Source organism: Streptomyces sp. NPDC049541, from assembly GCF_044465725.1.
Lineage (GTDB): Bacteria > Actinomycetota > Actinomycetes > Streptomycetales > Streptomycetaceae > Streptomyces.
This window is the reverse complement of record NZ_JBITLY010000008.1, coordinates 88454-144892: the sequence shown is the minus strand read 5'-3', so window position 1 is coordinate 144892 and position 56439 is coordinate 88454. Positions and strand designations below refer to the sequence as shown.

Here is a 56439-nt window from a genome sequence, read left to right as displayed (position 1 = left end):
GCACCGGGACCGCCCGCACGGCGACCGCACCCGGCACCGCAGGAGTGGACTTCCCGCTCGCCTGCGGCCCGGTCAAAGCGGTCGTGCAGAAGAAGGCCACCGGGGATCTCGACGGCGACGGAAACCCCGAAACCGTGGCCGTCGTGCACTGCGACGCCCCCATGGGTACCCCGCCCGACGGCGTGTACGTCCTCACGCGTGCGGCGGACGGCGGGAAGTCGCGCGTGGTGGCGACCCTGCTCGACCCCAAGGCCGGCGACACCGTCAGCGACTTCGCCGTACACGACGGAGCCGTCGCGGCGACGCTGCTCGGCTACTCCTCCGACGACGTACCCCGCTGCTGCCCGGACGTGACGCAGAGTGCCAAGTGGCAGTGGAAGAACGGCGCGTTCACCCGCTCCACTTCCGCGGGAGCGCACAGCGTCTGAGCGGGACCATCGGCGAGTGTGAGAAAACAGACAGCTGTGACGGTCCGTGTCCGCCAGGTCACTGCGCGTCGGGACCGTAGACCTCTACCTTGTCCGAAACCCGACGCACATGGATGCAGTCGCCCGGGCACTCCTTGGCGGAGTCCACCACATCCGTCACAAGCGGCAGCGGCACGCGCGTCGTGGCGCCCTGAGCCTGCAGCAGTTCGTCGTCCGCGCCCTTCACATAGGCCAGGCCGTCGATGTCCAACTCGAACACCTCCGGCGCGTACTGGGCGCAGATGCCGTCGCCGGTACACAGGTCCTGGTCGATCCAGACCTCCAGCTCCTCGCCGCCGGTCGCGACCTCCTGCTGCACGCTCATCTCTCCTGCCGTTCGGCTGCAGAACCGCCGAAAACCGGATCGGCTCCGACGGGTGTTGACCGCTTCGACCCTACCTCCGGCGGCTTCCCCGCCATGTCCGGCGGGTGATCCGGGCTCCAAACGACCTCCAGGCAGGCAACGGCGAAAACACGCCGGACCACACGCTTCGAACATCTCTTCGCCTGGTGGGCGCCCGTCCGGAGGGCCACCGGTCGGCGCGGAAGCCCGTGCAGTGGCCGAAAACCGCCGTACGACTCTCTCCCGCTCTCAGCCCCGTCGACCCCATCACGTCGGCGGCACGCAACGAAGCCCCAGGCCCCGCCGAGCGCCCCGCAGCAGGCCACCGCGCTCCTGTTCGCAGGTGCGCGGCATCAACAACTAGGCTCGACACCGATGGGTGTTGAACACCTCATCGCCGACTACTGCCTGCTTTCGAAGGTTGATGAATGGGTATTCCCCTGGCGTGAGGAACGGCGCAAGGGGCAAGATCGGACACGCCCCTACCGTCTTTGTGATCTAGGGGTTTCAATCGACACCCACCCAGGTAGGGTCTGGAAGCGTCCAGCTCCCCTTGGAGGAGGTGAGGACCGTGGCAGCCCACGACGACGACATGAACCGCGGCATCCGCCCGGGACGAGGGTCCGACGACCCGGCCGGGCAGATTGCCTACCTTGAGCAGGAGATCGCCGTCCTGCGACGCAAGCTCGCCGACTCTCCGCGACACACGAGGATTCTCGAAGAGCGGATCGTCGAGCTGCAGACCAACCTGGCCGGCGTGTCCGCCCAGAACGAGCGACTCGCCAACACACTCCGCGAGGCCCGCGACCAGATCGTGGCCCTCAAGGAAGAAGTCGACCGGCTCGCACAGCCACCGGCCGGCTTCGGAGTCTTCCTCACGGCGAACGAGGACGGCACGGCCGACATCTTCACCGGAGGCCGCAAACTCCGCGTGAACGTCAGCCCCAGCGTCGACCTCGAAGAACTGAGGCGCGGCCAGGAAGTAATGCTCAACGAAGCGCTCAACGTGGTCGAGGCCATGGAGTTCGAGCGCGTCGGGGACATCGTCACCCTCAAGGAGATCCTCGAGGACGGCGAACGCGCCCTGGTGCTCGGGCACACCGATGAGGAGCGGGTGGTACGGCTCGCCGAGCCACTGCTGGACGTGAACATCCGCCCCGGTGACGCCCTGCTGCTCGAACCCCGATCCGGTTATGTCTACGAGATCGTTCCGAAGAGCGAGGTCGAGGAACTCGTCCTCGAAGAAGTCCCCGACATCGGCTACGAGCAGATCGGCGGTCTCGGCGGCCAGATCGAGGCCATCCGCGACGCGGTCGAGCTGCCGTACCTCTACCCCGACCTCTTCAAGGAGCACGAACTGCGGCCGCCCAAGGGCGTCCTGCTGTACGGGCCCCCCGGATGCGGAAAGACGCTCATCGCCAAGGCCGTCGCCAACTCGCTGGCCAAGAAGGTCGCCGAGGTGACCGGCCAGGCCGCCGGCAAGAGCTTCTTCCTCAACATCAAGGGCCCCGAGCTCCTGAACAAATACGTCGGTGAGACCGAGCGACAGATCCGCCTCGTCTTCCAGCGTGCACGGGAAAAGGCCAGCGAGGGCACACCCGTCATCGTCTTCTTCGACGAGATGGAATCCCTCTTCCGCACCCGCGGATCCGGCGTCAGCTCGGACGTGGAGAACACCATCGTCCCCCAGCTGCTCGCCGAGATCGACGGCGTGGAAGGCCTGCAGAACGTGGTCGTGATCGGTGCCTCCAACCGCGAGGACATGATCGACCCCGCCATCCTGCGCCCCGGCCGCCTCGATGTGAAAATCAAGATCGAACGCCCCGACGCCGAAGCCGCCAAGGACATCTTCGGCAAGTACCTCACCGAACGCCTCCCCCTGCACGCCGACGACCTCGGCGAACACGGCGGCAGCAAGACGACCACCGTCGAAAGCATGATCCAGACGGCCGTCGAGCACATGTACGCAGAATCCGAGGAGAACCGCTTCCTGGAGGTCACCTACGCCAACGGCGACAAGGAAGTCCTCTACTTCAAGGACTTCAACTCCGGCGCCATGATCGAAAACATCGTCGGCCGCGCCAAGAAGATGGCGATCAAGGACTTCCTCGACCACAACCAGAAGGGCCTCCGCGTCTCCCACCTCCTCCAGGCATGCGTGGACGAGTTCAAGGAGAACGAAGACCTTCCCAACACCACCAACCCGGACGACTGGGCCCGGATCTCCGGAAAGAAGGGCGAACGGATCGTCTACATCCGCACCCTCATCACCGGAAAGCAGGGCGCCGACACCGGACGCTCCATCGACACGGTGGCGAACACCGGTCAGTACCTGTAAAAAGCAGGGCGGCTGCGGGTGCCCTCACCGGGTACCCGCAGTCGACTGTTTTTCAGGCCAAGACCGCAACAAGAGGCGCGCAAGGCAATGACGCAAATGATCTCCCCACCAGCGCAAAGCCGTTCTAGGCTCTTCGGTACCGCCGAGTCGCGCAGTGCGGGGACGGGCACCGCACACGCACCGGAGCGCCAGCGGTACTTGAGCAGCGTCCCCGACCGAGGGCGCCGCCGGGCAAGGAGGGCCGCATGACCGTACGGCGAGTAATGGGCATCGAGACGGAGTACGGCATCTCCGTCCCCGGCCACCCCAACGCCAATGCCATGCTCACCTCGTCCCAGATCGTCAACGCCTACGCGGCGGCGATGCACCGGGCCCGCCGGGCCCGCTGGGACTTCGAGGAGGAGAACCCGCTGCGCGACGCGCGAGGCTTCGACCTCGCCCGCGAGGCCGCCGACGCCAGCCAGCTCACCGATGAGGACATCGGCCTCGCCAACGTGATCCTCACCAACGGCGCACGACTCTACGTCGACCACGCACACCCCGAATACAGCGCCCCCGAGGTCACCAACCCCCGCGACGCCGTCCTCTGGGACAAGGCCGGCGAACGCATCATGGCCGAAGCCGCCGAACGAGCCGCCGCACTCCCCGGCGCCCAGCCGATCCACCTCTACAAGAACAACACCGACAACAAGGGCGCCTCCTACGGCACGCACGAGAACTACCTGATGAAACGGGAGACCCCGTTCTCGGACATCGTGCGCCACCTCACCCCCTTCTTCGTCTCCCGCCAGGTCGTCACCGGCGCCGGCCGCGTCGGCATCGGCCAGGACGGCCACGAACACGGCTTCCAGCTCAGCCAGCGCGCCGACTACTTCGAAGTCGAGGTGGGCCTGGAAACCACCCTCAAGCGCCCGATCATCAACACGCGCGACGAACCGCACGCAGACGCGGAGAAGTACCGCCGCCTGCACGTGATCATCGGCGACGCGAACCTCTCCGAGATCTCGACCTACCTCAAGCTGGGCACCACAGCCCTCGTGCTGTCGATGATCGAAGACGGCTTCATCGCCGTCGACCTGGCCGTGGACCAGCCCGTCCGCACCCTCCACCAGGTCTCCCACGACCCCACCCTCAAGCGCCTGGTCACCCTCCGCAGCGGCCGCACACTCACCGCCGTCCAGCTCCAGATGGAGTACTTCGAGCTCTCCCGCAAGTACGTCGAGGAACGCTTCGGCTCGGACGCCGACGACCAGACCAAGGACGTCCTCGCCCGCTGGGAGGACACCCTCAACCGCCTGGAGAACGACCCCATGAGCCTCGCCGGCGAACTCGACTGGGTCGCCAAGCGGGAACTCATGGAGGGCTACCGACGCCGCGACGGCCTCGACTGGGACGCCGCCAAACTCCACCTCCTCGACCTCCAGTACGCCGACGTACGCCCCGAAAAGGGCCTCTACAACCGTCTCGCGGCCCGCGGCCGCATGAAGCGCCTCCTGGACGAGAACGAGGTCGACAGGGCCCGTACGAAGCCTCCGGAGGACACCCGCGCCTACTTCCGCGGGCGCTGCCTGGAGCAGTACGCCGATGACGTCGCCGCGGCCTCCTGGGACTCCGTGATCTTCGACCTCCCGGGCCGGGACTCACTCCAACGCGTCCCAACCCTGGAACCGCTTCGCGGAACGCGAAATCACGTCAAGGAGCTCCTGGACCGCTGCCGCACGGCGGAAGACCTGGTCAGGGTGTTGTCGGGCGGCTGAGCGGGCATCAGGGCGGCACCGGCCGGACAGGGTGGAAAGTCCATCGTCCGGGAATCATCGAGGTGGCCCCCGTACGTTGTAGCAACTGCGGGGCCGATGTCAGACCCTGCTTGTAGGGTCTGATCAAGAACGTCGAACCGAGCGGGGTGAGGGGTTATGGCGACCAAGGACACCGGCGGCGGCCAGCAGAAGGCGACGCGCTCCACGGAGGAGGTCGAGGAGGCGCCCGAGGCGCAGGCATCCGAAGACCTCAAGGAGCGCCAGGAAAAGCTGAGCGATGACGTGGACTCCGTCCTGGACGAAATCGATGATGTGCTCGAGGAGAACGCAGAGGATTTCGTGCGCTCATTCGTGCAAAAGGGTGGGCAGTAGGCCTCGTTTTCCTTCGAATCGAAGGCTTGCGGCTAGCGGGGGCGTCGAGTGCAAGAAGAGCAAGGTGTGAAGCGTTGTCCGAGGTGCGAGGAGGACATACCTCGGACAGCCTTCGCAAGGAACAAGGCGATGCGTGATGGGCTGCAGGTCTACTGCCGGGAGTGCGCGTCGGCGTACCACCAGGCGCGGCAGGTGGCCAAGGGGCGCAATGTGCGGCCGCGAGTGGATGTACCTGCGAGCCACAAGTACTGCCGCACGTGCGGCGAGATCAAACCGCACAGTGAGTGGACGCGGAATCGCAGCGCTTCGGACGGCTTCGCGACCCTCTGCAAGTCATGCAAAGCGATGAAGGGGCGAGCAGGCCATCTGAAGCGCCACTACGGCATCACCGAAGCTGAACGCGACGAGATGATCGCCTCTCAGATGGGGCTCTGTGTGATCTGCTTGAAAGCTCCGGCCGTGCATGTGGATCACTGCCACGAGACGGGTAGGGTCCGAGGCGTACTGTGCTTCAACTGCAATTCGGCCATCGGCAAGTTGGGAGATGACCCCGACGCTGTCCGTCGGGCCGCCGTTTACTTGGAAGGAATCGCGTGGAAGCCAACACTCGTAGCACCGGGCGTCTACCAGCTGCCTTCCTGACGCCTGGCTCGTCGTCCTTCATGGACTTTCTGTCCGAGCACCAGCCGGAGATGCTGCCGGGCAACCGGCAGCTGCCCCCGACGCAGGGCGTCATCGAGGCGCCGCACGGCACGACCATTGTGGCCGTGACCTTCCCGGGCGGTGTGGTGCTGGCCGGTGACCGTCGCGCCACCATGGGCAACGTCATCGCACAGCGTGACATCGAGAAGGTGTTCCCCGCCGACGAGTACTCCGCCGTCGGTATCGCCGGTACGGCGGGCCTCGCCGTCGAGATGGTCAAGCTGTTCCAGCTGGAGCTGGAGCACTTCGAGAAGGTCGAGGGGGCGCAGCTCTCGTTGGAGGGCAAGGCGAACCGGCTGTCGACCATGATTCGTTCCAACCTGGGCATGGCCATGCAGGGCCTGGCCGTGGTTCCCCTCTTCGCGGGGTACGACGTGGACCGCGGGAAGGGCCGCATTTTCTCTTACGACGTGACGGGCGGCCGTTCCGAGGAGCATGGCTTCGCAGCCACGGGCTCCGGTTCGATCTTCGCGCGCGGTGCCATGAAGAAGCTCTTCCATGACGGCCTGACTGAGGACGAGGCCACGACTCTGGTGGTCCAGGCCCTCTATGACGCGGCTGACGACGACTCGGCGACCGGTGGTCCCGATGTCGCCCGCCGGATCTATCCGATCGTCACCGTGATCACTGAGGACGGTTTCCGTCGGCTCACCGATGACGAGTCCTCCGAGATCGCCCGCTCGATTCTGGCGCGGCGGCTGGAGCAGCCCGACGGTCCGCGGGCCGCGCTGCTGTAGCCGGGTGACCGGCTCTTGTGAAGGTGATCGCGTGACTTCGACAGAAAGGGACGGATAACCGGTGTCGACGCCGTTCTATGTCTCACCCCAGCAGGCCATGGCCGACCGGGCGGAGTACGCCCGTAAGGGCATCGCCCGTGGTCGCAGCCTGGTCGTGTTGCAGTATGCCGACGGCATCGTCTTCGTCGGCGAGAACCCGTCCCGTGCGCTGCACAAGTTCAGCGAGATCTATGACCGGATCGGTTTTGCGGCCGCCGGCAAGTACAACGAGTACGAGAATCTGCGGATCGGCGGTGTGCGGTATGCCGATCTTCGTGGCTACACCTATGACCGTGATGACGTGACTGCCCGCGGTCTTGCCAACGTGTATGCCCAGACGTTGGGCACGATCTTCTCCAGTGCGGCCGAGAAGCCGTACGAGGTGGAGTTGGTCGTTGCGGAGGTCGGGGAGACGCCCGAGGGTGATCAGATTTATCGGTTGCCGCATGACGGGTCGATCGTGGACGAGCACGGTTCGGTCGCGGTCGGTGGTAATTCTGAGCAGATCAGCACCTACCTTGATCAGCAGCACCGTGAAGGTATGTCACTCGCGGAGGGGCTGAAGCTGGCTGTCCAGGCGCTGTCCCGCGATACGAACGGCACGCAGCGGGAGATTCCCGCCGAGCGTCTGGAGGTCGCGGTGCTGGACCGTACGCGTCCGCAGGCGCGGAAGTTCAAGCGCATCGTGGGCCGCCAGCTGGCCCGGCTTCTGGAGGCGGGCGGAGCGTCCACCGAGGCTGAGAGCAGCGCGGAGGAGGGCTCGGACGAGGAGTAGTCCGCCTCACCCTCACCCCGCTCCTTGTGTGCCCCGGCCGTCGATGCGGCCGGGGCACAGGGCGTTCAGGAGGGGCTGGGCGGGGCCGTAGAGCCCCGCACGACCAGTTCGACGGGGATGTCGCCCGCGTCGGGCACACGTCCCTCCAGGACTGCCAGCAGGGCTTCCATGCCGCGTTCGCCGAAGAGTTCGGCGTCCAGGCGGACGGTCGTGAGTTCGGGGTCGAGGGCGGTGGCGAGGGCGAGGTCGTCGAGGCCGGTGACGGAGATGTCGTCGGGGATGCGCAGGCCGAGTCGGCGGGCGGCTTTGTAGGCGCCGGCGGCGAGTTTGTCGTCGTCGCAGACCAGGGCGGTGGGCCGGGTTCCGGGGGCGGAGAGGGCGGCTTCGGCGGCGGTCAGGGCGCCCTCGATGGAGATCGGTGCCCGAGCCGTCCGTACCGAGGTGCCGGGGACGGTGCCGACGCGGGCGGCGAGTTCGCGCGCGCGTACCTCGAAGGTCCAGGAGGCCACGTCCGCCGCCAGGTGCAGGAAGTGGCGGTGGCCCAGGCCGAGCAGGTGTTCGGCGACCTGTCGGACGCCGTCCGTGATGTCGAGGTTCACGGTGGCCGCGCCCAGGCTGCCCTTGGGGTCGCTGTCGAGCATGACGAGGGGGAGCTGGTCGCCGCGGATGGCGGTGAGGGCGTCGGAGGCCATGGAGGAGGCGATGACGCCGTCGAGGGCGGCCTGGGCGGAGGCGAAGGGGTCGCGGGCGGGGCCGATGCCTTCGGGGGAGGGGTAGAGGACGACGCCGAAGCCGTGGTCGGCGGCGACGCGGGCCGCGCCGGTGTACACGCCGGCGAAGAACTCCGTCGTCAGTGCCGGGACGACGAGGAGGACGGTGCGGGTGCGGCCGAGGCGGAGGTTGCGGGCGGCGAGGTTGGGTCGGTAGCCGAGCTCGCGGGCGGCTTCGCGGACGCGTTCGGCGGTGGCCTGTGAGACGCGGCCGCGCCATTTGTCGCCGAGGACGAGGGAGACCGCGGCCTGGGAGACGCCGGCGGCCTGGGCGACGTCGCGGCTGGTGGGGCGGGTGCTGCCGGGTGCCACCGTGGGCCTGCTCCTTGTCTGCTGGTCGTTCGCCTCCGGGAGCTCCGGCTGCCCTTCGGCTCACTCCCGTCGTCTGGACGCGTGAACAGCGCACATGGTACGTATGAGAGCGGACGTTATACGTAAAACTTCGGGCGGCGGTCCGGGTGAGGGGAAGCGGACATGGCTGCGGGATACGTGGAGATCCTCAGGACCCGGCACGCCGCGCGTCTGCTCGCCGGCACGCTGGTGGGCCGGCTGCCGTGTGCCGTCGCCGCGATCGCGGTCGTGCTGTTCGTGCGGGCGGAGGGTGGAACCTACAGCCTGGCCGGCGGCCTCGCGGCGGTGTACGGGGTGGCCAATGCCGTGGGGCAGCCGCTGCTGGGACGGCTGGTGGATCTGTACGGGCAGCCGCGGGTCCAGCTGCCCGCCGCGCTGGGTTCCGCGCTGGCCATGTCCGGGTTTGCCTTCGTCGGCATCGATCCGCCGGCGCTCGCGTACGTGTGCGTGGCGCTCGCCGGCCTGTTCACGCCTCCCCTGGAGGGTGGTCTGCGGGCGCTGTGGTCGTCGGTGCTGCGCGGCGAGGGTCAGGTGCAGACGGCGTATGCGCTGGATGCCGTCGCCCAGGAAGTCATGTTCACCGTCGGCCCGTTGCTGGTGACGCTGTGCGTGTCGCTGTGGTCGGCGAAGATGGCGCTGGTGCTCGTCAATGTGGTCGGGGTGCTGGGTGCCTTGTCGGTGGTGGTGTCGCCGCCGTCGCGGGAGTGGCGTTCGGCGCCGCGTGAGGCGCACTGGCTGGGTGCGCTGCGCTCGCCGGGACTCCTTGTGCTGCTGGGTGCGTTTCTCGCGGTGGGGATGGCGCTGGGGTCCATTGCGGTCGCGGCCGTGGCGTATGCGGACGGCCACGGCGGGGACGCGGTGTACGGCTGGCTGATGGCGGCGATCGGCCTCGGGGCTCTCGTGGGTGGTACGGCGTACGGGGCGCGGCAGTGGAGCGGTGCGCCGGAGCGGCGACTGCGGGTGCTGGTGGCGCTTCTGGCGGTGTGTTATCTGCCGCTCACTCTGATGCCGGGTCCGGTGGCGATGACGGTGCTGGCGGCGGTTGCGGGGCTCTTCCTCGCGCCGTGTCTCGCGTGTGCGTTCGTCCTCGTCGACCGGCATGCGCCGCGTGGCACGGTCACCGAGGCGTTCTCGTGGATTGTGACGACGTTCACAGTGGGTTCCTCAGTGGGAACGGGCCTGGCGGGCCCGGTCGTCGAGTGGGGCGGGGCGGTGTGGGGGTTCGCCGTGCCGGGTGTCGCGGGGGCCGTGGCGCTGCTGGTTCTGCTGGCCACCGGGCGGGTCCTTGCAGCTCCCGCGGGGAGTGCGGTGGTTGCGGCTTCATCGGAAAATGATCCAAACCGTGCCGTCGAACCCCGTTTCAGCTCAGGGGATCGGGCGTAATGTTCAGTCATGGACCGCCGCATTTTCGGGCTGGAGAACGAGTACGGCGTCACGTGTACGTTCAGGGGACAGCGCCGCCTGTCTCCCGACGAGGTGGCGCGGTACCTCTTCCGCCGTGTCGTGTCATGGGGCCGCAGCAGCAATGTCTTTCTGCGAAACGGCGCCCGCCTCTATCTCGACGTGGGCTCACATCCGGAATACGCGACACCGGAATGTGACAACGTGACCGAACTGGTCACCCACGACAAAGCGGGCGAGCGCATTCTCGAAGGACTCCTGGTGGACGCCGAACGACGCCTGCACGAGGAGGGAATCGCGGGCGACGTCTACCTCTTCAAGAACAACACCGACTCGGCGGGCAACTCCTACGGCTGCCACGAGAACTATCTCGTCGCACGTCATGGGGAGTTCTCCCGGCTCGCGGACATTCTCATTCCGTTCCTCGTCACGAGGCAGCTTCTGTGCGGTGCCGGCAAGGTGCTGCAGACCCCGCGGGGCGCGGTGTACTGCGTCAGTCAGCGGGCCGAGCACATCTGGGAGGGCGTCTCCTCGGCGACGACCCGTTCGAGGCCGATCATCAACACGCGCGACGAGCCGCACGCGGACGCCGAGCGCTACCGCCGCCTGCATGTCATCGTGGGCGACTCGAACATGTCCGAGACGACCATGCTGCTCAAGGTCGGGGCGACCGACCTGGTGCTGCGCATGATCGAGGCGGGCACGGTGATGCGGGACCTGACCCTGGAGAACCCGATCCGGGCGATCCGTGAGGTCAGCCATGACATCACCGGCCGGCGCAAGGTGCGTCTGGCGAGCGGCCGCGAGGCGTCCGCCCTCGAGGTGCAGCGCGAGTACTACGAGAAGGCCGTGGACTTCTGCGAGCGCCGCGGTATCCGCACCGGCACCGTCGAGCAGGTCCTGGAGCTGTGGGGCCGCACGCTGGACGCGATCGAGGCCGAGGACCTCGACCGGATCGGCACCGAGATCGACTGGGTGATGAAGTACAAGCTCATCGAGCGGTACCGGGCCAAGCACAACATGACCATGTCGCACCCGAGGGTCGCGCAGATAGACCTCGCCTACCACGACATCCACCGTCGTCGTGGCCTGTACTACCTGCTCGAGAGGAAGGGGCAAGCGACCCGGATCTGCAATGACTTGAAGATCTTCGAGGGCAAGTCCGTTCCGCCGCAGACCACTCGGGCCCGGCTGCGCGGCGACTTCATCCGCAGGGCCCAGGAACAGCGCCGGGACTTCACGGTCGACTGGGTCCATCTGAAGCTCAACGACCAGGCGCAGCGCACCGTGTTGTGCAAGGACCCGTTCCGTTCCGTGGACGACCGGGTGGAGAAGCTGATCGCAGGAATGTGAGCTATGTGAACAACGCGTTCCGGTGAAAGCCCGGAACGCAACACGGGCGCCGTACGTTTCCCGTACGGCGCCCTTCTCACGCCGTAGAGTTGCGCGCACGCCATCCACAAGATCGACCGATACGAGGCCTTAACCGTGCGCCGACGCTCCCTTCTCATCGCCGTTCCCGCAGGACTGGTCACACTCGCCGGATGCGGTGACGACAAGTCCGCCTCGAGCAAGGCCGAAGCGAGTCCGTCGCCCTCCGCATCGGCCACGTCCGCCGCGCCGCCGCCGAAGATCGTCGACGGGCCGCTGCCGGCGATCACGGCGGGCACGAAGTTCGGTGAGAAGCCGACCGTCGCCAAGGGCACCGGCGAGCCGTCGAAGAGCCTCGCGGTCAAGACGCTCATCGCGGGCGGCGGGCAGACGATCGCGGAGAACGACTATGTGCAGGCCCACTACCTCGGCCAGATCTGGAACACGGCGAAGGTCTTCGACAACTCCTACGACCGCAAGACGCCCCTGATCATCCAGCTCGCCGCGGGCAGCATCATCGACGGCTGGCGGTACGGCCTGACGGGCAAGAAGACCGGCAGCCGCGTCCAGATGGCCGTCCCGCCCACCTGGGGGTACGGCACGTCGGGAAACTCGCAGGCGGGTATCAAGGGCACCGACACGCTGGTGTTCGTGGTGGACGTGCAGGCCACGTTCAATGCCAAGAGCTCCGCCAAGGGCTCGGACGTGGCGCAGAAGGACGCGGCGCTGCCCAAGGTCGGCACCAACACCGACGGCGCGGCGCCCTCCATCGACGTACCCAAGAAGGCCGCGCCCACCAAGCTGGTGGCGAACTACATCATCGAGGGCGACGGCCCCGTGGTCGGTGCGCAGGACAGTGTGCTCGTGCAGTACAAGGGCGTGTTCTGGGACTCCGGCAAGGAGTTCGACTCGACGTACAGCCGGGGGGCACTGCAGTCCTTCGGGATCCAGCAGGTCGTCAAGGGCTGGGGGGAGGGCCTGACCGGCAAGAAGGTGGGCAGCCGGGTTCTCATCGTCGTCCCGCCGAAGCTGGGCTACGGCGACAACCCGCCGCCGAACAGCGGCATCAAGAAGGACTCCGTGCTGGTCTTCTCGGTGGACATCCTGGCCAAGATGTAACGGCCCGGTGATGTAAGACTGTGCGTGTTGCCTTTCCGCAGACAAGCAGGAGCTAGAGACGTGAGCATCGAGAAGCCCGAGATCGACTTCCCGGGCGGCGAGCCCCCGGCGGACCTCGAGATCAAGGACATCTGGGAGGGCGACGGCGCCGTGGCGCAGGCGGGCCAGACCGTCACCGTCCACTACGTGGGCGTCGCCTTCAGCACCGGTGAGGAGTTCGACGCGAGCTGGAACCGTGGGACGCCGTTCCGCTTCCCGCTCGGTGGCGGCCGCGTCATCAAGGGCTGGGACCTCGGCGTGCAGGGCATGAAGGTCGGCGGCCGTCGTCAGCTGACGATCCCCGCCCACCTCGCCTACGGCAACCAGAGCCCGACCCCGGCGATCAAGCCGGGCGAGACGCTGATCTTCGTGGTCGACCTCGTCGCGGTCTGATCGCCGCCGCGACCGGACCCGATCACCTGGGGCCCATGCCTGTCCGGGCATGGGCCCTCGGCTTTTGCCGCGCCACTTCGGGGCGGTACGGTCATCGTCGTAAAGCACCATAGGGAGGCGAAGGGCGTCGATGGCCATTGCCAAGGCCGAGCGGCTGATGAACCTGGCGCTGTGTCTGCTCGGGACGCGGCGGCCGCTCAGCAAGCGTGAGCTTCGTGAGTCCATCGAGGCCTATCTCGAAGCGGGCAGTGACGACTCCTTCAGCCGGATGTTCGAGCGGGACAAGGACGATCTGCGCGAACTCGGCCTGGTCATCGAGACGGTGGAGAACCTCGACGGCGAGGTGGGCTATCTGGCCCGGCGTGACAGCAACCGCCTGCCGCCCATCACGCTCGACGCCGAGGAGGCCGCCGCTCTCGGTCTTGCCGCCAAGGTGTGGCAGCAGGCCCGGCTGGCGGGTGCGGCCAGCGGCGCCCTGCAGAAGCTGCGTGCGGCCGGTATGCCCGAGGACGTCGACCCGTACGAGGCGCACGGCGCGCTGGAGCCCCGTATCCCGGTGCACGAGGTCGCGTTCGAGCCGCTGATGCTGGCCTGCCGCGATCGCCGCCCCGTGGTCTTCGACTACCGCAAGGCCACCGCCGCCCACCCCGAGCCCCGGCATGTGGAGCCGTGGGCGCTGGAGTGCTGGCGCGGCCACTGGTATCTGGCCGGCTGGGACCGCGACCGGGGTGCCGAGCGGGTCTTCAGGCTGTCGCGGATCACCGGCAAGGTGCGCAGCCGCAGCGGACAGTTCACGGCGGAGGTCCCCGATGTCGTCACCGTCCGGGAGACCGTGGCGAGCTGGGCGGGGGAGACCGCCGACCGCTCCGCCCTGATCCGGCTGCGCTCGGGCGCGGGCTACCCCCTTCGGGCGAAGGCCACCGCGGTGCGGGAACTCGGCGACGGCTGGGACGAGTTGGAGATTCCGTACGGGCACGGGCTGGACGCCTGGCTGGTGGAGTTCGGGCCGGACGTGGTGGTCCTGGAGCCGGCCGAGCTGCGCGCGGACGTGGTGGACCGGCTGCGTGCCGTGGCCAAGGGCTGAGGGGGAGCGAGCAGGACAGTGGCAGGCAAACCGGTCAGGCCCGTGAACGCCATCGACCAGACCCGGCGGATGCTCTCCCTGGTGACGTATCTGAAGGAGCGCCCCGGGGCCCGGGTGGAGGACGTCGCGCGCGCCTTCGGCATCAGTGAGGACGAGCTGGTCTCCGACCTGGATGTGCTGCCCATGTGCGGCACCAGCTTCCGCGGCGGCGACCTGCTCGACATCGACACGGACGGCGAGCGCATCTGGTGGCACAACCCCGACGATGTGGCGGAGCCGCTGCGGCTGGCCGCCGACGAGGCGACGGCGCTGCTGGTGGCCGCACGCGCGGTGTCCACCCTGCCCGGGCTGCGGGAGAGCGACCGGCAGGCGCTGCTGCGCGCCAACGCCAAGCTGGAGGCCGCGGCCGGTGAGGCGGCGGGCGCCAGTTCCCGGCTGTCGGTGACCTTCGAGTCCGAGGGCGGTGTGTTCGCCGACGTCGACCGGGCGATCTCGGAGCGCCGCCGCCTGTGGATCCGCTACTACTCGCCGGCGCGCGACGAGCTCACCGAACGGGAGATCGACCCCATCCGCCTGGTCAGCGTCGGGCACACCTATGTGGAGGCCTGGTGCCGGCGCTCGGAGGCGCGCCGCACCTTCCGGCTCGACCGGGTCGCCGAGATCAAAATCCTGGACGAACCGTCGGCGCCCCCCGAGATCGAGCTCAGGGACCTGTCTGAGGCGCTGGTGCAGCCGGCCGCCGAGGACCCGGAGGTCGTCGTCGAGGTCGGCCCGGGCGGCCGCTGGGTCGCCGAGTACTACCCGCACGACAGTGCGGATGAGCTGGCCGACGGCGGGCTGCGTATCACCCTGCGGACCCCGGATCCGGCGTCTCTGCGACGGCTGGCGCTGCGGCTCGGGCGGGACGGCCGGATCGTCTCGCCGCCCGAGCTCGCCGACAGCGCCCGCCAGGCGGCCCGTGAGGCGCTGGCGGCGTACGACGGCGTCGAGGCGCAGGATCCGCACGCAGGGCCTGCGGTTCACGACGGGTAGTCCGGCAGGCGGGAGTGAGCTGGACGGGGCCTCGGCCGCGGGGCCCCGGAGGCGATCGGCCTAGGGAAGAGGAGCAGGGGCTTTGAGCGAGTCGTCGGTGTCTGGTGCGGGGGGCATGTCGGTGGCGGCCGCCTTCGCCGGGATGAGAAGCGTGACCCCGGTGACGTTCAGGGCGGGCTGCCCGGACTGCCGTGGCAGCTTCGAGCTGGCCGCGGCGGCCCTGCGCCTGGCGATCGGCGCCACCAGCCGCACGACGTTCTACTCCTTCACCTGCCCCGACTGCGGCGCCTCGGTCCGCAAACCGGCCGGGGAACGCATCGTAGAGCTGCTGACCGGCGGCGGAGTCAGGACCTTGCGGACCGTCTAGGCTCGACGTCATGTTCTGGCCGATGTTCGCGGTAGCTGTGGGGTTCCTGGGTCTCGCCGTGCTCGGGGTGTTCGCCGTGCGGGTGTTCGTCGAGGCCCAGCGCCTCGGACGGCAGGTCACGGACTCGGCGCGCCGTATCAACCAGGCCGCCGAGGACCTCGAGCGGGCGGCCGTGAGTACCGCCCGCGCCGTGGACTCCCTCTGAGCACTGCTGTGCGAGGGGTGTGAGTCGTGCGCCCCAGGCGGTTTGGGTCACTTCGACCTGTCACCGGGGCCACCCTGGCGGGTACGCTGCTGGTCGCGGACCGGAGAACGAGGCCCGGACCGCGGACCGGGAGTACGCACGGGGATTGCCTCACGTTCACCCCTGAGCGTTACGATCGCTGCCAGCACGGCTGATCGGACACTTGTCCGACCGGTCGGACAGCACCCCACCCCAGCCGCCTCGGTGAGAAGGTAAAGACTTATGTTCGGAAGGCTCGGCGCCCCCGAGATCATTCTCATCCTCATCGTCGTCGTCCTGCTTTTCGGCGCGAAGAAGCTTCCCGACATGGCGCGCTCGCTCGGCAAGTCCGCTCGCATCCTCAAGAGCGAGGCCAAGGCGATGAAGGAAGAGGGCAGCAGCACGGCCACCCCGGCCGGCCCGCCCAACAACGACGAGCAGCCCCCGGCTCAGCGCACCATCCAGGCCGCCCCCGGTGACGTGACCAGCTCGCGCCCGGTCAGCGAGCCGACGGACACCACCAAGCGCTGACGCAGGGCCGGACACCTCCGGCCCGCCGCACGAGATGAGGATGTGGGTTGCTCAAGTCTGCCCGCAAGAAGGAGAAGGATCCCGAGGGGCGGATGCCGCTCGTGGATCACCTTCGTGAGCTCCGCAACCGGCTCGCGAAGGGCATGCTGGCCATCACGGTCGTGTCCGTGGTGGCCGCCTTTTACAGCTCGGAACTGATGAGCTTCCTCATGAACCCGGTGCCGAAGTGCACGAAGGGTCTGGGGGAGTCCACCGGCGGTCACTGCGCGGTCATCGCGTACACCGACCTGTTGTCGCCCTTCACCACCACGGTGAAGGTGGTCTTCATGGCGGGCGTCGTGCTCTCCAGCCCGGTCTGGCTCTACCAGCTCTGGGCGTTCGTGGCGCCGGGTCTGCACAAGCACGAGCGCAAGTACACCTACTGGTTCGTGTCGGCCGCCGTACCGCTCTTCCTGGCCGGTGCCTGGCTCGCCTATACGATCCTGCCCATCAGCATGCGCGTGCTGCTGGGGATCACGCCCAACGGCTCGGCGAACATCCTGCCGATGGACAAGATCCTGGACTTCATCGTCCGGATGATCCTCATCTTCGGCGGTGCCTTCGAGCTGCCTCTGATCCTGGTCATGCTCAACTTCGCGGGCATCGTGTCCGGCCGCAGGATGGTCAGCTGGTGGCGCGGCGTCGTCATGGGCGTCTTCGTCTTCGGAGCGGTCGCCACCCCCACCACCGACCCCTTCGGCATGATCGCGCTGGCCGGGCCCATCGTGGTGCTGTACTTCATCGCGGTCGGCGTCGCCATGCTGAACGACCGGCGCCGCCGGCGGGCCAACCCCGACGCCGAACTGGACGACGACGAGGCCTCCGACCTCGACCTGACACCGCAACCCATCGGCGAGGTCGAGCGCGTCTCGGCGGGACCGACCGTGCCCGAGCAGGCCAATGGGAGCGTCAACGGCTACGACGACGTCACCTGAGCCCCACCACGGGACAACGGCATGACCGAGGGCCGGACGGAAGAACCGTCCGGCCCTTGTGCTGTGCGCGGACAGTCCCCAGGGGCCCGGAACGGATAATGATCGTCCTGTTGTCAGTGCGGCCCGGTACGCTCGAAAGCACGATGACAGAGGACCTCTCCCCGGCTGAGCGGTACGCGGCTGCACGCAGGCGCGCTGCCGAGCAGGCCACCGCGCTCGCCTCCTTCCGCGAGATGTACGACTTCGGCCTCGACCCCTTCCAGATAGAGGCCTGCCAGGCGCTCGAAGCGGGCAAGGGCGTGCTGGTCGCGGCGCCCACCGGCTCCGGCAAGACGATCGTGGGCGAGTTCGCCGTCCACCTCGCCCTGATGCAGGGCAAGAAGTGCTTCTACACGACACCCATCAAGGCGCTGTCCAACCAGAAGTACGCCGACCTGTGCCGCCGTTACGGGGACGGCATGGTCGGACTGCTCACCGGCGACAACAGCATCAACCCCGACGCCCCGGTGGTCGTGATGACCACCGAGGTGCTGCGGAACATGCTGTACGCGGGCTCGCAGACCCTCCTCGGCCTCGGCTACGTGGTCATGGACGAGGTGCACTACCTCTCCGACCGCTTCCGCGGCGCCGTATGGGAAGAGGTGATCATCCACCTGCCCGAGTCGGTGACTCTGGTGTCCCTGTCGGCGACCGTGTCCAACGCCGAGGAGTTCGGTGACTGGCTCGACACCGTCCGTGGGGACACCGAGGTGATCGTCTCCGAGCACCGGCCCGTGCCGCTGTTCCAGCACGTGCTCGCCGGGCGCCGGATGTACGACCTGTTCGAGGAGGGCGAGGGCCACAAGAAGGCCGTCAATCCCGACCTCACCCGGCTGGCCCGGATGGAGGCCCAGCGGCCCTCGTACCAGGACCGCAGACGGGGCCGGGCGATGCGTGAGGCCGACCGCGAGCGGGAGCGCAGACAGCGCTCGCGGGTGTGGACCCCGGGCCGCCCCGAGGTCATCGAGCGGCTCGACGCCGAGGGCCTGCTGCCGGCCATCACCTTCATCTTCAGCCGCGCCGCCTGCGAGGCCGCCGTACAGCAGTGTCTGTACGCCGGGCTGCGGCTCAACGACGACGAGGCGCGCGCGAAGGTCCGCGACCTCGTCGAGGAGCGCACCGCCGCCATCCCCACCGAGGACCTGCACGTCCTCGGGTACTACGAGTGGCTGGAGGGCCTGGAGCGCGGTATCGCCGCCCACCACGCCGGCATGCTGCCGACCTTCAAGGAGGTCGTCGAGGAGCTGTTCGTGCGCGGGCTGGTCAAGGCCGTGTTCGCCACCGAGACCCTCGCGCTCGGCATCAACATGCCCGCGCGCTCGGTGGTGTTGGAGAAGCTCGTCAAGTGGAACGGCGAACAGCACGCCGACATCACACCCGGCGAGTACACGCAGCTGACCGGCCGTGCGGGGCGTCGGGGTATCGACGTCGAGGGACACGCGGTCGTGCTGTGGCAGCGCGGGATGAGCCCCGAGCACCTCGCCGGGCTGGCCGGCACGCGCACCTACCCGCTGCGCTCCAGCTTCAAGCCGTCGTACAACATGGCGGTCAACCTGGTCGAGCAGTTCGGCCGGCACCGGTCGCGTGAGCTGCTGGAGACCTCGTTCGCGCAGTTCCAGGCCGACAAGTCGGTCGTCGGGATCTCCCGGCAGGTGCAGCGCAACGAGGAGGGCCTGGAGGGCTACAAGGCCTCCATGACCTGCCACCTGGGCGACTTCGAGGAGTATGCGCGACTGCGCCGCGAGCTCAAGGACCGGGAGACCGAGTTGGCCCGGCAGGGGGCGGCCGAGCGGCGTGCCGAGGCCGCCGTCGCGCTGGAGAAGCTCAAGCCCGGTGATGTCATCCATGTGCCGACGGGCAAGTACGCCGGTCTGGCGCTGGTGCTGGATCCGGGGCTGCCGGCCGGGCGTTCCAACGGCCACCGGGGCTTCGAGCACCACGACGGGCCGCGTCCGCTGGTCCTGACGGCCGAGCGGCAGGTCAAGCGGCTCGCCTCGATGGACTTCCCGGTCCCGGTCGAGGCGCTGGAGCGGATGCGCATCCCGAAGTCCTTCAACCCGCGCTCCCCGCAGTCCCGTCGGGACCTCGCCTCCGCGCTGCGCACCAAGGCCGGGCACATTCCGCCGGAGCGGGCCCGCAAGAAGCGGTCCCAGGCGGCCGACGACCGTGAGATCGCGCGGCTGCGGACCGCGATTCGGGCGCATCCCTGTCATGGGTGCAACGAGCGTGAGGATCATGCGCGTTGGGCGGAGCGGTATCACCGGCTGCTGCGGGACACCTCGCAGCTGGAGCGCCGTATCGAGGGCCGTACGAACACGATCGCGCGGACGTTTGACCGGATCGTGGCGCTGCTGACCGAGCTGGACTACTTGCGCGGTGACGAGGTCACCGAGCACGGCAAGCGGCTGGCACGGCTGTACGGCGAACTCGACCTGCTGGCCAGTGAGTGCCTGCGGGCCGGTGTGTGGGAGGGGCTCGGTCCTGCCGAACTTGCCGCCTGCGTCTCGGCGTTGGTGTACGAGGCACGGGTGGGTGACGACGCCATGGCGCCGAAGCTGCCGTCCGGCAAGGCGAAGGCCGCGCTCGGCGAGATGGTGCGGATCTGGGGGCGGCTGGACGCCCTGGAGGAGGACTTCCGGATCACCCAGACCGAGGGCGTGGGACAGCGGGAGCCGGACCTCGGGTTCGCCTGGGCCGCCTACATGTGGGCCAGTGGCAAGGGGCTGGACGAGGTGCTGCGGGAGGCCGAGATGCCGGCCGGGGACTTCGTGCGGTGGTGCAAGCAGGTCATCGATGTGCTCGGGCAGATCTCGGCGGCGGCCCCCGTCTCCGGCGGGGAGAGCTCGACGGTCGCGAAGAACGCCCGCAAGGCGGTCGATCTGTTGCTGCGGGGGGTTGTGGCCTACTCGTCGGTGGGCTGATGTTGTCGGGCGGGTGCGGGTGCGGGTGCGGGTGCGGGTGCGGGTGCGGGGCGCATATCGCTGCAGCCCCGCGCCCCGATGCCTGCGGCGCATCTGCGGCTTGGGTGGGGTGCGCGTAGCGCCTGCGGTCCGCTTGTGGGTCGGGGCCGCGCCGGGGTGTCCGTCCTCGGTCGGGCGGTGCTGCTGCCTGGTGGGCTGTGGTCGGTGGTGGACGCCCGCCGCTGCGGGCGGACACCCCGCCACGTCCCCCTCCCGCCGTACGCGGCTTGCAGGCCCGTGGGTGCACCGGCCGCGTCCCCGTCGTCTAGCGGCTGAGGTATGCCCGCCAGCCGCCGTACGACGTGATGTCCTCGGCGTCCGTGAGGGCGGACGGTTCGCACAGGAAGCCGGGGACCTGGGTGCCGTCCGCCAGTTCTACGCTGCCCAGGGTCATCGGGCGGGGGAGGGCCGTCAGCAGGCGGCCCAGGCCCTCCGCGGGGAGGGTCCAGATCTCCGTCTCGATCGCCGTGCCGCCCTCGCCGACGTGGACGAGGCCCGGCTTCGGGGGCGTCGTGCGCAGGGCGTGCAGGCGGTAGGCGGGGGCGGTCGTGGTCGTACGGTCCAGACGGGCGCCCAGGGCGAGGAGTTGGGGGTTGAGGGGCTGGCCCGTCAGGTGTGCGCCCACCACCGCCACCTGCGTGTCCGGCCGGAGCAGGGCGGCGATCCGCGCCAGGCGGTCGTCCGTGAAGGCAGGGCCGATCAGCATCACGCCGAACGGCAGGCCGGCCACCTCGCCCGCCGGGACCGCGGCCGCCGCCAGGTCGAAGAGGTTGGTGGAGTTGGTGAAGCGGCCCAGGCGGGCGTTGGCGCCGAGCGGGTCGGCGGCCACCTCGGCGAGGGTCGGGTGGCCGGGGGTGGTCGGTAGGAGCAGGGCGTCCGCGTCGGCCAGTTCCGCGAGGGCGCGGGCGCGCAGGCCGGTCAGGCGGTCGGTGTCGGCGTAGAGCTGGTGGGCCGGGATGTCGCGGGCGCGGGTGATGATGCCGGCGACCGTGGGGTCCAAGCCCTCGATGCCGTCCGCGATCGCCTTGTCGACAAAGGCGCCCACGGCTGTGTAGCGCTCGGCGACGAACGCGCCCTCGTAGAGCATCGCCGCGGCCTCGGTGAACGGGGTCAGATCGAGGGTGCGGATGGTGGCTCCGGCGGCTTCGAGCTGCCGTACCGCCGCCTCGTACGCCTCCGCCCAGCCTTCGTCCAGCTCGCCGAGCTGCTCCCGCGGCGGGACCGCGACGCGCCACGGGCCGGGGGCGCGCGGGGGGAGCGGAGGGCGCTCGCGGTCCGGCGGGGAGGTCATGAAGGAGAGCGCCTGCTCGGCCTCCGGGAGGGTGCGGGCGAACACCGTCACACAGTCGATGGAGGCGCAGGCCGGGACCACGCCTGTGGTCGGGACCAGGCCTCGGGTCGGCTTGAGGCCGACGATGCCGTTGAACGCGGCCGGGACCCGGCCCGAGCCCGCGGTGTCCGTGCCCAGGGCGAGGTCGACGATGCCCAGGGCCACGGCGACCGCCGAACCGGAGCTGGAGCCGCCGCTGATACGGGCGGGATCGTACGCGTTGCGGACCGCGCCGTGCGGCGAGCGCGTGCCCACCAGGCCCGTCGCGAACTGGTCCAGGTTCGTGGTGCCCAGCACGATCGCGCCCGCCGCGCGCAGGCGGGCGACGACCGGTGCGTCCGCCTCCGGCTGGTAGGCGTACGCGGGGCAGCCCGCGGTGGTGGGCAGCCCGGCCACGTCGATGTTGCCCTTCGCCGCGAGCAGGCGTCCGGCGAGTGGGAGTCGGTCGCCTGCCGCCTCGCGGGCGTCGATCGCGTGGGCCTCCGCCTCCACCTCCGCCTGCGGGCGCAGGTCGATCCAGATCTCGGGACGGTCCACCGCCTCGATGCGGGCGTAGGCGGCACGGACACGGTTCACAGCGGACATCTCTTGCTCCTCGGGGTGGTTCATCGCGCCGCCGGGGCCAGGACGAGCAGTGCCGTCCCCGCCTCCACCTGGTCGCCCGGCCGGGCCAGGATCTCCGCCACCACGCCGTCCACCGGCGCGTGCACCCTGGACTCCATCTTCATCGCCTCCAGCGCGAGCAGAGGCTGCCCGGCGCTCACTTCGTCGCCCGGCTCGACGTTCAACTGCCACACGGACGCGGCGAATTCGGCCTCCACCAGACGGCCGCCCGCCGGGACGGTCACCTCGGCCGGGGGAGCGGCCGGTGCGGCCGCCACCTCGGCCCGGGTGAACTCGCCGGCGGCCTCCCACGCGTCCCGTTCCGCGGCGAAGGCCCTCTGCTGCCGGTCCCGGAACTCACCGATCGACGCGGCGTTCTCGTCCAGGAAGGCCCGGTACTCGGCGAGGGAGAAGGTGCCCTCCTCGATACGCGGCACGAAACGGCCGGAGGTGATGTCGGCGCGCAGGCCGAGGAGTTCGTCCGCGTCCACCGGGTACCACCGGATGCGGTCGAAGAAGCGCAGCAGCCAGGGCGAGCCCGGCTCGAACGCGCCGCGCTGCTGCCACCCCGACCACACCTGCGTCGTACGGCCCACGAACTGGTAGCCACCCGGGCCCTCCATGCCGTAGATGCACAGATAGGCCCCGCCGATGCCGACCGAGTTCTCGGCGGTCCAGGTGCGCGCCGGGTTGTACTTCGTGGTCACCAGGCGGTGGCGGGGGTCCAGCGGGGTCGCCACGGGGGCGCCCAGGTACACGTCTCCCAGGCCCAGGACGAGGTACTCCGCGTCGAAGACCGTGTCGTACACGTCGTTCACCGAGTCCAGGCCGTTGACCCGGCGGATGAACTCGATGTTCCACGGGCACCAGGGGGCGTCGTCGCGGACGCCCGCCATGTAGCGGGCGATCGCCTCGCGGGTCGCCGGGTCGTCCCAGGACAGGGGGAGGTGGACGGTGCGGGAGGGGACGACGAGTTCGTCGGCCGGCGGCAGCGTCGCCGTGATCGCCTGTACGGCGGCGAGGAGTCGATGCAGCGGCAGGCGGCTCGGGTCCGTCTGGATCTGCAGGGAGCGGATGCCCGGTGTGAGGTCCGTGATGCCTTCGGGGCCCTCCTCGGCCACCGCTTCCATCAGCGCGTGGACGCGCATCCGCAGCGTCAGGTCGAGCTGCATGGGCCCGAATTCGACCAGCAGGTTGTCGTCGCCGCTGCGGCGGTAGGTGATGTCACCGTCGCGGGCGAGTACGCCCCCGTCCACGATGTCCGCGCGGGGCGAGCCGTCGACGGTCACCGGCGCGAAGCGTACGGTGTCGCCCGGGCGCAGCTGGCCCAGCTTCCACCGTTCGCCGCTGAGGACCGTCGCCGGGCAGACGAACCCGCCGAGCGAGGGGCCGTCCGGGCCGAGCAGCACCGGCATGTCGCCGGTGTAGTCGACGGCGCCGACGGAGTACGGGGTGTCGTGGATGTTGGACGGGTGCAGGCCCGCCTCTCCGCCGTCGGTGCGCGCCCAGCGCGGCTTGGGACCGACCAGTCGTACGCCCGTGCGGGCCGAGTTGAAGTGGACCTTCCAGTCGGCGGCGTAGAAGTCGCGGATGTCGTCCTCGGTGAAGAACTCCGGTGCCGCATGCGGGCCTTCGACCGCTCCCACGTGCCATACGGCGGTGAAGGAGGGGCGGCCCGCGAGAGGCACTGGGGTGCCGTCGGCGACCGTGCCGCCGTGCAGCACGTCGCCCGTGCGCAGCGCCCGGCCGCCGTGCCCGCCGAACCGGCCCAGGGTGAAGGTGCTCGCGCTGCCGAGGAAGGCGGGTACGTCCAGGCCGCCGGCGAAGAGCACGTAGGTGCGCAGGCCGTGCTGGGTGGGCGCACCGGTCTCCAGCACGGCCCCCGCGGGCACCGTCACCGGCTCCCACTGCGCGACCGGCCTGCCGTCGACCGTCACCTCGGCCGGGGCGCCCGTGACGCACACCGTCGTCGGGTGCGTGAACCTCAACGACGGCCCCTGGAGCGTGCATTCGAGGCCCGGGGCGCCCTCCTGGTTGCCGAGCGCCCGGTTGCCGAGCCGGAAGGACAGGTCGTCCATCGGACCACACGGCGGCACACCGACCTGCCAGTAGCCGGTGCGGCCCGGCCAGTCCTGCACGGTGGTGAGGGTGCCACCGGAGACGACCTCGATGCGCGGTGTCGGGTCGGTCACGGAGGCCAGCGTCGCCGTGGAGTGACTAGCGGCTCTGAAGTCGGGGTGGTCCAGCGCCGCGCGCACCAGGCCGAGATTGGTCTCGATGCCGTCGACGCGGGTACGGGCCAGCGCCTCGTCCAGTCGCTGCAGCGCATGGGCGCGGTCGGGGCCGTAGGCGATGACCTTGGCGAGCATCGGGTCGTACGACGTCGTCACCTCGGTTCCGGTCTCCACCCAGCCGTCGACGCGGACGCCCGGCGGGAACTCGACCCGTGTCAACAGGCCCGCGCTGGGCCGGTGTTCGCGTGAGGGGTCCTCGGCGTAGAGGCGGGCTTCGACGGCGTGACCGCGGGGTGCGCCCGGTTCGCGTACGACATCGGACTCGCCGCGGGCCAGGCGCAGCATCCAGGCGACGAGGTCGACGCCGTAGATCTCCTCCGTGACCGGATGCTCCACCTGCAGACGGGTGTTGACCTCGAGGAAGTACGCCTCCTCGCGGGCGGCGTCGTAGACGAACTCGACGGTGCCGGCGGAGCGGTAGCCGACCGAGGCGCACAGGTCGCGGGCGCTCGCCGCGAGTCGCTCGCGTATGCGGTCCGGGAGGCCGGGGGCGGGGGCCTCCTCCAGGACCTTCTGGTTGCGGCGCTGCAGGGAGCAGTCGCGGTCGCCGAAGGTGACGACCCGGCCCTCGCCGTCGCCGAAGACCTGCACCTCGACATGGCGGGCCTGCTCGACCAGCCGCTCCAGGAAGACACCGGCCGAGGAGAAGGAGGCGGCGGCGACGCGCTGCACCCGCTCCCAGGCGTCGGTCAGTTCGTCGGCGGATCGACATGCCGACATACCGATACCGCCGCCACCGCCGGTCGCCTTGAGCATGACCGGGTAGCCGATCACGGCGGCCTGCGCGAGCGCCTCGTCCACCGAGGCCAGCAGGCCCGTCCCGGGCGCCAGCGGCACCCCCGCCGCCTCGGCTGCCGCCCGCGCGGTGTGCTTGGCGCCGAACAGCTCCAGCTGCTCGGGCGTCGGGCCGACGAACACGATCCCGGCGTCCTCGCAGCGGCGCGCGAAGGCCGCGTCCTCGGAGAGGAAGCCGTAGCCGGGGTGGATCGCGCCCGCACCGGAGTCCTTGGCCGCCTTCAGCACCAGGTCGGCGTCGAGGTACGACTCCTTCGCGGGCGCCGGACCGAGCCGTACCGCCGCGTCGGCGAGCCGGACGTGGGGCGCGGAGCGGTCCGCGTCGGAGTACACGGCGACCGTGCGCAGGCCGAGTTCACGGGCCGTGCGGATGATCCGGACCGCGATCTCGCCGCGGTTGGCGACCAGCAGCGTGTCGAAACTCATCCGGCTTCCCCGATCGTCATCTCCACCGCCGTCGGCTCGAAGCCGTTGCAGGGGTTGTTGATCTGGGGGCAGTTGGAGACCAGGACGAGGACGTCGCGCTCGGCGCGCAGGGTCAGCTTCAGACCAGGTGCCGAGAGGCCGTCGACGATGCCGAGCGTGCCGTCCTTCTCGACGGGCACGTTCATGTACCAGTTGATGTTGGAGACGAGGTCGCGCTTGCCGAGACCGTGCTTGGCGCCCTCCGCGAGGAAGTTGTCCACGCAGGCGTGCTGGGACCAGGTGTGGTGGCCGTAGCGGAGGGTGTTCGACTCCTTGGAGCAGGCACCGCCGACCGTGTCGTGGCGGCCCACGTCGTCGGCGGTCAGCGTCATCAGCGGGGTGTGCTCGTTGGACATCAGCACGCTGCCCGTGGTCAGGAAGATGCCGCCCTGGGCGTGGATCGTGTCGGGGGCGCTGTAGCGGACCGAGGTGTCGTGGGCGTCGTAGACGAGGAAGTCGACGGCCTGGTTGCCGTGCAGGTCGGTGATGGTCAGCGTCTGGCCCGTGCGGATCACGGCCGACCAGGCGGCACGGGCGGGAACCACGGTCTTCGTGCTCATGCGAGCCCCCTCGCGGCAAGGAATTCGGCGGTGTTGAGGAAGGCGCGGCGGCCCTCGGGCGTGGCCTCCCACAGCGGGTCGCCCGGCGGAGTGGGAGCGGCGCGCCAGGCGAGGACCTCCAGCGGGGTGCTGACGTAGTCGGGGCGCGGGTCGACCGGGTGCGGCACATTGGCGATCAGTACGGTGATGTCCTGTTCGGCGCGGAGCGTCACGCTGCCGCCGGGGCCGCTGGACCCGGTGAAGTCCAGGGCGCCGTCCTCACGCACCTCCACGCCCTGGAAGAACGACAGCGAGGGCGGCAGGTCGCGCGGCTGCAGGCCGTTCTTCGCGGCCGCCAGCTTGAACAGCTCGCGGCCCGCGGGGGAGGCGGACTGCGGGGTGCCGTCCCCGTACCGCTCCGTGTTGCGTACGAGGGTGGAGGTGCCGCACAGCGCGTCGTGCCGCCCGGAGGCGTCGGCGACGACGCTCGCGAGCACGCGCCCCTGGTCGGACAGCAGGAGCCGGCCCTCCCCGAGGTAGGCGTTCCACTGGACCTTCACCGTGTCGGCGACGTTCAGCCGCTCCCAGGGCCGGTCGGCCACGAACAGCAGCAGATGCGCGCAGGCGTCCCCGTGCAGATCGGTCAGGCGCAGCTCCGTGCCGCGGGCCAGCACCCGGTGGGTGTAGTTGCCGCCCGCCACCGTCTCCGCCCACACCAGATGGCCCGCCGCGCACGGCGGGTCGGGCCAGTCGGCCGCCGGGACGACGGGCATGGCCTCGGCGTGTGTGCCCTCCTGGGCGCGTGCGTGGTCGCGGGCTCCGTGTGTGGTGGCTGTCGCCATCGCGGGGACCTCCGGCTCCGATGTGGTCTCTTCCGGGGTTGTTTCTGTCGCCCGACAGAAATTAGGAGCCGGTCGGGTCACGGGCATTGCCCACACGTTGCCGCCGGGTTACCGAGCCCTCACTAGGACTACTGGTGGCGCACCTATGGACTGCCTGGGGGGCCTGAGGGCGCATGGTGGTGGGTCGCGGCGCTGGGAACCTGCAGGTGGTTGGGGTGCCGGGGGCTCGGAGGCGGTTGGGGTCTCCGGGAGGCGCCTGGGGGCGGGCTCGGTGTTGCCGGGACGCTGGAGGTGGCCGGGTGGTGTCTGGAGGCGGTCCCGGTGTGGCCCGGGACCCGGGAGGCGCGCAGGGGTTTCCGGGGTCGCCGGGAGGCGCTGGAGGTGGCGCCCGGTGTTGCCTGGAGCCCCGGGAGGCGGGCTGGGTGCCGTGGAACTCGTAGCCGGTTGTGTTCGCCGGGAGGTGTCTGGAGGCGGGCTCGGTGTTGCCTGGAGACCTGGGAGGCCGGGTGGGTTCCGGGGTCGGCGGAGGTGGTTGGGGTCGCCTGGAGGTGGGCCGGGTGTCGTGGAATTTGTAGCCGGTTGTGGTCGCCTGGAGGCGCTGGAGGCGGGCTCGGTGTTGCCTGGAGACCTGGGAGGCCGGGTGGGGTTCTGGGGGCGGCGGAGGTGGTTGGGGTCGCCTGGAGGCGGAGCCCGGCGTTGTCTGGAGGTGGGCCGGGTGTCGCGGAACTCGTAGCCGGCTGAGGTCGCCCGGAGGCGCCTGGAGGCGGGGCCGGTGTTGCCCGGGGATTCCGGCGGGCGACCGGGTGCGGGATGCCGGTAGCGGCCGGGGGCGCCACGAGATGGGGGAAGGTGCTGGGAGTTCGTCCTGAGACTGCTCCGGGGCCGCCCGTAGGGCTCCGGTGGGCCGTGGGAGATCACCCCGCCCCGCCGTGTGCGAGGATCGAACGCATGGGAACGCCGGGTGGAGGAGGCGGCCGTCGGGTCGGCAGGCCGCGGGCCGCGCAGCGGCCGGACAGCGGGCTGGAGCCGCGGGACGAACTGCTCGCGGCCGCCGCCGAGTTGTTCACCACCCGTGGGTACGCGGCCACCACCACCCGCGCGGTCGCCGAGCGCGCGGGGATGCGGCAGGCCTCCATGTACCACTACGTCTCCGGCAAGGAAGAACTCCTCGCCGAGTTGCTGGAGTCCACGGTCACGCCCTCGCTGGCCTACGCCCGACAGCTCCTCGCCGACGACGTGACCCCGCCCGAGGGCCGGCTGTGGGAGCTGTGCCGGACGGACGTGGAGCTGTTGTGCGGCGGCCCGCACAACCTCGGCGGGCTGTATCTGCTGCCCGAGGTACGGGCCGAGCGGTTCGCCGGCTTCCACGCGGTTCGCGCCGAACTCAAGGACGCCTACCGGCAGTTGCTCGCCGGAACGGCCGCCGGAAGCGCGCTCACCAAGAACGAGCTGGACCTGCGTACGGACCTGTTGTTCGGTCTGATCGAGGGCGTGATCCTCGTGCACCGCTCCGATCCCGAACGCCAGGTGTCGGTGTTCGCCGAGGCCACGGCGGACGCGGCGCTGCGGATCGCCGGCATCTGACAGCTGGCCGCGGAAGCTGATCTTCACTCGTCACAGTGAGTGGTTTTCGTACGCCCATGCGTCGTGACACGGCGTGTTCGAACGGCTGCCGAGTGTGCAAATGGAGCCGAGAGTACCCCTTGGTCCGGTCCCATTTCAGGTGCTTGCTGAATATGACACGGCGATGATCCGGTCGGACTAAGCTCGCCCGCAGCGCACCGAGTTGAGGCGTATTCGTGCGCTTGTTCCCAAAAATACCGAAGATCCAGCGCAGTCCCATGCGTACCCCACTTGCAAGCTCCCCAGACACCCAGCCGATCTTTTTCAGAGGGCCTACATGGTGAGTGTTCAATCCCCTCCCGGGCGCCGTGAACTTCCTTACGCGCGCGTGCTGTTGCTGCCCGCCATAGTGATGGCCGCAGCGACCGGCGCAGCCGTCGCCATGGTGGCCGTGCCGGCCCGTGCGGCCGTCGTGTGGTGCGGCGCCGTCGCCACGCTCCTGGTGATCGCGACGGCGGCCGAAGCGGTACGCCGCGGCCGCACCCTGCAGGCGGTGCGCGAGGAGAGCGCCCGTCACCGTGCGTACATGGAACGGCGGATCGCCGGACACGAACAGGAGATCCACCGCCTCTCGCACGAGATCGTCCCCACTGCCATCGAGTACCTGCGCAGCGGGCACACGCCCAGGGACGTGGTCAACCTCCTCGGCGACATCGACCCCGCCTACCGCGACCTGCCCAAGGCCCAGGTGGCGCTGGTCAGGCGGATGCTCGACATCATCGACAACGAGGAAGCCCTGCGTGACTCCTCGGCGCGCTCCTTCGTCAACATCGCCCGCCGCGTCCAGGCGATCGTGCACCAACAGGCCAAGGAACTCAGGGAGATGGAGGAGGACCACGGCCGCAACCCCGAGGTCTTCGACGACCTCCTGCGCATCGACCACGGCACCGCGCTGATCGGCCGCCTCGCCGACTCCATCGCGGTGCTCGGCGGCGGCCGCCCCGGACGCCAGTGGCCGCAGCCCGTACCGCTGTACAGCGTCCTGCGCGGCGCCATGTCCCGGATCCTGGAGTACCGGCGCATCTCGCTCGACAACATCGCCAAGGTCAACATCCGCGGCATCTCCGTCGAGCCGGTCATCCACGCCTGCGCCGAACTCCTCGACAACGCCACGCGCTACTCGCCGCCGCAGACCAAGGTGCACGTCATCGCGACCGAGGTGCAGACCGGCATCGCCATCGAGATCGAGGACGCCGGCGTCAGCCTCAGCGAGGAGGCCCGCGCCAAGGCCGAGACCATGCTGGAGCGCGCCAAGGCCGGCGTCGACCTCCAGGAACTGGGCGACTCCCCCCGACTTGGCCTGGCCGTCGTGGGCCGTCTGTGCAAGGCGTTCGACATGCAGATCTCGCTGCGTGCCTCCGCGTACGGCGGTGTCCGCGCCGTCCTCGTCATCCCGCGGGTGATGGTGACCGGCGACGAGGCGCCCGGCCTCGCCCACGGGATCGGCGCCACAGCGTCTCCCAAGCTCGAACTCGGTGCGCTCGAAGGTCCCAAGCGCGCACCGAAGCGGCGGCGTCCCACCAGCCCGCGCATCCCGGCCGGCGTGTCCATGGAGGACGAGATCCCCGAGGTCACGGAGTGGACCGCGGGCGGCCTGCCGCAGCGCCGCAGCCGGGTCAAGATCCCGCTCAGCCAGCGGCTCGCCGAACAGGCCGCCGCCGAAGCGGCCGAGCGGGAGGCCCTGGCGAGCAGGCCCGCCTGGGCGACGCCCGCGCCCGAGCCGGAGCCGGAGCCGGAGACCAAGGAAACCGAACCCGGGCTGTGGGTCGAGGCGTTCTGGGAGGGCCTCAAGGGCGACCCGGACCCGACCGCATTCACCCAGCCGACCAACGAGCCGGCCCGTATCGAGGCCGACGACGAGAGGGACCACAAGTGATCCAGCAGCGAGCCAACTTCGACTGGATGCTCAAGGATCTCGCCGACGGAGTACCGGGCATCGAGATGATCGTGGTGCTCTCCGCCGACGGCCTGCGCATCGCTCGCTACGGGGGCGATCCGGACGCCGCCGACCGCGTCGCCGCGGCCTGCGCGGGACTGCAGAGCCTCGCGGGCGCCGTCGCCCATGAGATCCCGGGCAGCGACGGCCGGATGAAGCTGGTCATCATCGAGATCAACGGCGGTTACTTCTATCTGATGGCCGCCGGAGCCAACGCCTACCTCGCGGTGCTCTCCGACGTGGTCGCCGAGCCCGGCCTGATGAGCAACCGCATGCGCGACCTCGTGGTACGGATCGGGGCCCACCTCACCAGCCCGCCCCGGCGCAACGGGCAGACCGTATGACTCCTCCGCAACGCCGGCGGCGATACCCCAGTCAGGAAATCCCGGAACCTCCCCCGACACCCTCCAAGGAAGACCACGAGGGTGACACGAAGGCCCCGGAGCGGCTCTACGTGGTCGCCGGGCCGGACGGGGAACGCGCCGACATCGACCTGGTCACGTTAATCGTGGCGCGCGCCGACCCGCCGCCCTCCGCCACCCCGGAGCAGACGGCGATGCTCCGGCTGTGCACGGCCCCCCTCTCGGTGGCCGAGCTCTCGGCCTATCTGAGTCTGCCGTTCAGCGTGGTGACCGTGCTGCTGACCGAGATGCTGACGGCAGAACTGGTGCAGGCGCGCGCCCCGATCGTCCGGCAGGCGCTCCCCGACCGTTCCCTTCTCGAAGCGGTGATGCATGGACTTCAAAGGCTCTGACACCATCCCCGGACCACGAACAGAGGATCATCTGCCGCACACGGCCCAGGCCGCGGTGAAGATCGTGATCGTGGGCGGCTTCGGAGTCGGCAAGACGACGATGGTCGGCTCGGTCAGCGAGATCAGGCCGCTGACCACCGAGGAGACCATGACGCAGGCCGGCGTCGGGGTCGACGACAACTACGGTTCCGAGTCCAAGACGGCCACCACCGTGGCCATGGACTTCGGCCGCATCAGCATCACCGACCAACTGGTGCTCTACCTCTTCGGCACCCCCGGCCAGGAACGCTTCTGGTTCCTGTGGAACGGGCTGTTCGAGGGCGCGCTGGGCGCGGTCGTACTCATCGACACCCGGCGGCTCGAGGTCAGCTTCGACGTCATAGGGCGTCTGGAGGAGCGCGGCGTGCCCTTCGTGGTGGCCGTCAACTCCTTCCCCGACGCGCCCCGTTACCCCGTCGCCGAACTGCGCACAGCCCTCGACCTGGCCGAGGAGATCCCGATCATCGACTGCGACGCACGCCGCCGGGCCTCCAGCCGGGACGTGCTGATGACGTTGCTGCGCTTCCTGCATGCGCTGGCGATGGCGAAGGCGTCCACATGAGCCGCCTGCACACTGCCTGAGCCGTACGGCCGCATGAGTTTCCTTCCTTCCTGTACCCCGGATTCACTTCAGCTTCGGAGCGACCATCGTGACGCCTGAACCCCTCTTTCCGACCGGCACGGACGAGTCCCTCGCCGGTCCACCCCCCGGCTGCCCCGCGCACGGCAGGGGCCCCGGTGGGCTGCGCCGCCTGTACGGCCCCGAGGCGGAGGACCTCGGAGACGTGTACGAGAAGCTCCGGGCCGAGCACGGCTCGGTGGCTCCCGCGCTGCTCCACGAGGACGTGCCGATCTGGGTGGTGCTCGGCCACAGCGAGAACCTGCACATGGTGAGCAGCCCCTCGCAGTACTGCCGTGACACCCGGTTGTGGACAGCCCTGCAGGACGGCACCATCAAGCCGGACCACCCGCTGATGCCACTCGTCGCCTGGCAGCCCATCTGCTGCCACGCCGAGGGAGACGAGCACCTCAGGCTGCGCGGTGCGGTCACCGGTGCCATGTCGACCATCGACCACCGGGGCATCCGCCGTCACATCAACCGTGCGACCCAGCACCTCGTGAACAAGTTCTGCGAGAAAGGCCGGGCCGATCTCGTCAGTCAGTTCGCCGAGCACCTGCCGATGTCGGTGATGTGTCAGATCCTCGGCATGCCCGAGGAGTACAACGACCGGATCGTGCATGCCGCCCGCGACATGCTCAAGGGCACCGAGACCTCCATCGCCAGCAACGCGTACATCATGGAGGTCCTGATGCGGCTCACCGCCCGCCGCCGGGCCGAACCCGAGGACGACTTCACCAGCCACCTGATCAACCACCCGGCGCGGCTCAACGACGAGGAGGTCGGCCAGCATCTGCGCGTCGTCCTGATGGCCGCATACGAGGCCACCGCCAACCTCCTCGCCAACGTGCTGCGGCTGGTGCTCACCGACCCCGGTTTCCGCGCCCAGCTCAACGGCGGCCAGATGACGGTGCCCCAGGCGGTCGAGCAGTCCCTGTGGGACGAGCCGCCGTTCAGCGCCCAGCTCGCCTACATCGCCAAGCAGGACACCGAGCTGGGCGGACAGCGCATCCGCAAGGGCGACGGCCTGCTCCTGGGCATCGCGCCGGGCAACGTCGACCCGCGCGTCCGCCCCGACCTGTCGGCCAACATGATGGGCAACCGTTCCCATCTCGCCTTCAGCGGTGGCCCGCACGAGTGCCCGGGCCAGGACATCGGCCGCGCCATCGCCGACGTCGGCGTCGACGCGCTGCTCAGCCGTCTTCCGGACGTACAACTCGACTGCGAGGAAGACGAGTTGCGCTGGCGAACGTCCATCCTGAACCGGCATCTGGTGGAACTGCCGGTGTACTTCGAGCCGAAGCCGCAGCAGGACGTCAAGGCGAAGCCCAGCCACGCCCCCGTCCCGCCGCAACGCATCGACTGGGAGATCGGCACCACGAAGCCCGAGCAGGCCGCTGCCGCCGCGGAGCCGCAGCCGGCGGCACCGCCCGAGCAGGCCGCGCCGGCACCCCAGGAACCGGTCCGCCCGACGGGCGCCTGGCGCCGTTTCCTGCGCTGGTGGCGCGGCTACTGACCGGCCCCGGGCAGGCGCGGAGTACCGAGCGGCTGCAGGACCGCCCGAGTCAAGCGGCGGACCGGTACCGCTCGGTGCCCTGGTGCCAGTGGTAGGAGCCCGCGGCCCAGCCCTGGATGGCCCGGGCGTGCCTGAGCACGGCGTGCTGGGTGGTTGGATCCGCGTGCAGATCGCGCAGTGCTTGCGGGAGGTCGGTCCTGACGGTTTCGTCCAGTGTCCTGACACGCCCCGTCAGGATGCGGTCGACGAGGGACACTGCCGTGTGGAGGGGTATGTCGTACAGTTCCTGCGCCACGTGCACGATGTTGTTCCTCGCGGCGCCTTCGCGGACCTCCTTGGGGTAGGACACGATGTCGTTGTGCAGATCGACTGTGTCCCGGAATGCATTGATCAGTGCGGTGAAGGGGCGGGTTCCGCGTATTTCCTCGGTGATTTCCCAGCCGAGTGAGTGCTCCATCAAAAGTGCACTGCACCCGGCCGCCCCGAAATCCCGGCGCATTTCGGTCTGCTCGATGAGGTCGGGGAATCGGCCGCGCGTGAGGTTGTCCGCTTCCCAGAGCGATGCTTCCAGGAACTGTCGTACGGCCCTGGCGTACAGGATCCGCCAGGAGCGCGTCGCCGAGGGGGCCGTGCGGTGCCACAGGTCCGCGAGTGCGCGTTCCAGAGGCTGCTCGGGGAGTGGGCCCGAGTCATATGCCGTTATCGGCAGGAAGGCCATCAGCCGCTCGATGCGCTGCAGGATCCGCCGGCGATTGCCGAGAGCTTCACACCAGGGGAGGAAAACGTCGTCAAGGCACCAGATGACGCTGTGCCAGCCGGACAGCAGCTCCAATTCCCGGGCGGAGGCATGAGGGTAGGTCAGGGCGGTGAACAGAGTGAAGTCCGCCCGGTCGAAGACCTCGGCACTCCACCCGCCGTGGTGTGAGTCGGTGTGCTGTGGTTCCAGCAGACCTAAGGACCACGCCCAGGCGCGGACACGTGGACGGACATCCTCCAAATGTGGGTTCACCCTGGTCTTGAACGGCATGTAGAACGTGGGTAGTCGGAAGGTGTCCAACAGCACGGCTGCCTCCTGTGTGGTGACGGCGTCCTTCGCACCGCACGAACTGGGCCTGCTTACGGAACCGGTCGAAGATGCGTGTTCTCGCAATTAGATTCGCACCCGAAGGTGGTGCGAACGATTCAGCGGTTCCTGAATACCGCGTGCACCTGACAGCTGTTCCAGTGCCTCCTGCGCTGAGCCCTCCCGGGTCGGCATGTCCGGGGTTGCTGTCGCGAACTCGACGCGACGTGATGCCATGACCCGAGCCTCCGCAAGAACGTCCCACTTCTGGCTGTAATCCCCAGCGTGCGCGCGGCGCCCGCCTCCGTGAAGGAGCGTAGGAGGAGCGTACGTCGGCACGCGAGGGGCGCACTTAGTTGAAATGTTGTCATGTGTGGCATCAATCCGAAAGAGTTGGTTCTCGTTCGGTCATAGCTGTGCGGGTGAACTGGTGGGGTGCACGCGGCACGTGTTGCCGGCGCTGGCGGGACGGTGTCACCGACCGGCCCAGTCGCCGTACGAGCTCCACGCTGCGAGGGTTCGCCCACTGCGGAAGCGGTGTTCCACCCCGGTGACCGGATCGGTGAAGTCCAGGGCCCGGGCCAGCAGCTGGAGCGGGCGGCGGAAGTCGTCGGCCGGCACCGGGCCGGTCACCACGGGGTAGAGCGGATCGCCGAGGATGGGCACCCCGAGTGCGTTCATGTGGACGCGCAGCTGATGGGTCTGCCCGGTGCTCGGGGTCAGCCGGTACCGGCCGAGGCCGTGCGCATTGCGTTCGATCAGCTCGACGCGGCTGACGGCGTTCGGCTCGCCCGCCACCTCCTGGGCGGCGAGCACACCCCGCTCCTTCACGATCCGGCTCCGCACGGTGCGCGGCAGGGCCAGTCTCGGATCGTACGGGGCCACCGCCTCGTACTCCTTGCGCACCCGCCGGTCACGGAACAGCGACTGGTACATCCCCCGCTCCTCGGGCCGCACCGTGAACAGCACCAGCCCGGCGGTGAGCCGGTCCAGCCGGTGAGCGGCGCCGAGGGTCTCGATCCCCAGCTCCCGACGCAGCCGGGCGAGCGCGGTCTCGGCGATGTGGCTGCCGCGCGGGGTCGTGGCCAGAAAGTGCGGTTTGTCGACGACGACCATGTGCTCGTCGCGGTGCACGACCTTCAATGGGAACGGCACCGGCACCTCGTCGGGCAACTCCCGGTGGAACCACACGAACATGCCGGGTATATAAGCGGCGTCGGGGCCGACGGCCCGCCCGTCGGCGCCGACGATCTTCCCGGCGTCCAGCATGGCGTCGACGACACCTGCACCCGCCCCGCTGAGCCGCTCGACCAGATGCTCACGCACCGTGGCCCATGCGCCCTCCACAGGCAGCCGCACCCGCACCGGATCGACCCCGTGGCGCTGCGGCAGGGGGGAGGGGGGAATGCGGGGCCTGCGTCTCATCACGATCAAGGGTACGGCGCCCGAAAATCCGTTGGCCGGGTCGCGACCCGGCGGCAGGATGCGGACCATGCCGTACACCGCTGACGTCGTACTGCCCGAGAAGACCCTCTCCGGGACCCCGCAACCCCCGCTCTCTGATGGTGACGGGCTCGTCCTGCGCCCGTGGCGGGCCGACGACGTCTCCGCGGTCCACGCGGTGTTCCAGGATCCGCTGATGCACCAGTGGCATCTCATGCGCAGCGATTCGGTGGCGGAGGCCGCCGGGTGGATCGAGACGTGGTGCAAGGAGTGGGAGGGGGGAGCGGGGCGCCCAGTGGGCCGTCGTCGACGCGGACTCCGACCGGCTGCTCGGGCGGGTGGCGCTGCGCGACATCAGGCTCGCCGAGGGCGTTGCCAAGGTCGCGTACTGGACCACGGCGGCGGCCCGCGGCCAGGGTGCGGCCGCACGAGCGACGAACACCCTGACCCGCTGGGCCTTCGAGGAGATCGGCTTTCACCGCCTCGAACTCCTGCACGCCACCGCCAACCAGGCCTCCTGCCGGGTCGCCGCCAAGACGGGATTCGCCCTGGAGGGCACCAAGCGCAGCGCCTTCCTGCATCCTGACGGCTGGCACGACATGCATCTGCACGCGCGCGTACGAGGCGACTGAACTAGACCGCGGCCTCCGGAACCGCCTTCTCCGGTACGGCGCTCGGAGCGCCGGTCCGCTTCCGGTACACCCGGTACGCGCCACCGGCCACCACGGTCGCCGCGAGGAACAGCACCGTGAACCACTGGAAGTACCAGAGGCAAGGCACCCCCGTTGAACTGCGGTGATCGCTGGACAGGTCGTCTGGCCTGCGGAAACTCGTCTCAGCGTTTCTCACTGTGTCGCAGTGGTTTTCGCCCCCATGTGCACTCGTAGTGCACTCGAAGCGACGGCGCTCGTCGAGCGCCTATCGAGGACCGGCGTGACACTGGGCGGGAGGAGGAACGGAGAGACAAGGAACGGGCGGGCACCATGACCTACACCGCCGTATCGATCAACGCTCAACGCGAGGACGTCGCCGAAGCGCATGAGGTGCTCAAGCAGCTTGCCAGCCAATTCCAGTTGCGGGATCGACAGTTTGACGCCGTCCAACAAGTGGAGCGTGAGGGGTCTGAACTCACAGCGTTGGCGACCGCCCTGGCGGGTGATGTCGTCCAGGACGTCGAGGAACGTCTCGCAGGACTCACGACCCTCCAGTTCGAAGTCACGCTCGTACCGGAGCGATAACGGCGCTGCGACCTCAGCTGGGCGCCCGCCATCGCCTCGGCCATCTTCTCGGCCACGTCCGCTCGGACCATGCCCAGGTGGACGTACGGCTTGCCGCTGTGGGTCACCATCGGCCGAACGCCCCGCCAGACGCTCTCGGGAAGCCCCAGGGCGGCCAGTGCCTCCCGGATGGTTGCCTTTGCAACGATGCATCTCTCCTTATATGTAATCACACATAAACCATGCGTTTCCCATAAAAAATGGACTAGAGCGAGTCTCAGTTGCCGTGTACACAGAAGGCTGAATAGGCTACTGAGAGCCAGCAGTCGGGAGGGGGAGACGTGACCAGGGTGACCGCAAACAAGTTGGTCATCGCTCCGGCCCGGCCAGTCATGCGCGACGGCGAACAGGAAATCCTGTTCGAGGCAAAACCGGACATGTCAGGGCAGATGGTTGGTATCGCCTTCACTAGCATCGAACGACTCGTCGAGGTCATGGGTGACTCGCAGCCCTGGGTGTGTCTGCCGATTAGCAGTCTGAAGGAATTCCACGAGCAGTCCGGCATCCACAGGATCGTGGTCGACGCGCGGTTTATGCAACAGGGGGAAGAGTGAGCGAGTACCAGGTAATCCTGGACGATCTCAAAGATCTCTACAAGGCTTTCTACAGCGAGGAACGCACGCTGGACCAGCAGCGTCACAATGTGAACTTCGCTGCGCCTGACTGCGGAGAAGCGAAAGTCAACAAGGCTTGCCGGGAAGCCTTGGATACCGTGAACACGCTGTACCAGCTCCTGGCGAAGCAGGTCGAATCCGACGGCGACAAGATCAAGCACGCGCACGACGGGTACTCTCGCGACAACCAAGATGTGCTGGCTCTATTCAACGAGCTTGAGGGGTGACGGGACGTGGGCGACAGCTACTCGAAGATTGCCGGAAATCGGACCGCTCTCTTTTCTGACGGGCAGGATCTCGCAAGGGCCGCTAGTGCCGTCGCAGACGTCACAAAAGTCCTCAATGGCAAAGTCGAGGCACTGGTAAACGACGCTGGCTGGTCTGGTGATGCAGCGAATAACTTCAAGGAGGATTGGGGTAAATCCTCGGCCGCTGCAGCCGGGATTGTGTAGGCGCTGTCGAGTATTTCCACCACGATGGAGCACCTCGCTACGCTTCTCGGGGAAGCGCAACACGACCTGTGGAATGCACATGATTTTGCTCAACAAAAGGGCATACATCTCGACTCCGAAGGTGTTCCACGGCCTGACGGTTACGAAAACCCACATTGCCAGGAATATCTGGAGTGGGTGGATGATGCACTGAAAAAGGCCCAAGCGCGCACGGGCGGACGCTGAGGTCGCTTTCGCTTCGATCGTTACAGAATACGCCCCCAACGGTGACGACAGTGGCGACACGCTGGGTACTTCAGATAATCTCACACTCGCTGACGCAGCACGATCCCTTTACGCAATTCCGGCCGCCCAGACGGCGGCGATGCAGGAGAAAGTCAAGGAGATCGACAAGGAGCGCATCGATATGAAGCGCGCTCACAAACACATGCCCAAGCAGTCGCGAGAGTGGAAAGAGTTCCAGAAAGAGCGACTTACTAACCGTAGAGCGTTGCGAGCCGCGAATAAGGCCCTCGCTGATGTCGAAAAGAAGGCGTCGAAGTGGAAGTTCTCCGGCGCGACGGAGATCGAGTTTTCACGGCTACGGGAAAAGCTCAACCTCGACGGCCAGTTCAAAATGCTGGACAGTATCCCGATACTTGGCACGACAGTGGGTCTTGTGGGCGTCGCTCTCGCCACCAAGGACGATATGGAAAAGGGTTGGGGACTCGGGCACAGCCTAGGCGTTGAATTGGGTAGCGCAGGGGTCGCGATGGCCGCCGGTACCGCAGTCGAGGGCTTGGCGGCATCTGGAGGTGCCTCCGTCACGGTAGGTGTAGCTGGAAGCGTAATTGCGGGGTACGGGGTAGGCACTTACGCCACCGAGCTCTTCAAGGCTGGCCATTGGGAACACAATATCCACTCCCACGGCGTGATTTCCGGGATTGGTCACAGTTTCAGTGATGCTTCGACTGCTTGGTGGGACGGAGATGTGGTGGGCGTTGCAGGGAAGATAAAGAATTCAGCGAAGAGTTTGTGGGATGATGTCTTCTAAAGGAAAAGCGTGGGTGCCTCGGGAGGCGCCGATCGATTCACTCGCGTTTGTTGGTAAATCCTGGCGTAAACGGGGTTTCCGGTACTGGGCGCTCCGTTCGATGGCAACACTTTTCACGTTTTTGATGACGTGCATGATGATCGCTATGGCTGTAGGGATCACGACCGGGATCATCAACTCCGGAGCCTCGCCGTGGATAGTGATTCCCATTGTGGTGGCGGCCAGTGTTCTGAGCAGTTTTAAGACCGGCCAGTCTATCGCCCGAAATCAGCGTGAGCGCTCAATTGTCCATGATCACGAAATGTGGGCAGAGGACGCACGCGAGAGGCGAAGCCGGGGTCGACGGGTCGGCGCTGGTTCCGGAGCTCTCGGGTACGGCTTGAGTGCATTGGGCGGTCTTGGTGGCCTTGTGATCGTTGTCTGCATGCCCATGGCAGTCGGCGCCTTTCCGGTGCTCCTTTGGTACTACCTGAAGCCACTTCTGCCCGGCGAACTTCGCGCCCGGCGCAAGCTGGCCCGGTGGCTGACCCTCCAGGGCCGTCAAGACGAGATCCCGGCGGGGTGGGGCGACTTGAACATGAGCACGCCTGCATCATGATCATTCGCGAAGTTTCACCGCAGAGAGAAAGGCGCGGACGAGTGGCGTCGGCGATTTTTTCTTCATCGATTGGCGCACCCCTCCCCCCGGGGTATCCTGGCGCGCAGGCGGTTTGAGGTTCTACTTTTCGCCCCGAATTCCGACGCTATTCAGCGACAAGGTATGGCGAATTGCTTGCCTCCTGTGACCCTATCTAATTCGCCGTCGACTTTGGCCGCATTGCATTCCGAATTGCAGGGAAGACGCGAACAAGGCACTCGACGAGCAGTACAGCGAGGCATTCTCACGGTGGCAGCGTCTCGGGAAGTCCGAAGGTGCCGAGCCGCAGCGCGTGCGAGTCCCGGAGAAGTGCACGCTGCACAGCCTCCGGGACTTCTACGCCACGGTCCTGATCAAACATCGGGAGAGTGTGAAGACGGTACAGGTCCGTCTCGGGCACTCGAAGCCGTCGATCACGCTCGACAATACGTGGGCTACTGGCCGACCGACGAGGACACGACCGCTGCGGCTATCGAGTCGGTTCTTGGAGAGCCACAGGCGGTTCCGCAGCCGAGTGCACGGGTTGTGCACGCAGCAATCGGTACAGGGCTCCGACCCCTACCGTGACCAGCAAAAACAGCACCGTGAACCACTGGAAGTACCAGTGCCCGCCCGTCGGGTCGTACACCGCCGCCCTCGGCCAGGCCAGGTTGACCGTCATGACGAGGCCGTAGAGGAGGGCGAGGGCGTTGACCGGGATGCCCCAGCGGCCCAGGGAGAAGAGCCGGCCGCCCGTCTCGTCGGTGCCTTCGGGGGTGAACTCGCCGCGCAGGCGGCGGATCAGGAGCGGGCCCGTGACCATCGCGTACGCCAGGTAGAGCATCACGATGCAGGTGGTGCCGATGGCCAGGAAGGCGTCCGGGGAGACGAAGTTGAGCAGCAGGAGGGCCGCGGCGAGGACGCCGACCACGAGGGCCGGGGCGCTGGGCATGCCCGTGCCCGGGTTGACGCGGGCGAGGCGGCGGGAGAAGGGGAGCTGGCCGTCGCGGGCCATGGAGAACAGCATCCGGCAGGCCGCGGTCTGGATGGCGAGCGTGGCCACCGCGATCGCCACCACCACGTCGGCCAGCAGCACCTTGCCGACGCCGTCGCCGAGGCGGCTGGTGAGGACGTAGCTCAGACCGTCGACGCCCAGGTGGCCGTCGGTCAGGCTGGGCGCGGCGAGCAGGCCGCCGAGGATGACCAGGCCGCCGAGCAGGCCCGCGGCCCCCAGTGCCGTGAGGATCGTGCGGGGCGCCGTACGCCGGGGGTGGTGTGTCTCCTCGCTCATCTCGCCCGCGCTGTCGAAGCCGATCATCACGTACGCCGCCGTGAAGGAACCCACGGCAAGTGCCCCGAACAGGCCGGAGCTTGCGGCTCCGGTGGTGTGGAAGGTGATGCCGGGGGAGCGCTCGGAGTGGGTGAGCAGCAGTAGGACGATGAGCGCCGCACCGATGATCTCGGCGGTCACGCCGACCCGGTTGATCACGGACATCACCCGGTTGTCCACGATGTTCACGAGGGTGGTCAGCACCAGCAGGATCACTCCGAGGACCGCCGCGTTCGCCGCGCCGTCCTGCGAGGTCACCGCCGGGTCGGTGCCCACGAGCTGGAAGCCCGACCAGATCGCCGGCAGCACCATCTGCAGGGCCAGCGCCGCCGCCGCGACCACCACGATCTGTCCGATGACCATGATCCAGCCGGCGAACCAGCCGAAGGTGACGTTCGAAAGCCGTGATGACCACTGGTAGATGGCGCCCGAGATCGGATAGCGGGCGGCCAGCTCCGCGAAGCACGCGGCCACCAGCAGCTGCCCGACCAGCACCACCGGCCAGGCCCAGAAGAAGACGGGGCCGCCGAACGCGTACCCGAAGGCGAAGAACTGGAAGACGGTCGTCAGTACGGAGATGAAGGAGAACCCGGCCGCGAAGGAGGCGTACCTGCCCAGGCTGCGGTGCAGTTCCTGGCGGTAGCCGAATTCCGCGAGCGAGCCGTCGTCGGGCGGGTGCGGTGGATCGGGGCGTACGTCGGAGGGGGTGGTTGTGGTCACGGCGGCACCTGCCTTCGGCGCGGGGAGCGGGGAGTGGCGCGGGTTCCTGTCAGGCGACAGAAATTAGGGACGGCCTGTTTCGTGCGCGTCACGCCGCCGTGTCCGGGGCGGGCCCAAGTCCTCACGCCCTTGTGCTGCACTTCAAAACGCGATACATCGTGTGTATTGACGTTCGTCCGAAGGTCGCGATATGTTCGGGCACGGATATTCGTAAGCGAGGTGACCCATCATGGCGATGAAGCGCCGCAAGCTCAGCAACCCGCTGGCGCTCGCCGTGCTGGTCACGCTCTGGCAGAAGCCGATGCATCCGTACGAGATCGCCCAGACCCTGCGCCGACAGGGCAAGGACGTGAGCACGAAGATCAAGTACGGCTCGCTCTACACGGTCGTACAGAACCTCCAGAAGCACGGCTTCGTCGAGGTCGCGGACGTCGAGCGGCAGGGCAACCGGCCCGAGCGCACGGTCTACGGGCTCACCGAGGCGGGGCGGGAGGAGATGGCCGACTGGCTGTCCGATCTGCTGGCCGTCCCGGTCAAGGAGTTCCCGATCTTCGCGACCGCGCTGTCACTGCTCGGGGCGCTGCCCCCCGACGGCGTGGTGCGGCTGCTCCAGGAGCGGCTGCAGAACCTCGAGGTGGAAGTGGCGAGCGGGCGCGCGGCGCTGCAGAAGCTCAGCGAGACGCTCCCGAGGCTCTTCCTCGTCGAGGTCGAGTACCAGTTGCACATGGTCGAGGCGCAGGCGGACTGGGTCCGGGGTTTCCTGGAGGAGATCGAGAAGGGCTCGCTGCCGGGCGTCGACGCGTGGCGCCACTTCCACGAGACGGGGGAGCTGCCACCGGAGTTCACCTGACGAAAAACAGACCCCGGCCGGGCTGTTGCAGCAGCTGGGCCGGGGTCTCGAACCCCGAACTGAATCCGCCGTGAAGCGGCTCCAGGCGATCGAGGTGCGGCACACCCAGGATAGCCCGGCGCTCTTCAAGCGGACGGATCAGTTGTCATCCGGTCATCTGTCATCCGCTCATTCAGGAGAGCAGTCGTGAGTGCTACCCGTGCGCCCGCAGTGCAGGCGCGCCAACTGATCAAGACCTACCCCGGTGAGGTCACCGCCCTGTGCGGCATGGACGTCACCGTCGAACCGGGCACCGTCTTCGGGCTCCTCGGGCCCAACGGCGCCGGCAAGTCCACCACCGTCAAGATCCTCACCACCCTCGCGCAGCCCGACTCGGGCACCGCCACCGTCGCCGGGCACGACGTGCTGCGCCACCCGGACCGGGTGCGCCGCGCGATCGGCGTGGTCGCCCAGAGCTCCGGCGCCGATCCGGTCGCGACCGGCCGCGAGAACCTCCAACTCCAGGGCAGGCTCTACGGGTTGAAGGGTGCCGCCCTCGGCAGCCGGGTGGACGAGCTGCTCGACCGCTTCAGTCTCACCGACGCCGCCAAGCGTCCGGTCAAGGGCTACTCCGGCGGTATGCGACGCCGACTCGACGTCGCCCTCGGTCTGGTGCACCGGCCCGAGGTGCTCTTCCTCGACGAACCCACCACCGGCCTGGATCCCGAGGCCCGTACGGCGATGTGGGACGAGATCGACCGGCTGGCGGGGGAGGAGGGGCTGACGATCCTGCTCACCACCCACTACCTCGAGGAGGCCGACCGGCTCGCCGAGCGCATCGCCATCGTCGACCGCGGCCGGGTCGTAGTCGAGGGCACCCCGGACTCCCTCAAGGGCGAACTCCGCGGCGACGCCGTCCACCTGGAGCTCCGGGAGCCGGTCGGCGAGGCCGGCCGTACGCTCCTCGAAGGCGCCCTCGGCGCTCTGCCCGGGATGCACGAGGTGCTGATCGACGGGCGCCGGGTCAGCGTCCGCGCCGACGACGGGGCCGCGGCCGTACCCGCGCTGCTCGGGGCGCTGGAGCGGGCCGGGGTCGGGGTCGCCGCCGCGACCGTCGCCCGGCCCTCCCTCGACGACGTCTACCTCCGCTACGCCGGCCGCCGTTACTCCGAGGCCGACGCCGAAGCGGCCGAGAACCTCGTCCTCGCCGGAGGTGCGCGATGAGCACGGCCGTCTCCCAGACCTGGTACATGACGCAGCGTCAGCTCATGGTGTTCACCCGGCAGCCCGCGTACGCGGTCATCACGCTGATCCAGCCCGTGATCTGGCTGTTCCTGTTCGGCAACCTCTTCAAGAAGGTGGTCGAGCTGGGCGGCTTCGGGACGACCACGTATCTCGACTACCTCGTCCCGGGCGTGGTCGTGATGAGCGCGCTCAGCTCCAACATGTGGGCCGGGATGGGCACGCTGGAGGAGATCCAGCGGGGCACCCTCAACCGCTTCCTGACCACTCCGGTCAGCCGGGCCGCGCTGATGAACGGCAACGTCGTCAACAACGGCCTGATCACCGCGTTCCAGTCGGTCGTGATCGTGCTGCTCGCGCTTGCGGGCGGCGCCGACTACCCGGGCGGCCTCGGCGGCATCGCGATCCTGGTCCTCGCCTCCGTGCTGCTCGGCACGATCTTCGGGGCGCTGTCCAACGCGCTGGGCATGCTGGTGCAGGAGCGGGAGTCGATCATCGGCATCAACACCTTCCTGCTGCTGCCGCTGACGTTCCTGTCCAGTGCCTTCATGGCGCCGTCCCAGATGCCGTCCTGGATGCGGCACATCGCCGACCTCAACCCGCTCAACTGGGCGATGGTCGCAGGCCGTTCGGCACTGTCGGAGCACCCCGACTGGGGCGACGTGCTCAGCCGCGGAGAGGCGCTGCTGGCGCTCGCGGTGGCGGCGGTGTGGCTGTCGATCCGGACGTTCCGCTCGTACCAGCGGTCGGTGTGAGCGCACCTCTTCGTGCGCCGGAAACAGCGAAGGGGCGGCACCTCGACGAGGTGCCGCCCCTTCGGACGTCTCATGCGGCGGACGCCGCGCTCTCCTGCTCCGCCTCGATGCGCGCGTTCCACTCCCGCTTGGAGGCCTGCCAGCCGTCCTCGTTGTGGCCGAGCCGCCAGTAGCCGGAGATCGACAGGTCCTCGCGCGGGACCGCCAGGTCGCAGCGCAGCAACTGGCGCAGCTCCTTCACGAAGTGCGCCTCGCCGTGCACGAAGGCATGCATCCGGCCCTCCGGGAACCGCAGCGACCGCACGGCCTCGACCAGTGCCTCGCCGACCGGCCGGTCCCCGCGGTGCAGCCAGACGACCTCCACATCGGAGTCGATCTTCTGCTCCTCCTCGGGGCCCGAGACCTCCACGAAGGCGTGCGCCGTGACGCCCTCGGGCAGCGACTCCAGGGAGCGGGCGATCGCCGGCAGGGCGCTCTCGTCACCGACGAGCAGATGCCAGTCGGCGCCGAGGTCCGGGGCATAGGCGCCGCCCGGGCCCATGAAGTGCACGGTCTCGCCCGGCTGGACGCGCGCCGCCCAGGGGCCGGCCAGGCCCTCGTCGCCGTGGATCACGAAGTCCAGCGTCAGCTCGCGGTGGACCGGGTCCCAGGCCCGCACGGTGTACGTCCGGGTCACCGGCCACTGGTCGCGCGGAAGTTCCTCGCGGATGCGCTCCAGATCGAAGGGCTCGGGATAGGTGACGTCCTCGCTCGGCGGGAACAGCAGCTTCACATAGTGGTCGGTGCAGGTGTCCGCCGCGAACCCGGCCAGACCCTCGCCACCGAGGACCACGCGCTGCATGTGCGGAGTCAGCCGTTCCGTGCGCACGACCTGCGCCGACTGGGCCTTGCGCGGCTTCCGTGCCGGGCGTTCTGCCATGGCGGCCTCCCTGTTCCCAAGCTTAGGTTTACCTAAGTTAGCATCTTCCCTCAGTTAACACCTCTCCCATGAAGACTTGATGAGTGCGCGTCGTCGGGAACGTCACATCTCCAGCGTCGTCAGCAGCCGCTGCAGCGAACCGCCCAGCCCCCAGCGGACCGCCAGCTCGTCCAGTGCCGCCGAGTCGCGCGGGGCGTGCGGCAGGGCCGTGTCGACGTCCGGCAGCGGCACGTCGTCGGCGACCTTGACGACCTTCGGGGCCACGGCGACGTAAGGCCGCGCCTCGTCCAGCCGCTTGCGCTGCGAGGGAGTGAGCTTCGCCTTCGGGTCCTCGACCGCGGCCATGATCCCGGCCAGGTCCCCGAACTCGGCGAGCAGCTTCGCGGCCGTCTTCTCACCGATGCCCGGCACCCCGGGCAGACCGTCGCTCGGGTCGCCGCGCAGCAGCGCCAGGTCCGCGTAGCCCGCGCCGTCCACCCCGTACTTCTCGCGCAGCCAGGCCTCGTCGGTGAGCTGCAGGGTGCCGACGCCCTTCAGGGGGTAGAGCACGCGCACCCCTCGCGCGTCGTCCACCAGCTGGTACAGATCGCGGTCGCCGGTGACGATGTCGACCGGGCCCTTGGCCCGCGCTGTGAACGTGCCGATCACGTCGTCCGCCTCGAACGGCTCGACGCCCACGCGCGCGATGCCGAGCGCGTCGAGGACCGCCTCGATGACCGGCACCTGCGGGGAGAGCGTGTCCGGCACCTCCTCCTCGTCCGGGCCGACCTCGTGCTCCTCGGCGACGCGGTGCGCCTTGTAGGAGGGGATCAGGTCCACGCGCCACTGCGGGCGCCAGTCCGCGTCCATGCACGCCACCAGGTGGTCGGGGCGGTGGTCCTTGACCAGGCGGTCGATGAATTCGAGGAGCCCGCGCACGGCGTTCACCGGCGTGCCGTCCGGGGCCTTCACGGACTCCGGCACGCCGAAGTAGGCGCGGAAGTAGAGCGAGGCGGTGTCGAGGAGCATCAGTCGTCCGGTCACGCCACGCATCATGCCGTACGGCACTGACAGTCACCCGCCGGCGAGCAGCCACCGCCAGCGCGGACGTTCGGTCACCAGGGTGGCGGCGGCCAGGAGTGACACGAGGACGGCCGCCCAGGCGGGAAACAGCCACCATGCGGAGATCACGGCCGCGACGAGCTGGAGCAGTACGAGCAGGACGGTGCCCCAGCCCGGCACGGCGACGACGACCTTCTGCTTGTCCCCGGGAGTGGAGAAGACGGTCGGCAGACCGATCAGCACCAGCACCGCGAGGACGGCGAGCAGCCAGGAGTACGGCCACAGGGCCCAGGGCGTGGCGACCCACGCCACCAGCTCCGTCGTGAAGCGCAGCACCGACGCGCGTGTGTCGTCCGGTCGTTCCACAGTCGCCCCCCGCACCGATGTGAAGCACCGGCGGCGATCCTACGCACTGGTTGTGAACTGAACCACTTCCGTGTTTGTCCTGGTCGGCCGGGGGCAGGCGCGGCCCTTGTCCCCCCGACCCCGTGATGAGAGGCAGACGTGTCATCCAGGCTAGAGGCCGAACATCTCTACAAGGTGTTCGGCAGACGACCCGACGACGCAGTCGAGCGGCTCCGACAGGGAGCCGACCGGGAGGAGCTGCGCGCCGACGGCACCACGGCCGCCGTGATCGACGCGTCCTTCACCGTGGAACCGGGCCAGATCTTCGTCGTCATGGGCCTGTCCGGCTCCGGCAAGTCCACGCTGCTGCGCATGCTCAACGGTCTGCTGGAGCCGACCGCGGGACAGGTCCGCTTCGACGGCCAGGACCTGACCGCGCTCGGTGACCGCGAACTGCGCGCGGTCCGCGCGCGGAAGATCAGCATGGTCTTCCAGCACTTCGCGCTGTTCCCGCACCGCAGCGTCCTCGAGAACGCCGCCTACGGCCTGGCCGTGCAGGGCGTGCCCCGCGCCGAGCGCGAGCAGCGCGCCGGCGAGGCGCTGGCCCTGTGCGGACTGGCCGGCTGGGAGAAGTCCTGGCCCGACGAGCTGTCCGGCGGTATGCAGCAGCGCGTCGGCCTTGCCCGCGCCCTCGCCACCGACGCCGATCTGCTGCTGATGGACGAGTCGTTCAGCGCCCTCGACCCGCTGATCCGCCGCGACATGCAGGACCAGCTTCTCGAACTGCAGCGGAGCCTGAAGAAGACCATCGTCTTCATCACCCACGACCTCAACGAGGCCATGCGCCTGGGCGACGGCATCGCCGTCATGCGCGACGGCCGCATCGTCCAGACCGGCACCGCCGAGGACATCCTGCTGCGGCCGGCGAACGACTACGTCGCCTCCTTCATCCAGGACGTCGACCGCTCCCGCGTACTGACCGCGTCCGCCGTCATGGACACGGATGTACAGGGCGACGAGGCCGACTGCGGCTGCACGAGCGACTGCGAGACCGCGACGCCCGACACGCCGTTCACCGAACTCTGCGCGATGAGCGCCCGGACGACGCACCCCGTGGCCGTCCTCGACTCCCGGCACAAACTCGTCGGAGTGGTCCCACCCCAACGCCTGGTCGCCTTCCTCGGCAACGAGGAGGCCGTCCATGCCTAGGATCCCGCTCGGCGACTGGGTCAACAGCACCGTCGACTGGCTGCTGGGTCATGTGTCCTGGCTCTTCGACTTCTTCAAGACCGTCTTCTCGGGCACCTACGACGGCATCAACGCCGTGCTGCAGGCCCCCGAACCCCTGCTGCTCGCAGGCATCCTCGCGGTGCTCGCGTTCTGGCTGCGCGGCACCCTGGCCGGTGTCCTGACCTTCGTGGGCTTCGCCTTCATCGACTCCCTCGAACTGTGGGACGACGCGATGGTGACCTTGTCGCTCGTCCTCGTCGCCACCGTCATCGCGCTGGTGATCTCGGTGCCCGTCGGCATCTGGGCCGCGCGTTCCAACCGGGTCAGCGGGCTCGTCCGGCCCGTCCTGGACTTCATGCAGACGCTGCCCGCGATGATCTACCTCATCCCGGCGATCCTGTTCTTCGGCACCGGCGCCTCCGCGGGCATCGTCGCCACCCTGATCTTCGCGCTCGCCCCCGGCGTGCGCATGACGGAACTGGGCATCCGCCAGGTCGACAAGGAACTCGTCGAGGCCGCCGAGGCCTTCGGCACCTCGCCCCGCGACACCCTTCTGCGCGTCCAGCTGCCCCTCGCCCTGCCGACCGTCATGGCCGGTGTGAACCAGGTCATCATGCTCGGCCTGTCCATGGCCGCGATCGCCGGCATGGTCGGCACCGGCGGCCTCGGCGGCGACGTCAACGAGGCCATCGGCCAGCTCAACGTGGGCCTCGGCTCCGAGGCCGGTGTCGCGATCGTGATCCTCGCGATCTACCTCGACCGGATGACCAGCGCCCTGGGCACCCATGTCTCCCCGCTGGGCCGCCGCGCCGCCGCCAAGGCCCGAGCCGCCCAGGGCCTGAAGATCTGGTCCTACCGGCCCAGTGCGCAGCTCGCGGTCATCGGTGTCGTGGTCCTCGCGCTCGTCGCGGGAGGCATGGGCGTCTTCGGCGGCAGCAGCGGATCCGCCCCGGTGGCCGACGGCAAGGACGTGGGCCAGGGCAAGAAGATCAGCATCGGCTACATCCCCTGGGACGAGGGCGTCGCCTCCACCTACCTCTGGAAGGAGATCCTCGAAGAGCGCGGCTACCACGTGGACGCCAGGCAGTTCGACGCCGGCCCGCTCTACACCGCTCTCGCCCAGGGCACCGTCGACTTCCAGACCGACGCCTGGCTGCCGACCACGCACGCCCAGTACTGGAAGAAGTACGGCAGCAAGCTCGACGATCTCGGCGCCTGGTACGGCAAGACCTCCCTGGAGCTGAGCGTCCCCTCGTACATGAAGGGCATCGACTCCCTGGACGACCTCAAGGGCAAGGCGGGCACCTTCGACGGGAAGATCACCGGCATCGAGTCCAGCGCCGGCGAGATGGCCCTGCTCAAGAGCAAGGTCCTCAAGGACTACGGCCTGGACAAGGAGTACAAGGTCGTCGACAGCTCCACCCCGGCGATGCTGGCCGAGCTCAAGCGGGCGTACAGCCAGAAGCAGCCCATCGTCGTCACGCTCTGGTCGCCGCACTGGGCGTACAACGACTACAAGCTGAAGAAGCTGAAGGACCCCAGGGGCGCCTGGGGCGAGGGCGACGGTGTGCACACGCTCGCCCGCAAGGGCTTCACGGGCGACAACCCCGTCGTCGGCAAGTGGCTGAAGAACTTCAGGATGAGCGAGAAGCAGCTCACCAGCCTCGAGGCCGAGATCAACAAGGCGGGCAAGGGCAAGCAGCAGGACGCCGTGCGCGCCTGGCTGAAGGACAATCCGGGGTTCGTGGACAAGGCGGCACCCGTCCCGCACAGCTCCAAATCCGCCGAGGCCAAGCGGCCCGTGAACGTCGCCTGGTTCCCCTGGGACGAGGACATCGCCGTCACCTACCTCTGGAAGAACGTCCTGGAGCGGCGCGGCTACCAGCTCAACCTCAAGCAGATGGACGTCGGCCCGGTCTACACCGGACTCGCCTCCGGCGACCTCGACGTCAACTTCGACGCCTGGCTGCCGTACGCGCAGAAGAACTACTGGGACAAGTCCAAGGACAGACTCAAGGACCTCGGCACCTGGTACCGGCCGACCTCACTGGAGGTCGCCGTGCCGTCGTACGTCAAGGGCGTGAAGTCCTACGAGGACCTCAAGGGCAAGGCGGGCCTCTTCGGCGGGAAGATCATCGGGATCGAGCCGGGCACCGGTGAGATGAACCTGCTCAAGACGAAGGTGCTGCCCGGCTACGGCCTGGACAAGGAGTACAAGGTCGTCGACGGCTCCACCCCGGCGATGCTGGCCGAGCTCAAGCGCGCCTACGCCCAGAAGAAGCCCGTCGCCGTGGTGCTGTGGTCGCCGCACTGGGCGTACAGCCGGTACGACCTGACCAAGCTGAGGGACGACAAGAAGCTCTTCGGCGAGGGCAACACGATCCGCACCATCTCCAACGAGAAGTTCCCCGAGCAGTACCCGCAGCTCACCAAGTGGATCAAGAACTTCAGGATGAGCGAGGCCGAGCTCGGCAGCCTGGAGGCCGAGATCAACAAGCGCGGCCAGGGCCAGGAGGAACAGGCCGTAGCCGCCTGGCTCGAGGAGCACCCGGACATGGTGGGACGGATGACACCCCAGTAGGCCGGATGACACCTCCGTAGGGAAGCACGCGCGCGTGGGCGGTCCGTTTCGCGACGGGCCGCCCACGCGCGCGTGAAGGGCGTACGAAAAGGATCCGGCCAACCACGGAGCGCCATGCCATCGCCCAAGCCTCATCGCTCTCCGGGCCGGAAGTGCCGAGCGCACATGCTCCGCGCCGCGCACCCTGGCCAACCGGGTCGAAGCCGCCCCCGTCGGCACCTCGATGCATGGCGGCACCATCGAACTGACCAGCAATGACCGGCCGGATCGCGACACGGGGCGCCAACTGGGCGCCACGCCGCCGACGTAGCGAACCGGCGGACGTATGCCCGCGATCCCGGCACCGGACGGGCCGGCCGGAGCCTCGTCCGCCCGCCCGCGGACGGCCGATCCCGCACCGGCCGCCGGCCGCCCCCGCCACCGGCCCCGCCCGCTCTCCCGGCCCCGCTGGTCAGCGGCTTCGTCCCGAAGGAGGAATCCGCGCCCGTCGAGTGGGCAGAGCCCATCCACGGGTCGGAGTTGGCGAATTGACCGCACGCAGTGTTTACGGGGATGTGACGGCCGCATGAAACGGTTTGCCGAACCTGCGTAAGGTGCAGAGAACTCATCAAAGAGCCGCCCCCGGACCCCGGTGGACGGCACACGGAACCGCGCCGATACAAACCACGAGCGAAGGAGGGAGCCGGAGCGATGGGCGACCACAAAGACGACCACAAGGATCAGCCCCTGCGAGTGGGCGCGGCCGTGCGGCGACGCCGTCGGGCGCTGCAGCTCACCCTCGCCGTGGTGGCCGGGCGCAGCGGCCTGTCGGTTCCCTTCCTCAGCCAGATCGAGAACGACCGGGCGCGCCCCAGCAGAACCTCCCTGGAGAAGGTCGCCGACGCCCTGCGCACCACCGCCGTGGAGCTCCTCGCCGCGGCCGACCCGGCGTGCAGCGTCGACGTCGTGCGCGCCGAGCCCGAGCCTGCGGCGGAACCGCGGGTGCGTTCCCTGGTGCGGGGGCACCACCAGATGCACGCCTCGGAGTTCACCGGGGACCATGACGCGGGCCGCGAATTCCAGTACCGCAACGACCAGTTGATGTATGTCGCCGACGGTGCGGTGGAGATCGAGGCCGAGGGGCGGGCCTACCGGCTCGGCCGCGGCGACACGCTGTATCTGACGGGCGGCGTACGCCACCGGTGGCGGGCGACCGTGTCGGACACACGCGTGGTCGTCGTCGCGGTGGCCGAGCACGTCGAGGCGGTCCAGAACCGGTCGAGGTAGTGCCGGTGCGCGTCGTCTCCCTCGTCCCGTCGCTGACGGAGGCGATCGCGGTGTCGGTCCCGGGCGCCCTGGTCGGCGCGACCGACTGGTGCACGCACCCCGCCGGCCTCGACGTCCCCCGTATCGGCGGCACCAAGAACCCGAAGCTCGACCGCGTCCTCGCGCTCGCCCCCGACCTGGTGGTGGCCAACGCGGAGGAGAACCGTGAGCCCGACCTGGCGGCGCTGCGCGCGGCGGGCGTCGAGGTCCTGGTGACGGTGGTGTGTGACCTGCCGCAGGCGTTCGCGGAGCTCGCCCGGGTGCTGGAGGCCTGCGGGGCGACCTCCCGCCCCCGCTGGCTCGACGAGGCCGAGACGACCTGGTCCCGCCTGCCGCGCCCCGAGCACCGGACGACGGCCGTGGTCCCGATCTGGCGCCGGCCCTGGATGGCCCTGGGCCGGAACACCTTCGCGGGCGACGTACTCTCCCGCCTCGGCATCGACCACCTCTACGCCACCCACCCGGACCGCTACCCCCGCATCCCGCTCGACGAGCTGCGGGCGGCCGCCCCGGACATCGTCGTACTGCCGGACGAGCCGTACCGCTTCACGGCCGAGGACGGTCCGGAGGCGTTCCCCGGACTGCACTGCGCCCTGGTCAGCGGACGCCATCTGACCTGGTACGGGCCGTCGTTGACCGAGGCGCCGAGGGTGCTGGGCGAGGCGCTGCGAGCAGCGCTCCGGTGACCAGACCGCGGGTCGTGTGCGGGGCGGTGGTGCCCCGGGCGGCGAGGAGCAGGACGTACTGCGTGACCGCGAGCCAGCTGTGTGCGACGAGCCCGGTGTTCGGGCGGTCCCGGGACTGTGGTGCGTGTTGGTCAGCGGACGCCATCTGACCTGGTACGGGCCGTCGTTGACCGAGGCGCCGCGGGTGCTGGGCGAGGTGCTGCGAGCAGCGCTCCGGTGACCAGACCGCGGGTCGTGTGCAGGGCGGTGGTGCCCCAGGCGGCGAGGAGCAGGACGTACAGCCCGACCGCGAGCCAGCCGTACACGACGAGCCCGGTGTGCCGGGCGAGCGCCTCCGCGCCCGTGACGCACGTCCCCACCGGGAAGGTGAACGCCCACCACGTCATCGCGAAGCCCATGCCGTGGCGCCGCGCCCGCACCACATGCGCGGTGGCGAACACCAGCCAGAGCAGCGCGAAACCCATGACGGGCACGCCGTACAGGACGGCGAGGACGCCGAATCCCTCGCCGTACGGCGCCGGTACGACCCCCGGTGCCGCATCCGCGAACTTGCCGACCGCGGTGGTGGACTGCCCGAGCGGCCCGAGCACCAGGAACAGCGTCGGGGTGAGGGCGAGGGGCAGCGGACCGCCGGTGATCAGCCGACCGAAGATCACCGGCAGCATCAGCAGGGTCGCGAGGAGACTGAGCCCGAACATCGCGAGGCAGGCGAACAGGAGCGTCTGCCGGGGCTGCCCGGCCGGCAGGTACGGCACGAGGAGCGGCCCGAGCGCCGCGGACACCATGGGTGCGACGACGGGCAGCAGCCACACCGGCGTGGCCTGGTCCGGCGCGACCCTGTGTCGTACGGCCATGAGGTACGGGACGGTGACGGCCGCCGCGAGCCCCACCACGGTCCCGGCGGTGAACAGCACGGCGTCGAGAAGGAGCGCGCCGGCCGGTCCGACCCAGTCCCGGCCGGCCGTGACGGCACCGCCGCCGACGGCCAGCAGGGCCATGGCGAGACACCCGTAGAACGGTGCCGTCGCCGGGTCGAGGAGGTGCGCGCGGGCCTGGTCGCGGTGGTGCCTCCAGTGCAGGGCGCGTCCGGCGAGCAGGGTGAGCAGGAGGCCGAGGGAGAGGGCCCACACGGCCGCGCAGGCGGTGCGCAGGCCGGGAACGCCGAGGGGGAGCGCCGACCCCGCGGTGGCGACGACGGCGGTGCCCATGACGGTGGCGTACCAGTTGGGCCCGAGGTGGCGGACGGACGTGGCGCGCGGAGGGCGTGCGGTGGCACGCGGAAGGGGCTGGGCTGCGATGACCATGCTTCACGGTCTCGCGGCCGTTCCTCTGCGACCAGGGAGTACGTCTCTATCAGGGCATAAGCTGGAGTTATGAGCAACAAGGAGGAGTCGCCGGCCGTCGTCGTCCCGCTGGCGCATCGGGTGCCCGATCTCGGGGCGCTGGAGCTGCTGCTGGCGGTGGCGCGGCTCGGCAGTCTGGGCGGGGCCGCGCGGGAGGTGGGGATCAGCCAGCCGGCGGCGAGCAGCCGGATCCGGTCCATGGAACGGCAGTTGGGGGTGGCCCTCGTGGACCGTTCGCCGCGCGGCTCCCGTCTCACGGACGCCGGTGCGCTGGTCACGGACTGGGCGCGGCGGATCGTCGAGGCGGCGGAGGCCTTCGACGTGGGGGCGCAGGCGCTGCGGGACCGGCGGGACTCGCGGCTGCGGGTGGCGGCGAGCATGACCATCGCCGAATATCTGCTGCCAGGCTGGCTGTTGGCGCTGCGCGCCCAGCGGCCCGACACGGCGGTGTCCCTGCTCGCGGGCAACTCGGCGGCGGTGGGGGAGCGGTTGCTGTCCGGTGAGGCCGATCTGGGCTTTGTGGAGGGGGTCAGTGTGCCGCCCGGGCTGGACTCCACGGTGATCGCCCACGACCGTCTGATCGTGGTGACCGCCCCGGGCCATGCGTGGGCCCGGCGCCGGCGTCCGCTGGAGGCCTCGGAGCTGGCGGCGACGCCGTTGATCCTCCGCGAGAAGGGGTCGGGGACCCGGCAGGTCCTCGATGCGGCGCTGGGTGGGCTGGCGCGGCCGCTGATCGAGCTGTCGTCGACGACTGCGGTGAAGGCCGCGGCGGTCAGTGGGGCGGGGCCGGCGGTGTTGAGTGAGCTGGCGGTGGGGGAGGAACTGGCGATGCGGCGCCTCGTGCCGGTGCCGGTCGACGGCGTCGCGCTGGCCAGGGAACTGCGGGCGGTGTGGCCGACGGGGCACCGCCCGGTGGGACCGGCACGGGAGCTGTTGTCGCTGACCAGGGGGTAACGAGTCCCAACCCGGGGGCCCGGCCCCCGGACCCCCGCTCCTCAAACGCCGGAGGGGCTGGATTTTGCCGGCCGGGGCTTGATCTTTCAGCCCGTCCGGCGTTTGAGGACGAGGCCGTTCAGGCCGAACGGGGGTCTGGGGGCGGAGCCCCCAGGGTCGGGACGGGAAGGGGCGGCGGGGGCGAAAACCCTTGGCGCGGTGGCACCAACGGCCCGCACCATGAGGCGCATGACCACCCCCGCCCCACCCGCCGCAGGCGTCCGCACACCCTGGGAGGCACTCCCACCCACCGTGCGCGACGGAGTCGCAGACGTGCTCGGCGGCACCCCCGTCGTCCACGCCGTCACCCAACCCGGCGGCTTCTCCCCGGGCACGGCCGCCCGTATCCGAACCGCCGACGGCCGCCGCGCCTTCGTCAAGGCGGTCAGCGCGGACACCAACCCGCACAGCCCCACCCTGCACCGCACCGAGGCCCGCCGCACCGCCGCCCTCCCGCACACCGTCCCCGCGCCCCGCCTCCTCGGCACCTACGACGACGGCACCTGGGTCGCCCTGGTCCTGGAGGAGATCCCGGGCCGCCAGCCCCATGTCCCCTGGCGGAAGCGGGAGCTGGAGCGAGTCCTGGACGCCGTGGCAGAGCTCAGCCGCACCCTCACCCCGTCCCCCGTGGCCGCACCGCCCGTCGGCGAGGCCCTCGCCGACGACTTCACGGGCTGGCAGCGCCTGTGCGCACAGGAGACGCGCCAGCTCCGCGGCCGCCTGGACGCATGGGCGCTGGCCCAGCTGTCCCGCCTCGCCGACCTGACCGCCGACTGGGCGACCGCCGCCTCCGGCGACACCCTCGCCCACGCCGACCTGCGCGCCGACAACATACTGCTCACCGCAGACGACCGCGTCGTCTTCGTCGACTGGCCGCACGCGGTACGTGCGGCGCCCTGGTTCGACCTGCTGGTGATGCTGCCCTGCGTCAGGGCCCAGGGCGGACCTGACCCGGAGGAGGTGTTCACCGCGCATCCCGTCGGCCGTAAGGCGGACCCGGACGCCGTCACCGTCGCTCTGGCCGCACTGGCCGGCTACTTCGTCGCGCACGCCCTGCAGCCGCCGCCACCCGGCCTCCCCACC

At 69.2% G+C, this 56439-nt stretch carries 53 protein-coding genes and 1 pseudogene (1 of these 54 running past the window's edge); 40 read left to right on the top strand and 14 right to left on the bottom strand.

Annotated features, from left to right (window positions below):
* Positions 1-428, top strand: the 3' portion of a protein-coding gene (locus tag ACIBW9_RS28895) for a hypothetical protein (protein ID WP_398959947.1). Its footprint begins 148 nt before the window's first position; 428 of the gene's 576 nt are visible here — the last part of the coding sequence; its start codon lies off the left edge, out of view; it ends in the stop codon at positions 426-428.
* 58 nt (positions 429-486) lie between these two features.
* Here the strand turns inward: ACIBW9_RS28895 and ACIBW9_RS28890 are convergent, their stop codons facing one another.
* The gene (locus tag ACIBW9_RS28890; protein WP_398959946.1) at positions 487-792 is read right to left on the bottom strand and encodes a ferredoxin; all 306 of its coding nucleotides are present in this window, start codon (positions 790-792) and stop codon (positions 487-489) included.
* Between the two features lie 589 nt (positions 793-1381).
* On the opposite strand from ACIBW9_RS28890, the gene arc reads away from it, so the two are divergent.
* The 6 genes from arc (at position 1382) to prcA (ending at position 7530) form a co-directional block, all read left to right on the top strand.
* Positions 1382-3148 carry a proteasome ATPase gene (gene arc, locus ACIBW9_RS28885; RefSeq protein ID WP_099927637.1) on the top strand — a complete coding sequence of 589 codons (1767 nt, stop codon included), beginning with the start codon at positions 1382-1384 and terminating at the stop codon, positions 3146-3148.
* Between the two features lie 245 nt (positions 3149-3393).
* On the top strand, positions 3394-4905 hold the full coding sequence (gene dop, locus ACIBW9_RS28880; RefSeq protein ID WP_398959943.1) for a depupylase/deamidase Dop: 1512 nt from the start codon (positions 3394-3396) through the stop codon (positions 4903-4905).
* Between the two features lie 156 nt (positions 4906-5061).
* Complete coding sequence (locus ACIBW9_RS28875) at positions 5062-5277, top strand: ubiquitin-like protein Pup (protein ID WP_030606474.1); 216 nt, start codon at positions 5062-5064, stop codon at positions 5275-5277.
* 129 nt (positions 5278-5406) lie between these two features.
* The gene (locus ACIBW9_RS28870) at positions 5407-5919 is read left to right on the top strand and encodes an endonuclease VII domain-containing protein (RefSeq protein WP_398959941.1); all 513 of its coding nucleotides are present in this window, start codon (positions 5407-5409) and stop codon (positions 5917-5919) included.
* On the top strand, positions 5871-6716 hold the full coding sequence (prcB, locus tag ACIBW9_RS28865; protein ID WP_398959939.1) for a proteasome subunit beta: 846 nt from the start codon (positions 5871-5873) through the stop codon (positions 6714-6716). The genes ACIBW9_RS28870 and prcB overlap by 49 nt, the downstream gene beginning before the upstream one ends.
* A 61-nt stretch (positions 6717-6777) precedes the next feature.
* Entirely contained in the window at positions 6778-7530 is a 753-nt protein-coding gene (gene prcA / locus ACIBW9_RS28860) for a proteasome subunit alpha (RefSeq protein ID WP_398959937.1), read from the top strand.
* A gap of 65 nt (positions 7531-7595) precedes the next feature.
* Here prcA and ACIBW9_RS28855 read toward each other — a convergent pair whose 3' ends face one another.
* Positions 7596-8612 (bottom strand): LacI family DNA-binding transcriptional regulator, encoded by a 1017-nt coding sequence (locus tag ACIBW9_RS28855; protein WP_398959935.1) that lies wholly within the window; start codon positions 8610-8612, stop codon positions 7596-7598.
* 162 nt (positions 8613-8774) lie between these two features.
* On the opposite strand from ACIBW9_RS28855, the gene ACIBW9_RS28850 reads away from it, so the two are divergent.
* From ACIBW9_RS28850 to ACIBW9_RS28800, 11 genes are all read left to right on the top strand, one after another.
* Positions 8775-10034 carry an MFS transporter gene (locus ACIBW9_RS28850; RefSeq protein WP_398959933.1) on the top strand — a complete coding sequence of 420 codons (1260 nt, stop codon included), beginning with the start codon at positions 8775-8777 and terminating at the stop codon, positions 10032-10034.
* A 9-nt stretch (positions 10035-10043) separates the two neighbouring features.
* Positions 10044-11405 (top strand): Pup--protein ligase, encoded by a 1362-nt coding sequence (pafA, locus tag ACIBW9_RS28845; RefSeq protein ID WP_340382033.1) that lies wholly within the window; start codon positions 10044-10046, stop codon positions 11403-11405.
* A 135-nt stretch (positions 11406-11540) separates the two neighbouring features.
* Positions 11541-12542, top strand: coding sequence for an FKBP-type peptidyl-prolyl cis-trans isomerase (locus ACIBW9_RS28840; RefSeq protein ID WP_398959931.1), 1002 nt, complete (start codon positions 11541-11543; stop codon positions 12540-12542).
* A 60-nt stretch (positions 12543-12602) separates the two neighbouring features.
* Positions 12603-12974: an FKBP-type peptidyl-prolyl cis-trans isomerase gene (locus ACIBW9_RS28835; protein ID WP_030945962.1), complete on the top strand. Its 372-nt coding sequence runs from the start codon at positions 12603-12605 to the stop codon at positions 12972-12974.
* Between the two features lie 130 nt (positions 12975-13104).
* A complete protein-coding gene (locus tag ACIBW9_RS28830; protein WP_398959929.1) occupies positions 13105-14058 on the top strand; it encodes a helix-turn-helix transcriptional regulator in 954 nt (317 codons plus the stop codon).
* Positions 14059-14076: 18 nt separating this feature from the next.
* Positions 14077-15090: a helix-turn-helix transcriptional regulator gene (locus tag ACIBW9_RS28825; protein ID WP_398959927.1), complete on the top strand. Its 1014-nt coding sequence runs from the start codon at positions 14077-14079 to the stop codon at positions 15088-15090.
* 82 nt (positions 15091-15172) lie between these two features.
* Positions 15173-15457: a hypothetical protein gene (locus tag ACIBW9_RS28820; RefSeq protein ID WP_266953660.1), complete on the top strand. Its 285-nt coding sequence runs from the start codon at positions 15173-15175 to the stop codon at positions 15455-15457.
* Positions 15458-15467: 10 nt separating this feature from the next.
* On the top strand, positions 15468-15662 hold the full coding sequence (locus tag ACIBW9_RS28815) for a hypothetical protein (protein ID WP_115909189.1): 195 nt from the start codon (positions 15468-15470) through the stop codon (positions 15660-15662).
* Between the two features lie 261 nt (positions 15663-15923).
* Positions 15924-16211 carry a Sec-independent protein translocase subunit TatA gene (gene tatA, locus ACIBW9_RS28810; RefSeq protein ID WP_030945949.1) on the top strand — a complete coding sequence of 96 codons (288 nt, stop codon included), beginning with the start codon at positions 15924-15926 and terminating at the stop codon, positions 16209-16211.
* A 92-nt stretch (positions 16212-16303) separates the two neighbouring features.
* On the top strand, positions 16304-17185 hold the full coding sequence (gene tatC / locus ACIBW9_RS28805) for a twin-arginine translocase subunit TatC (RefSeq protein WP_398960161.1): 882 nt from the start codon (positions 16304-16306) through the stop codon (positions 17183-17185).
* Positions 17186-17283: 98 nt separating this feature from the next.
* Complete coding sequence (locus ACIBW9_RS28800) at positions 17284-20145, top strand: DEAD/DEAH box helicase (protein ID WP_398959924.1); 2862 nt, start codon at positions 17284-17286, stop codon at positions 20143-20145.
* Positions 20146-20449: 304 nt separating this feature from the next.
* On the opposite strand, the gene atzF is transcribed toward ACIBW9_RS28800, so the two are convergent.
* Genes atzF through ACIBW9_RS28780 form a run of 4 tightly spaced genes read right to left on the bottom strand, consistent with a single transcriptional unit; the run spans position 20450 to position 27052 of the window.
* Positions 20450-22099: an allophanate hydrolase gene (atzF, locus tag ACIBW9_RS28795; protein WP_398959922.1), complete on the bottom strand. Its 1650-nt coding sequence runs from the start codon at positions 22097-22099 to the stop codon at positions 20450-20452.
* Positions 22100-22119: 20 nt separating this feature from the next.
* Positions 22120-25632, bottom strand: a complete 3513-nt coding sequence (locus ACIBW9_RS28790) for a 5-oxoprolinase/urea amidolyase family protein (protein ID WP_398959920.1) — start codon at positions 25630-25632, stop codon at positions 22120-22122.
* Positions 25629-26231 carry an urea amidolyase associated protein UAAP2 gene (locus ACIBW9_RS28785; protein ID WP_398959918.1) on the bottom strand — a complete coding sequence of 201 codons (603 nt, stop codon included), beginning with the start codon at positions 26229-26231 and terminating at the stop codon, positions 25629-25631. The genes ACIBW9_RS28790 and ACIBW9_RS28785 overlap by 4 nt, the downstream gene beginning before the upstream one ends.
* Positions 26228-27052, bottom strand: a complete 825-nt coding sequence (locus tag ACIBW9_RS28780) for an urea amidolyase associated protein UAAP1 (protein WP_398959916.1) — start codon at positions 27050-27052, stop codon at positions 26228-26230. The genes ACIBW9_RS28785 and ACIBW9_RS28780 overlap by 4 nt, the downstream gene beginning before the upstream one ends.
* A 948-nt stretch (positions 27053-28000) precedes the next feature.
* Between ACIBW9_RS28780 and ACIBW9_RS28775 the strand changes: the two genes are divergently transcribed.
* The 6 genes from ACIBW9_RS28775 (at position 28001) to ACIBW9_RS28750 (ending at position 33539) form a co-directional block, all read left to right on the top strand.
* Positions 28001-28636 carry a TetR/AcrR family transcriptional regulator gene (locus ACIBW9_RS28775; RefSeq protein ID WP_398959914.1) on the top strand — a complete coding sequence of 212 codons (636 nt, stop codon included), beginning with the start codon at positions 28001-28003 and terminating at the stop codon, positions 28634-28636.
* A 316-nt stretch (positions 28637-28952) separates the two neighbouring features.
* Positions 28953-30551: a sensor histidine kinase gene (locus ACIBW9_RS28770; RefSeq protein WP_398959913.1), complete on the top strand. Its 1599-nt coding sequence runs from the start codon at positions 28953-28955 to the stop codon at positions 30549-30551.
* Positions 30548-30955, top strand: a complete 408-nt coding sequence (locus ACIBW9_RS28765; protein ID WP_016434374.1) for a roadblock/LC7 domain-containing protein — start codon at positions 30548-30550, stop codon at positions 30953-30955. The genes ACIBW9_RS28770 and ACIBW9_RS28765 overlap by 4 nt, the downstream gene beginning before the upstream one ends.
* Positions 30952-31365, top strand: a complete 414-nt coding sequence (locus ACIBW9_RS28760) for a DUF742 domain-containing protein (protein ID WP_398959911.1) — start codon at positions 30952-30954, stop codon at positions 31363-31365. Before ACIBW9_RS28765 ends, ACIBW9_RS28760 begins: the two co-directional genes overlap by 4 nt.
* Positions 31346-31966, top strand: a complete 621-nt coding sequence (locus ACIBW9_RS28755; RefSeq protein WP_398959909.1) for a GTP-binding protein — start codon at positions 31346-31348, stop codon at positions 31964-31966. Before ACIBW9_RS28760 ends, ACIBW9_RS28755 begins: the two co-directional genes overlap by 20 nt.
* An 88-nt stretch (positions 31967-32054) precedes the next feature.
* Positions 32055-33539 (top strand): cytochrome P450, encoded by a 1485-nt coding sequence (locus ACIBW9_RS28750; RefSeq protein WP_398959907.1) that lies wholly within the window; start codon positions 32055-32057, stop codon positions 33537-33539.
* Between the two features lie 49 nt (positions 33540-33588).
* Here ACIBW9_RS28750 and ACIBW9_RS28745 read toward each other — a convergent pair whose 3' ends face one another.
* Together ACIBW9_RS28745 and ACIBW9_RS28740 are read right to left on the bottom strand one after the other, a co-directional pair.
* Entirely contained in the window at positions 33589-34602 is a 1014-nt protein-coding gene (locus ACIBW9_RS28745; RefSeq protein WP_398959905.1) for a hypothetical protein, read from the bottom strand.
* 474 nt (positions 34603-35076) lie between these two features.
* Positions 35077-36027, bottom strand: coding sequence for an RluA family pseudouridine synthase (locus ACIBW9_RS28740; RefSeq protein ID WP_398959903.1), 951 nt, complete (start codon positions 36025-36027; stop codon positions 35077-35079).
* A gap of 67 nt (positions 36028-36094) precedes the next feature.
* On the opposite strand from ACIBW9_RS28740, the pseudogene ACIBW9_RS28735 reads away from it, so the two are divergent.
* A pseudogene (locus ACIBW9_RS28735) lies at positions 36095-36677 on the top strand (GNAT family N-acetyltransferase).
* A gap of 1 nt (position 36678) precedes the next feature.
* Here ACIBW9_RS28735 and ACIBW9_RS28730 read toward each other — a convergent pair.
* The gene (locus ACIBW9_RS28730) at positions 36679-36825 is read right to left on the bottom strand and encodes a hypothetical protein (RefSeq protein WP_398959901.1); all 147 of its coding nucleotides are present in this window, start codon (positions 36823-36825) and stop codon (positions 36679-36681) included.
* 203 nt (positions 36826-37028) lie between these two features.
* On the opposite strand from ACIBW9_RS28730, the gene ACIBW9_RS28725 reads away from it, so the two are divergent.
* The 6 genes from ACIBW9_RS28725 (at position 37029) to ACIBW9_RS28700 (ending at position 40019) form a co-directional block, all read left to right on the top strand.
* The gene (locus ACIBW9_RS28725; RefSeq protein WP_398959899.1) at positions 37029-37283 is read left to right on the top strand and encodes a hypothetical protein; all 255 of its coding nucleotides are present in this window, start codon (positions 37029-37031) and stop codon (positions 37281-37283) included.
* Positions 37284-37603: 320 nt separating this feature from the next.
* On the top strand, positions 37604-37876 hold the full coding sequence (locus tag ACIBW9_RS28720; protein WP_398959897.1) for an SAV_915 family protein: 273 nt from the start codon (positions 37604-37606) through the stop codon (positions 37874-37876).
* Positions 37873-38163: a DUF6317 family protein gene (locus ACIBW9_RS28715; RefSeq protein ID WP_398959895.1), complete on the top strand. Its 291-nt coding sequence runs from the start codon at positions 37873-37875 to the stop codon at positions 38161-38163. Before ACIBW9_RS28720 ends, ACIBW9_RS28715 begins: the two co-directional genes overlap by 4 nt.
* Positions 38164-38169: 6 nt before the next feature.
* A complete protein-coding gene (locus tag ACIBW9_RS28710; RefSeq protein WP_398959893.1) occupies positions 38170-38388 on the top strand; it encodes a hypothetical protein in 219 nt (72 codons plus the stop codon).
* Between the two features lie 364 nt (positions 38389-38752).
* Positions 38753-39421, top strand: a complete 669-nt coding sequence (locus ACIBW9_RS28705; protein WP_398959891.1) for a hypothetical protein — start codon at positions 38753-38755, stop codon at positions 39419-39421.
* Positions 39422-39521: 100 nt separating this feature from the next.
* Positions 39522-40019: a hypothetical protein gene (locus ACIBW9_RS28700; RefSeq protein ID WP_398959889.1), complete on the top strand. Its 498-nt coding sequence runs from the start codon at positions 39522-39524 to the stop codon at positions 40017-40019.
* Positions 40020-40527: 508 nt separating this feature from the next.
* Here ACIBW9_RS28700 and ACIBW9_RS28695 read toward each other — a convergent pair.
* Positions 40528-42087 carry an amino acid permease gene (locus ACIBW9_RS28695; RefSeq protein ID WP_398959887.1) on the bottom strand — a complete coding sequence of 520 codons (1560 nt, stop codon included), beginning with the start codon at positions 42085-42087 and terminating at the stop codon, positions 40528-40530.
* 229 nt (positions 42088-42316) lie between these two features.
* On the opposite strand from ACIBW9_RS28695, the gene ACIBW9_RS28690 reads away from it, so the two are divergent.
* From ACIBW9_RS28690 to ACIBW9_RS28680, 3 genes are all read left to right on the top strand, one after another.
* Positions 42317-42937 carry a helix-turn-helix transcriptional regulator gene (locus ACIBW9_RS28690; protein WP_398959885.1) on the top strand — a complete coding sequence of 207 codons (621 nt, stop codon included), beginning with the start codon at positions 42317-42319 and terminating at the stop codon, positions 42935-42937.
* 186 nt (positions 42938-43123) lie between these two features.
* Positions 43124-44140 carry an ATP-binding cassette domain-containing protein gene (locus ACIBW9_RS28685; RefSeq protein ID WP_398959883.1) on the top strand — a complete coding sequence of 339 codons (1017 nt, stop codon included), beginning with the start codon at positions 43124-43126 and terminating at the stop codon, positions 44138-44140.
* Complete coding sequence (locus tag ACIBW9_RS28680; protein WP_398959881.1) at positions 44137-44913, top strand: ABC transporter permease; 777 nt, start codon at positions 44137-44139, stop codon at positions 44911-44913. Before ACIBW9_RS28685 ends, ACIBW9_RS28680 begins: the two co-directional genes overlap by 4 nt.
* 70 nt (positions 44914-44983) lie before the next feature.
* Here the strand turns inward: ACIBW9_RS28680 and ACIBW9_RS28675 are convergent, their stop codons facing one another.
* The 3 genes from ACIBW9_RS28675 to ACIBW9_RS28665 all read right to left on the bottom strand — a co-directional run bounded on the left by ACIBW9_RS28675 (position 44984) and on the right by ACIBW9_RS28665 (position 47239).
* Positions 44984-45832, bottom strand: a complete 849-nt coding sequence (locus ACIBW9_RS28675) for a siderophore-interacting protein (RefSeq protein WP_398959879.1) — start codon at positions 45830-45832, stop codon at positions 44984-44986.
* Positions 45833-45934: 102 nt separating this feature from the next.
* Positions 45935-46864 carry a 5'-3' exonuclease H3TH domain-containing protein gene (locus ACIBW9_RS28670; protein ID WP_398960160.1) on the bottom strand — a complete coding sequence of 310 codons (930 nt, stop codon included), beginning with the start codon at positions 46862-46864 and terminating at the stop codon, positions 45935-45937.
* Between the two features lie 21 nt (positions 46865-46885).
* Positions 46886-47239: a hypothetical protein gene (locus ACIBW9_RS28665; protein WP_398959877.1), complete on the bottom strand. Its 354-nt coding sequence runs from the start codon at positions 47237-47239 to the stop codon at positions 46886-46888.
* Between the two features lie 138 nt (positions 47240-47377).
* Between ACIBW9_RS28665 and ACIBW9_RS28660 the strand changes: the two genes are divergently transcribed.
* The 4 genes from ACIBW9_RS28660 (at position 47378) to ACIBW9_RS28645 (ending at position 53020) form a co-directional block, all read left to right on the top strand.
* Positions 47378-48427 carry a glycine betaine/L-proline ABC transporter ATP-binding protein gene (locus ACIBW9_RS28660; RefSeq protein ID WP_398959875.1) on the top strand — a complete coding sequence of 350 codons (1050 nt, stop codon included), beginning with the start codon at positions 47378-47380 and terminating at the stop codon, positions 48425-48427.
* Complete coding sequence (locus tag ACIBW9_RS28655) at positions 48420-51029, top strand: ABC transporter permease/substrate binding protein (RefSeq protein ID WP_398959873.1); 2610 nt, start codon at positions 48420-48422, stop codon at positions 51027-51029. The genes ACIBW9_RS28660 and ACIBW9_RS28655 overlap by 8 nt, the downstream gene beginning before the upstream one ends.
* A 690-nt stretch (positions 51030-51719) precedes the next feature.
* Positions 51720-52295 carry a helix-turn-helix domain-containing protein gene (locus ACIBW9_RS28650; RefSeq protein ID WP_398959871.1) on the top strand — a complete coding sequence of 192 codons (576 nt, stop codon included), beginning with the start codon at positions 51720-51722 and terminating at the stop codon, positions 52293-52295.
* A gap of 5 nt (positions 52296-52300) precedes the next feature.
* Complete coding sequence (locus tag ACIBW9_RS28645; protein WP_398959869.1) at positions 52301-53020, top strand: helical backbone metal receptor; 720 nt, start codon at positions 52301-52303, stop codon at positions 53018-53020.
* A 131-nt stretch (positions 53021-53151) separates the two neighbouring features.
* On the opposite strand, the gene ACIBW9_RS28640 is transcribed toward ACIBW9_RS28645, so the two are convergent.
* The gene (locus ACIBW9_RS28640; protein WP_398959867.1) at positions 53152-54324 is read right to left on the bottom strand and encodes a TDT family transporter; all 1173 of its coding nucleotides are present in this window, start codon (positions 54322-54324) and stop codon (positions 53152-53154) included.
* Positions 54325-54393: 69 nt separating this feature from the next.
* On the opposite strand from ACIBW9_RS28640, the gene ACIBW9_RS28635 reads away from it, so the two are divergent.
* Together ACIBW9_RS28635 and ACIBW9_RS28630 are read left to right on the top strand one after the other, a co-directional pair.
* The gene (locus tag ACIBW9_RS28635; protein WP_398959865.1) at positions 54394-55317 is read left to right on the top strand and encodes a LysR family transcriptional regulator; all 924 of its coding nucleotides are present in this window, start codon (positions 54394-54396) and stop codon (positions 55315-55317) included.
* Positions 55318-55545: 228 nt separating this feature from the next.
* The coding region (locus tag ACIBW9_RS28630) for a phosphotransferase (RefSeq protein ID WP_398959863.1) at positions 55546-56439 on the top strand (894 nt) is incomplete at its 3' end.

Coding starts and splice junctions, on each gene's coding strand:
- ACIBW9_RS28725 (WP_398959899.1), top strand. CDS start 37,029: ATGACCTACACCGCCGTATCGATCAACGCTCAACGCGAGGACGTCGCC.
- ACIBW9_RS28775 (WP_398959914.1), top strand. CDS start 28,001: ATGGGAACGCCGGGTGGAGGAGGCGGCCGTCGGGTCGGCAGGCCGCGG.
- ACIBW9_RS28755 (WP_398959909.1), top strand. CDS start 31,346: ATGGACTTCAAAGGCTCTGACACCATCCCCGGACCACGAACAGAGGAT.
- ACIBW9_RS28815 (WP_115909189.1), top strand. CDS start 15,468: ATGTTCTGGCCGATGTTCGCGGTAGCTGTGGGGTTCCTGGGTCTCGCC.
- ACIBW9_RS28870 (WP_398959941.1), top strand. CDS start 5,407: ATGCGTGATGGGCTGCAGGTCTACTGCCGGGAGTGCGCGTCGGCGTAC.
- ACIBW9_RS28675 (WP_398959879.1), bottom strand. CDS start 45,832: ATGGCAGAACGCCCGGCACGGAAGCCGCGCAAGGCCCAGTCGGCGCAG.
- ACIBW9_RS28640 (WP_398959867.1), bottom strand. CDS start 54,324: ATGGTCATCGCAGCCCAGCCCCTTCCGCGTGCCACCGCACGCCCTCCG.
- ACIBW9_RS28890 (WP_398959946.1), bottom strand. CDS start 792: ATGAGCGTGCAGCAGGAGGTCGCGACCGGCGGCGAGGAGCTGGAGGTC.
- tatA (WP_030945949.1), top strand. CDS start 15,924: ATGTTCGGAAGGCTCGGCGCCCCCGAGATCATTCTCATCCTCATCGTC.
- ACIBW9_RS28850 (WP_398959933.1), top strand. CDS start 8,775: ATGGCTGCGGGATACGTGGAGATCCTCAGGACCCGGCACGCCGCGCGT.
- ACIBW9_RS28770 (WP_398959913.1), top strand. CDS start 28,953: ATGGTGAGTGTTCAATCCCCTCCCGGGCGCCGTGAACTTCCTTACGCG.
- ACIBW9_RS28740 (WP_398959903.1), bottom strand. CDS start 36,027: ATGAGACGCAGGCCCCGCATTCCCCCCTCCCCCCTGCCGCAGCGCCAC.
- ACIBW9_RS28875 (WP_030606474.1), top strand. CDS start 5,062: ATGGCGACCAAGGACACCGGCGGCGGCCAGCAGAAGGCGACGCGCTCC.
- ACIBW9_RS28635 (WP_398959865.1), top strand. CDS start 54,394: ATGAGCAACAAGGAGGAGTCGCCGGCCGTCGTCGTCCCGCTGGCGCAT.
- ACIBW9_RS28680 (WP_398959881.1), top strand. CDS start 44,137: ATGAGCACGGCCGTCTCCCAGACCTGGTACATGACGCAGCGTCAGCTC.
- pafA (WP_340382033.1), top strand. CDS start 10,044: ATGGACCGCCGCATTTTCGGGCTGGAGAACGAGTACGGCGTCACGTGT.
- ACIBW9_RS28705 (WP_398959891.1), top strand. CDS start 38,753: ATGCAGGAGAAAGTCAAGGAGATCGACAAGGAGCGCATCGATATGAAG.
- dop (WP_398959943.1), top strand. CDS start 3,394: ATGACCGTACGGCGAGTAATGGGCATCGAGACGGAGTACGGCATCTCC.
- tatC (WP_398960161.1), top strand. CDS start 16,304: ATGCCGCTCGTGGATCACCTTCGTGAGCTCCGCAACCGGCTCGCGAAG.
- ACIBW9_RS28670 (WP_398960160.1), bottom strand. CDS start 46,864: ATGCGTGGCGTGACCGGACGACTGATGCTCCTCGACACCGCCTCGCTC.
- ACIBW9_RS28650 (WP_398959871.1), top strand. CDS start 51,720: ATGGGCGACCACAAAGACGACCACAAGGATCAGCCCCTGCGAGTGGGC.
- ACIBW9_RS28785 (WP_398959918.1), bottom strand. CDS start 26,231: ATGAGCACGAAGACCGTGGTTCCCGCCCGTGCCGCCTGGTCGGCCGTG.
- ACIBW9_RS28690 (WP_398959885.1), top strand. CDS start 42,317: ATGGCGATGAAGCGCCGCAAGCTCAGCAACCCGCTGGCGCTCGCCGTG.
- ACIBW9_RS28760 (WP_398959911.1), top strand. CDS start 30,952: ATGACTCCTCCGCAACGCCGGCGGCGATACCCCAGTCAGGAAATCCCG.
- ACIBW9_RS28830 (WP_398959929.1), top strand. CDS start 13,105: ATGGCCATTGCCAAGGCCGAGCGGCTGATGAACCTGGCGCTGTGTCTG.
- ACIBW9_RS28655 (WP_398959873.1), top strand. CDS start 48,420: ATGCCTAGGATCCCGCTCGGCGACTGGGTCAACAGCACCGTCGACTGG.
- ACIBW9_RS28780 (WP_398959916.1), bottom strand. CDS start 27,052: ATGGCGACAGCCACCACACACGGAGCCCGCGACCACGCACGCGCCCAG.
- ACIBW9_RS28700 (WP_398959889.1), top strand. CDS start 39,522: ATGGCAACACTTTTCACGTTTTTGATGACGTGCATGATGATCGCTATG.
- atzF (WP_398959922.1), bottom strand. CDS start 22,099: ATGTCCGCTGTGAACCGTGTCCGTGCCGCCTACGCCCGCATCGAGGCG.
- ACIBW9_RS28800 (WP_398959924.1), top strand. CDS start 17,284: ATGATCGTCCTGTTGTCAGTGCGGCCCGGTACGCTCGAAAGCACGATG.
- ACIBW9_RS28790 (WP_398959920.1), bottom strand. CDS start 25,632: ATGAGTTTCGACACGCTGCTGGTCGCCAACCGCGGCGAGATCGCGGTC.